This window comes from Nocardiopsis sp. ATB16-24 (genome assembly GCF_030271535.1).
In the GTDB taxonomy this organism is placed as follows: domain Bacteria; phylum Actinomycetota; class Actinomycetes; order Streptosporangiales; family Streptosporangiaceae; genus Nocardiopsis.
The window spans coordinates 57,250-112,413 of sequence record NZ_JASCXJ010000003.1 but is presented as its reverse complement, the minus strand read 5'-3'; the positions used below and the strand labels follow the sequence as shown (position 1 = coordinate 112,413).

The window sequence follows — 55,164 nt, the reverse complement described above, 5'->3', positions numbered from 1 at the left end:
GCCGCTCCTTGGCCGTGCACACCCGACGTACCGCCGATCCCGACGGCGCCCTGGCCCTGCTCGCCCCCGCCCTGGGCGCGCTGGCCGAGCGGGCCGACCTGCGGGTGGAGCCCGGACGGATGGTCATCGAACTCCGTCCACAGGATGTGGACAAGGGGTCCGCGCTCACCGCGCTCGTCGCCGAGACGGGTCCTCGCACCCTGCTCTACGCCGGAGACGACCTGGGAGACCTGCCCGCGTTCGAGGCCGTGGTGGCCCTGCGTTCCCAGGGCATCGAGGGGATCAACGTGTGCTCCTCCTCCGAGGAGGCCACGGCCGTGGCCAAGGCGGCCGATCTGGTGGTCCCCGGTCCCGCCGGACTCGCCGAACTCCTGGACCTGCTCATCGACGCGCTCCACGGCTCCCCCCGGGGCTGAACTCCGCCAAGGTCGCCGGTGTGTCCGCGCGTGTCGGCGAACCGTCTCTCAGGACGGGGATTCGTGTGCCTGGTGAGGAGTGAGAGCGGATCTGGCCGCCGACCTCAGATCCACTAAACCGGTCCGGTCCCGCCCGTAGTGCACGGCGTTGGTCAGCACTCCCACGTACCGGCCGCTCCCCGGGTGCATGAACAGGCTCGTCCCGGTGAAGCCGTTGTGGTAGACGACCCCCTCGGGGGTGACCAGCCAACCCAGGCCCCGCCACAGCCGCGCGCCCGCGTCCACGTGCGGACGCCAGCTCATGCGCACGTAGGAGGACGGGATCGGCCCCACGCCGCCCTCGTACAGACGCAGCAGTTCCCGGGAGAAGGCGCCGAGGTCGATGGCCGTGGTGAACGCCCCCGCGTGGCCGGCCACACCGCCCATCAGCGCCGCCGCCTCGTCGTGCACCACCCCCCAGGTCGGGGCCGCACCGGGGATACGGCACTCGGTGGGGGCGACGCCGGGTGAGCGCGCCAACGGACCGAAGGCCGTGGAGCGCATGCCCAACTCCCGCCACAGGTCGCCCGCCAACCGGTCCAGGCCCGTGCCGTAGAGGCGTTCCAGGAGCAACCCCAGGAGGATGAAGCCCCGGTCGATGTAGTGGTACCCCGGCTCCTCCAGCGGATCGGCCAGGATCGCCTCGGCCAGGTCCTGTTCGGTTCCCACGTACCGCTCCAGCCACGCCACCGGGTTGAGCCTGCTGGTGTGGGTGAGGATCTGGCGGGTGGTCACGTCGGCCCCGGGAAGGCGGTCCACGTCCAGGTATTCGGACATCGGCGCGTCCAGGTCCATGATCCCCTCGGCCACCGCCCGACCCACGAGCGGCCACGTGGCCATCACCTTGGTCAGACTCGCCACGTCGTAGGCCACGTCCGGGGCGGTGTCGTTCTCGGCGTCGACCCGACCGACCGCGACGAACTCCCACATACCACCGGTGCCGATGACGGCCGTGCCGCCCGGAAGCCAACCGGCGTCCACCATCACCGTCAGGACGCCGCGGATCCGCGTCCCCGTCTCCGTGAGCCAGTCACCATCACGCACAACACGCCTCCCCCCACCTGGTCCGTACCTCGGCGGATACCCCGTTACCAGGTCGTTGTCACACCGTCCGCCTATGTGAATAGGACGAAACCCTCGCAGGTCACAGCCGGAAAGAGCGATCAGAGCCCGGCGGAGTAGTCTGACGCCGGGAAGACCCGAGGAGGACGATGAGCAGCCAGACCCCCGTTCCCGCCGGTTTCCGCGGCGTGGCCGGAAACATCGGGATCAAGGATCCGAAGGACGATTTCTTCGCGGTGGTGTCCGAGGTCCCGGCGCACGTGTCCGCGGTGTTCACGCGATCCCGGTTCGCCGGCCCCAGCGTGACCCTCAGCCGCCGTTGCGCGGCGGACGGACGCGCGCGCGGCGTCGCGGTGATCGCCCGCAACGCCAACGTGGCCACCGGCAGGATCGGCGACGACCACGCCCGCGAGGTGCAGGAACGGGTGGCCCGGGCCGCGGGGGTGGCGCCCGAGGAGATCCTGGTCGCCTCCACGGGTGTGATCGGCCGCCCCTACCCCATCGAGAAGGTCCGCTCCTACCTGGACGCGCTGCCCACCGACTTCCCCCCGGCCGACCTGGACCGCGCCGCGGCGGCGATGATGACGACCGACACCCGGCCCAAGGCCGCGTCCGCGCGGATCGGGAAGGCGACGTTGACGGGCATCGCCAAGGGTGTCGGCATGATCGAGCCGGACATGGCGACGATGCTGGCCTGGTTCTTCACCGACGCCGAGCTGGAACAGCCGGTCCTGGACGAGGTGTTCCGCCGGGTGGTGGACCGCACGTTCAACGCGCTGAGCATCGACACCGACACCTCCACCAGTGACTCCGCGGCGATCTTCGCCAACGGTCTGGCCGGGTCGGTGGACGTGGCCGGGTTCGAGGAGGCGCTGTACGAGGTGGCGCTGAAGCTGGTGCGGATGATCGCCTCCGACGGCGAGGGCGCGAGCAAGCTGATCGAGGTACGGGTGAGCGGTGCGCGCGACGACGCCCAGGCCAAGCGGGTGGCCAAGGCCGTGGTGAACTCCCCCCTGGTCAAGACCGCCGTGCACGGCGCGGACCCGAACTGGGGACGGGTGGTGATGGCGGTCGGCAAGTGCTCCGACGAGACCGACATCCTCCCCTCGCGCGTACGCGTCCACTTCGGTGACGTGGAGACCTATCCCGCCGAGGCCACCGAGGAGGTGTTGGAGCGCGCCGCCCGGTATCTGCGGGGCGGGGAGGTGGTGATCGGCGTCGACCTGGGCATCGCCGGGGGAGGTTTCACCGCCTACGGCTGTGACCTGACCGAGGGCTACATCCGCATCAACGCCGACTACACGACCTGAGCCGTGCCCTCGACCCCATCGGGTCGGGGGCACCGCACGACCGCCTCCCGCACCCGGGGAAAGCCGTGTGTCGCCGACGTCTCCGGTGTCATGCGAAAGCGCTACTTTGGACTTCCTTGTCCACACATGAAGCAGAGTGAGCGCTCTATGGCAGACCTTCCCATCGATACCAGCGTGGCCCACTCCGCGCGGGTATGGAACTACTGGTTGGGCGGCAAGGACAACTACCCTCCGGACCGCGAGGTCGGCGACCACATCCAGGAGACCTTCCCGGGAATCGTCGCGGCGGCCCGCGCCGACCGGGCCTTTTTGAACCGCGCGGTCACCTACCTCGCCAAGGAGGAGGGGATCCGCCAGTTCCTCGACATCGGCACCGGACTGCCCACGGCCAACAACACCCACGAGGTGGCCCAGAGCGTCGCCCCCGAGTCCAGGATCGTCTACGTCGACAACGACCCGCTCGTGCTCGCGCACGCCAGGGCCCTGCTCACCAGTGATCCGCGTGGCGCCACGAACTACATCGACGCCGACCTGACCGAGCCGGAGAAGCTCCTGGGCCAGGCCCGCGAGTACCTGGACTTCGACCAGCCGATCGGCCTGTTGATCATGGGCACCCTCGCCCACATCGCCGACGAGGACACGGCGCTGTCCCTGGTCCGCGCCTACGTGGGCGCGCTCAGCCCTGGCAGTTTCTTCGTCACCAACGACAGCACGAACACCAGCCCGGAGATCATCGAGGCGGCCGCCCACTGGAACGCCAACGCCTCCTCCCACATCCACCTGCGCTCCCCCGAACAGATCGAGCGCTTCTTCGACGGGCTGGAGATCCTGGAACCCGGTGTGGTGTCGGTGCCCTTCTGGCGCCCCGCCCCGGCCGAGGTCGGACACGCCGTGCACGTGGACCAGTACGGCGGAATGGCCCGTAAGCCCTGACCCGTCCACGGTCGGATCTTCCCAGAGGAAGGAGGCCGGGCACCGGCGTCGGGCGTCACCGCCCGGCCTCGCGAGGGACGCCCCTCCTCCGCACGCGTGCCGTCCCCGCCGACCGGCCTCGTCATCCGAGGACTCCGGGCTCAGCGGCGGCCCTGGCCGCCTCCCTGGCCTGTGCGGCGTCGGGGGCGGCCAGCGCCGCCTCGGCCAGCTCCCGGCACCGCTTCCGGGTGTGCAACCCCAACGCGTGGCGCACGGCGGCCGACGCCGACGCCGACATCGACAGGCTGGTGGCGCCCAGGCCCACCAGGACCAGGGCCAACAGCGGGTCGGAGGCGGCCTCACCGCACACGCCCACCGGACGCCCCGCACGCTCCCCCGCCTCGCCCACCGTCCCCACCAGTCGGAGCAGGGCCGGCTGCCAAGGGTCGAGCAGGTCGGGCAGTGCGCCCAGCGTCCGGTCCACGCCCATCGTGTACTGCGCCAGGTCGTTGGTGCCGATGGACACGAAGTCCACCAGGGGCAGAAGCCTGTCGGCGAGCAGCGCCGCCCCGGGCACCTCGATCATCACACCGGCGTCGGAGAGCCCGGCCTCACGCGCCAAGGCGACGAACGCGGCGGCCTCGTCCGGTGTGGACACCATCGGCGCCATGACCCTGACCCGTGCCGAGCTTCGCCCCGAGGCCGCGGCGATGGCGGCGAGCTGCGCGGTGAGCAGTTCCGGATGCAGGCGTGACGTGCGAAAACCCCGGACACCGAGCGCCGGGTTGGCCTCCTGTCCGGTGGGGGCGAAGGCCAGCGGTGTGTCGGAGCCCGCGTCCAGGGTTCGGACCGTGACGACACGTCCGGCGAATTCCTCGAACAGAGCCGTGTAGACGTCGGTCTGCTCCCCGATCGAGGGCGGCTCGGTCCGATCCAGGAACAGGAACTCGGTGCGCAGCAGTCCCACGCCCTCGCTGTCGTGCGCCCCCGCCTCGCGCGGATCCCCCTCCCCGACGTTGAGCAGGAGCGGGATCGCCACCTCGTCCGCGGTCCGCCCGGGGCCGGTGGAGCCCGCGAGCAGCGCGCGAGTGTCTTCGGCCCTTCGGCGCACGCGGTCGACGAACTCCTCGTCGGGCTCGACCAGGACCGTCCCCTCGTCGCCGTCGACCGCCACCCGCGTTCCGTCGACCAACCCTTCGGCTCCCTCGCACCCCACCACCGCCGGAATACCGAGCGCCCGGGCCAGGATGACCGTGTGACCGGTGGGGCCGCCATGGCGGGTGACCACGCCCAGCACGCGGCGGGGGTCGAGCCGGACCATGTCGGCGGGTGCGAGGTCGTCGGCGACCAGCACGTGAGGGACCCCGGGGTCGGGAGGCTCGGGCATCGGCCGGTCCAGGAGCAGCGCCACGGCCCGGTCCCGGACGTGGGCGAGGTCTTCCGCACGGTCGGCCGGGCGACCCCCCGCCGCCAGCAGCGACTCCTGGTAGGTCCCGCACGCGGCGTGGACCGCCCACGCGGCGGAGTCCCCCTTCCCCGTGCGCTCACCGACGCGCCGCGCGAGCTCGGGATCACGGGCCATGAGCGCCTGGGCGTCGAGTACCGCCGCCGCCTCGCCTTCGAGCCCCCCGGCCTGTCGGTCCAACAGGTCGCCCACCTCCTCCAGGGCCCGCCGTGCCCGTGCGGCCTCGTGGCCGGGGTCGTCCACGGCCGGACGTTCCACGGGCAGGGACGGCGGTGCCGCCATGCGTGCCACCGGTCCGACACCGATCCCGGGACCGGCCGGGATACCCGAGAACCGGGCGGTGCCGGCTGTCGCGTGGAGGGGATCGATCCGTGCCATGATCGCTCCGTACGTCGGCGAACGGTGTGCTGCCGGGCGACCGCCTCTCGGGTCCCCCCGTGCCGGGGACGTCGGTCCGGGACCGTGGACGGTGACGAGTGCGGTGGGCCTCGTCTCCAGCAAACCCCACGACGGCGAGCGGCGGTAGCCCCTGTGGACGAAGGTCCGACGAGTCCGACCCCGACCGCAACACCGCGCCTCTCCAGAACCACCGTCCCGACGTCCTCGCACGAGGGGGCGTCGGCGCGGACCCGGATCCGACCACGGGGGAGGCGCGCTCGTCACCCCGTCTCCCGAGTTCCGGGTTCCGGGAAGGGGCGACGGTTCGGCTCCGATGACACCCGGCGTCCACGGTGCGATACTCGTGGGCCCCGGGCGCACCCGCCGGGCACGCGGACCGAGGGGCCGCGCGCGACACGGTCGACGAGCTCCGACACGGGTCGGCCGCGCCGGCCCGTCCGACGACCCTGAAGGACCGACATGCCCCAGCGCACCGTGGCCATCGCCTCCCGACTCGGCCTGCACGCCCGCCCGGCCGCCCTCTTCGTCCGGGCCGTCAACGCGTCCGGACTGCCCGTCACGATCTCCAAGGAGGGCCACGAACCGGTGGACGCCCGCAGCGTGCTCGCGGTGATGGCGCTGGGCGCCGGGCACGGCGAGACGGTGACCTTGACGTGTGAGGAGTCCGAGGACGCCGACACGGTCCTGGACGGACTGGCGGAGATGCTCGCCAAGGATCTGGACGCCTGAGGCTCCGGCCGTGGCGCGAGCGCTGGCGATCCCCCCGCGCCACGGCTACCGTGCTGTCATGGACACCGAAGACACCGCCATCAGCCCTTCGGGTATCTGTAGGCGAGGCCGGCACGACTGGAAGCACGACCCCCCCGGAACGAAGCGGCAGATCTGCACGCGATGCCGGTCCATGTCCACCACGAACCACTGCGCCTGCGCCGAGTGCGTCCCGGACCGCTCCGAGGACTGAACCCCGCGCCGTGGCGGCCTACCCCTCGTCCGGCGCGATCCGGTGGACCTTGTGCTGGGCCGCCTGCGCGCGCGGGCGCACCACCATCAGGTCGATGTTCACGTGCGAGGGCCGGGTGACCGCCCACACGACGGTGTCCGCCACGTCCTCGGCGCTCAGCGGATCGGGGACACCCGCGTAGACGGCCTCGGCCGCCTCGGCGTCGCCGTGCAGACGGTTGAGCGAGAACTCCTCGGTCTTGACCATCCCGGGCGCGATCTCCACCACCCGCACGGGCTCCCCGCACAGCTCCAGGCGCAACGTCGCGGCGAGGGTGTGCGCGCCGTGTTTGGCGGCCACGTAACCGCCCCCGCCCTCGTAGACCACATGGCCGGCCGTGGAGGAGACGATGAGCACGGTGCCGTCGCCACCGGCGATCAGCTTGGGCAGCAGGGCCTGGGTCATGTTGAGCACACCGATGACGTTGAGCTCGTACATGGCACGCCAGTCGGCGGGGTCCGCGGTGGCGACGGTGTCGACGCCGATGGCCCCTCCCGCGTTGTTCACCAACACGTCACAGGCGGGCAGTGACTCGGCGAAGGCGTCGACGGCCGCCCTGTCGGTGACGTCGAGGGCGTACGGGCGGGCGTCGTGGCCCTCCTCGACCAGCTCTTCGGCCAGAGCCCGGATCCGGTCGACACGACGGGCGACCAGGACCACCGTGTAGCCCCGCTCCGCGAGCCCGCGTGCGGTGGCGGCCCCGATTCCGCTGCTCGCTCCGGTGACGACCGCGGTCGCTGTCATGGTGGCTCCTCCCGGGAATCGCTGTCGCGCAGAGCGTATCCGGTGATCACCGTCGGGCCCGCGTGAGGGCGTGGGCCCGTGGCCGCGCGTCGTCAGCCGTGTTCGGGTGTGCCCGCGGGCTCGGTCAGGGCGCGGTGTTCGGGACCCTGTTGAAGGCGCAGGTCCAGGCGCAGGTAGGGACGGCCTCGGTATCTCAGGTCGGACCCCCACGCGACGGTGAGCTGGTCGATCACCGCGCGGGTGAGCACGTGCACGTCGACGTGGTCGGCGCTGGGGGCCACGGCCAGAGCGCGCACGGGGGTGTCGTCCGGCAGTGCCTCCAGGGCACGACGCAGGTCTCCGGCGGTCAACGGCTGGTCGGTCACAAAGCCACTCTCCCTTTCCTCTTGCGGCTCCTCGTCCTCTCCCGAGTCGTGGGGAGGTCCACGACGCTCCTTCGCAGGCGGCGACGGGTAGCCCACTCTTTCCCGCACACGGACACCGGAACCTCCTCCCTCCCCCCTTCGCCGGGGCGGAAGGGGAGGCTGGGGAGAACGCCCCGCCGCCCACGTGCTTCCATGAGGGATGTTCCGTCGGCCCTCTCGTGTACGGGGGTCGCACGTCAGCGGACACGATCAAGGGGCGGGTTGGTTGCACGGAATCGAGATCCGGGAGCTGGAGTGCTTCCTGGCGTTGGCGGAGGAGTCACGTCCCGAACGGGCGGGTGAACGGCTCGGCGTACCACCGGAAGAGGTGCTCCGGCTGACCCGCTCCCTGGAGGAACGTGTCGGCGCCCCGTTGACGGACCCCTCCTCCCCCACGGGCGCCCTCACCCCCTTGGGCGAGGAGTTCCTCGACGCCCTGCGCCCCGCCTTCCAGAATCTGGCCGCGGTGGTGGACCGTGTCCGTGAGCGGACCACGCGCGAACGGCCGCACGTGCGTCTGGGGCTGGGCGGCCGGATGCGCGGACCCGTCACCGAGGCGGTCCGCGCGTTCGAGGAGCACGAGCCCGGAGCCCGGGTGGAGATCGTGGAGGTCGCGGACCCGTTCGGCCCACTGCGCGAGGGCGAGGTGGACGCGGCCGTCGTCCTGCTGCCGGTCCGCGAACAGGACCTGGTGGTGGGGCCGGTCTTCTCGCGGAGGCCACAGCACCTCGTGCTGCCCGCCGACCACTCCCTCGCCTCACGTTCCCTCATCGGGGTGGAGGACATGGCGAGGGTTCCGCTCATTCCGGTCCGGCAGCCCCCCGACTACTGGCTTCGCGTACACGCCCCCACCGTCACACCGCTCGGCAGGACCATCCACCACGAGCCGGGCGTGGCCACCCTGGGCGAGGGCGTGTCCCAGGTCGCGGCGGGGCGGGGCGCCATGCTCCTGTGCGGCGAGACGGACTCCCACGTCGACCGGGACGACCTCGTCCTGGTCCCGGTGAGCGGCCTTCCCGAGTCCGCGCTCGGACTGGTGTGGCCACGGGGGAACCAGAACCCGGGGGTGCCGGTCCTGGCCGCCGCGCTCGCCGAGGCCCTCGCCTAGCGGACCGATCGAAGAGGTCCCCCTCCCCGTTCCCGTCCACCGTAGGCCCCGGCCCCGGCACACCTCCACGAGCACGAAGGTGCGCCAGGGCAAGGCCCGTCAGAGAGAAGGAGCCGCCGTTCACACCGGCGACGTTTCCGGGCGACCCCCCGGTACGCCGACACGGCGTCACTTCTGCCGGTGGTGCGCCCGGTGTTTCTTCTTGGGACGGTCACGCATCTCGACATAGGGTTCCTCGGTCTCCGGCGTCCCCTCGGAGATGGCACGTCCTCGCTCGATCTCGGCGTTGAACTCCTCACCGAGCAGGATCGCGATGTTGGTGATCCACAACCACACGAGGAAGATGACCACGGTCGCCATGCTGCCGTAGGTCCTGCCGTAGGACGCGAAGTTGGCGACGTAGAAGGCGAAGGCGGCCGAGGCGACCAGCCAGAGCACCACCGCGATCACGCTTCCGGGGCTGACCCAGCGGAACCCGCGTTTGGCGTTGGGCGAGGCCCAGTACAGGAGCGCGATCATGAACACGACCATGAGCAGCAGCACCGGCCACTTGGCGATGTCCCACACCGTCACCACGGTCGACCCCAACCCCAGCAGCTCTCCGACCCGCTGCGCGACCCCTCCGCTGAGGGTGACGCCGATCACGGTCAGGGACAGAAGGACGACCATCAGCAGGGTGACGCCGACACGGATCGGCAGGGTCTTCCAGATGGGTCTGCCCTCGGGCACGTCGTAGACGACGTTGGAGGCGCGCATGAAGGCGGCGATGTAACCGGAGGCAGACCACAGGGCGACGGCGAGGCTGATCAGACCGAACACACCTGCGGCCGTCTGGTTGCTCTGGAGGTTCTCGATGGCGGTCGTCACCAGTTGTCCGGTGTCCGCCGGCATGGCCCTGGACACGTTCTCGCTCAGGGTCTGTGTGGCCTCGGGCCCGGCCAGACCGACCAGGGAGACCAGCACGAGGAGTGCCGGGAAGATCGCCAGGATCGCGTAGTAGGTGAGGCCGGCCGCGAGGTCGGCCAGGGCGTCCTTCTTGAACTCGCCGACGGTCCGTCGCAGCGACGCCCACCAGGAGGTCGGCGGCATGTCGGTCGGCCCCTCGCTCCCGCCTCGGGAAGGGTGCCCACCCTCCGCCGCAGAGGAGTTGCGCTCCACCATCTTCTGCTCCTTCCCTCACTTCCCCGCCGGCCCCGACGGACGGGACCAGGAAAGGGCGCGGGCGAAAGGGCCGACGGCCCTTTCGCCCGCCGCGCGTTCACCGCACGAGAGGATCGACCGGCGGCACCTGTCCCGGACGGCCTTCACGGCCCGCCGGGCTCAGGAACCGCGCATCTCGTCCGCCGCGGACCTCGCCTCGTGGCGGGCGTGCTCACCCGTCGTTCGGGCCGCGTCCGAGGCGCTGTCCTTGAGGTGTTCGCCCGCGGCCTGCGCGGACTCCCTCGCCTGTTCCTTGACGTGGGAGGCCGACTCCGCCACCGACCGGCGGACCGACTCGACCGCCGGTCCTCCGCGCTCGGCCACCCGTTGCGCCGCCCGCTGCTCGGCCCGGCTCTCGGAGATGACCGAGGCGGCCAGAAGACCGGCCCCGAAGGCGATCAACCCCGCGGCGATGGGATTGCCCTGCGTCTGTCGCACGGCCTGTTCGGGCACCGACTTCGCCATGTCGGTCGCCTGGTCGGCGGTGTTCCGGACGCCCTCGGCCGCCTCACCGGAGGAGGGGACCGATCCCATGACGCGGTCCTTCATCCGCCTCGTCTTGTCCCGCATCCGGCGAGTGCTCCGGTCCACGACGTTACGCGGGTTGGCCCGGTCCAGCAGGCGGTCGGTGTCATGGGTCAGTTCGGACCGGGTCCGTTCGATGTCCTGTCTTATCTGGTCGGGTGTTTCGCCCATTGCGCGTCCTCCTTGAGGGTTTCGATGGTGCGCTCCGGCTTCGGCGAGACCTCGCGCATCCGGTTGCGTCCCACGACGGCCAGCACCGCGGCGACGATCGCCCACACCACGGCGACGACCAGCGCGGCCCAACCCAGGCCGATGAGCTCGGCCAGACCGAACATGACCGCGAGGCTGAGCAGGAGCACGGCCAGATACCCGGCCACGGTGGCCCCGCTCAGGAGCCCGGCGGCCTTGCCCGCCTTGACCGCCTCCTCGCGGAGCTCGGCCTTGGCCAGCGCCACCTCCTGACGGAACAGCGTCTGTAGGTCGCCGGTCACCTCTCCGAGGAGTTCGGAGATGGACTGGTCCTCACCGACCGTCTCCGGCGGTGAGGTGCGGTCCTCCCCGCCCTTCTGCGGCGGTATCCCAGGAGTTGCCATGTCAGCCCCCTCAGTACTCGTGCCCCGGCGTTCCGCGGTCCGAGGGAGACGGACCGGGTTCCTCCGGCCGGGACGTGGCGTGTGTGGAGAACGAGGTCTCCCCACGCGGGCCGGCGTCGCTCATACGCGGTGCGGGCGGCTGGACCTGCTCACCGGCGGGGAGCACCTCAGGACGCCCCTCGTGGTCGTCCGTCCCGGAGGAGGAGACGTCGGAGGCGGCCTTGATGATCCGACCGACCGCGAACCCGGCCACGGCGGCTCCGGCCAGGAAGGCGACCGGCCTACGACGCGCGAACCTCTTGGTCTCCTCCACCAGGCCCTCCACCCCCCGGCGGTCCAGGAAGTCGGCGGCTCCACGGCCGCTCTGGGCGACCTGGCGTACGACGCCGCTCACCGGGGATCCGGGGTCACCGTTCTCCGCCATGGACGACAGTTCCTCGGACCACCGGCGCAGGTTCTCCGACGTCCGCCGGGCCTGTTCGTCGGCCTCCTCGCGGAGCCGCTCCTGCACGTCCTCCGTGACGTGTCGGGCCTCGGATCGGGCCTCATGGGCGAGGGAACTCGCCTGTTCCCCCGCCGTGGACGCCACCTCGCCCGCCGCCCCCTGGGCGGTCGACGTCAGACGCTCACCCGTTTCTCCGAGTCCGCCTCTTCCCTCTTGTGAGTGCATTACCGAGCCTCCTTGGAATCGGCCTGTTACCCGGTTGAGACCCGGCTACCCCGCAGCCGCCCGGCTATGCACGTCCGCACCGCACACCTCGGGACGAAGGAGGTCCTTCCTGGTGGAAGGCCCCACGAGTGTGCTCCCCGGAACCCTCGCCCTTCCCTCCCATTCGCGTGAGAGGCGGACCGGACACATCTCTCACACGCCGAAAAGAAAGCGTGCTAACGTGGGCGGAATTTCCGTCCGTGACAGCGCACCACCTTCCCAGGAAAAGAAAATCCATGGCGTCGAAGAAGGCCCGGGAATCGTCCTTACTGGCCCCCTACGTCTCTTTCACGGTTCTGTCCGCGACGGCTGATTTCCTTTTCGGCGCGATCTTCGTCACGATCCTGCTGGGGCGAGGGGTCGACCCGTGGCTGCTCGGTCTGGCGCTGGGCGCGGGAAACCTGGTGTCGCTTCTGATCGAGGCCCCGAGCGGAGCGCTGGGCGACCGGTTCGGGCACCGCAGACTCATGGTGGTGGGGTTGGCCCTGTGGGGCGCGGGCTTCGCGCTGTTCGGCCTCGCCAACGGGCTCGTGGCGACGTTCTGCGGCATGTGCCTGTGGGCGATCGGCTTCCCCCTTCAGTCGGGAACGCTCACCGCCCTGGTCGTCAATCGGATCGGAAGCCACGCCCGGACCGAACGGATCTCACGGACGGTGCGCTTCGGCCAGGTCGCGGGGAACAGCGGTGCGGTGTTGGGCGCGGCCTCGGTGATGGTCGCCGGAACCTGGTGGCCCGCCGACACCCTGGTCATGGCGGGCGGACTGCTGTTGGTGACGCTGGCGCTCCTGGCCCCGGTGTGCTTCCCCCCTTCTCCGGGACAGCCCGGGAGGCGGCTCACCACGATCATCCGGGACTCGGCCAGGTTGGTGGCCGGCCGTCGTTTCCTGCCCCTGGTGGCGCTGACCGCCTCCCTGACCGCCGGCACGTCCCTGCTGGTGGTGTCCTGGCAGCCGTTGCTGCTGACGACCCACGGTGAGGACGTGCGGCTCAACGGGGTGACCCTGCTGGCCATGACGTCGTCCCTGGCGCTGGGCGCCGTGTGCGCGAGGTTCGTCGACCGAGGGCGGCGCCCCCGTACATGGGCGCCGATGCTCGCGGCGCTGGTGGGCCTTCCCCTGGTCCTGACCGCGCACGGTCTCCTGCCGCTGGCCCTGGGGCTGGTGGCGGCGGAGTTCCTGATCGGCCTGACCGGGGTGCTGTCGGGCGTGTGGCAGCAGCTGATGTTCACCGACGCCGACCGCAACACGATGTTCTCGATGCTGGGCATGGTCGCGGGCCTGGTCAGGGCACTGGTCCTGGTGTCCTTCGGGGGGTTGTGGGAATCACTCGGGCTGACGTGGGCGGTGACCGTCATGAGCGCGGTCGGCGTGGTCACGGCGGTGGCCGCCGAGGTACTGGCCAGGGCACTGCCGGAGTCGACGCGGTTCACCGAGGCCACGGAGACCGGCCCCCGGGCCTGAGGAGGGCGCGTCCTTCGTCCGTGGAGCGGGAGAAGAGCGCGCCCTGGGCCGGTCACCGGCACACGTGCGGCGTGGACCTCAGGCGGGAGCGTAGGTGAGGCAGTCCGCCTGGGTCTGCTGGAGACCGACGGCGATGGCCGGCGCCTGGCACTCCAACTGGACGTTGTGCTGACAGTCGCCCATCTTGCAGGCGCCGACGTGACCGACGTGACCGGGGTCGCCCCCCTGGACGTCGGCGTCGAAGAAGGTGTCGCACTGGGCGTGGCTGCTGCTGTTCCCCACGGTGATGGCCAGTGCGTGGCAGGTGTGCTGGTCGTTGTAGGCGCAGGCGTCCACCTGGCACGAGTTCACCACGGGCATGTCCATAGCGGTCCTCCGAAGACATCGACGATGCATCAGAGGCTGCTGGACGAAGCGCCGGACTTCCGGTAGACCACTCCGTGCCGCCCGGAAGCCGACCAAGTCTTGGGGATGGCTTGGTGTGGGCGTCACCGGAACGGCGCTCGGATGACGACCGAGGTGGAAAGGGCCGCACCGCCGTTCGACCACGGCGTGTCAACTCCGCTCTCGAAGAGCGGACCGCACCGCATCGATCACTCTGCGCGCGCCTTCCCGAGGGTCCTCGTGCTCCCAGATCCGGACCACCGTCCAACCCGACGCGGTGAGTCTGCGGTCCGTCTCCTGGTCCCGCTCCCGGTTCCTTCGTACCTTTTCGGACCAGTACTCGGCGTTGGTCTTCGACACGGTGTGGTGTTCCCGACAGCCATGCCAGAAGCAGCCGTCCACGAAGACCGCGACTTTCGCGCGGGAGAACACCAGGTCGGCGGTTCTGCGAAAATCGGGAAGGGGTCGGGCGGAGACGCGGTACCTGAGACCCGCGGCATGGACACGGCGTCTTATCTCCCACTCGGGACGGGTGTCCCGGCCCTTGTTGGCCCGCATGCTCCGGCGGACGCCCGCGTTCGCCGCCCCGGTGGGTCTTCGTGCGACCACGGGACCATCCTAGGGAGAAGAACGGGTCCTCGTGAACGGGGACACCTGGGCGAGACGCCCGTGGGTCTTGGGGCGACAGGTCGTCCACAGGCCACCCGGATCGCGGACACGGGCCGTCCCCTTCTCGCACCCTGGGACCATGGCCTCTCTCTCCTTCCTCCCGGCGCCGCCGCCTTCGCGACGGCCGCCCGACGGTACGGCGTTCTCACCTGGTACCAGGCCCACGAAGCCGGGCTCACCAAGACCGACATCCGTCGGTTCATGCGGGCCGGTGACCGGCGGCGCCCCTATCCGCGCGTCTACGCCGTGCGGTCCCTGGTCGACCTCGCGGACCCGACCCTGCGCCTGCGCACCACGGTCATGGCCGCGCAACTCGCGCTCGGCGGGGATGCGTTCGCGGGAGGCGAGACGGCCGCCCGACTGTGGGGCGTCGAGGGCCTGCCCGCGTGGGACCACCGCACGGTGCACATGGTCCTACCGGGGCGCGGCTCCCATCGGCACGTCCCGGGGATCACCCTGCATTCCTGGAAGACGCTCCCCACGGAGGTCACCCGCCTCGACGGCGGCGCGCTCCGCGTGACCACCCCTGTGCGGACCTTGGCGGACACCCTCCTGGGGGTGGACAGGGAGACCGCCGTGTGCCTCATGGACTCGGCGTTCCACCAGGGCCTGGTCACTCCGGACCACATCCCGGAGATGGAACGGGCGAACCGGGGTCGTCGGTGAGCGCTCCCGCCCCGGACCGGTCCTGGCACAGGCTTCGGCTAGTCCGAGCCTGCGCCAGAACCGGTCCGGAAGCCCGAGAACCCAGGTCCCTCATTCACCGTGGTCAGAGCCGAAACCCCCGCGCTCTACCAGTTGGTAACAATTGGGACCAGGCCTCTTCCGATCCCTGGCGGCTGTGAGTGGGGACACTCTAGGGTTCCGCCATGGGTGTAATGCGTAAACGTGTCCTACTTCGTGTGCTTTTGGGCTTTCTTGCCGCCGTCGTGGTACTGGCCCTCGTGGCCGCGTTGCTGGGAGTCTGGACGGTCCGCAGGTCGTTCCCGCAGACCTCCGGCGAACTCACCGTCGCGGGCCTGGAATCCTCCGTCACCGTGCTGCGCGACGAGCACGGCGTCGCCCACGTCTACGCCGACAACGCCCACGACCTCTTCCTGGCCCAGGGGTTCACCCACGCCCAGGACCGCTTCTGGGAGATGGACTTCCGTCGCCACGTCACCGCCGGCCGCACCGCCGAGCTGTTCGGCCCCGACCAGGTGGACACCGACGTCTACCTGCGCACCATGGGGTGGCGGCGCGTCGCCGAGCAGGAGTACGAACTCCTCGAACCCGAGACCCGGCAGTACCTCGACTCCTACGCCGCCGGGGTCAACGCCTGGTTGGACGAGCACGACGGCGCCGAGGCGAGTCTGGAGTACGCCCTGCTCTCCGTGCTCAACGGCGGCCACGAGATCGAGGAGTGGACCCCGGTCGACAGCCTGGCCTGGCTCAAGGCCATGGCGTGGGACCTGGGCGGCAACATGCGCGAGGAGAGCGAGCGCGCCCGACTGCTCGACGCCGGGCTGACGGAGGAGCAGGTCGAGGAGCTCTACCCGACCTACCCCTTCGAGGAGCACCTGCCCATCACCGCCACCGAGGACCACCTGGAGGCCGGAACCGAGGCGGACCTGCGCGAGGCCGACGAGCACCGCTCCCCCGAGCTTCCCGACGGGGTCGCCGCGGCCCTGGGCGAGGTGGCCGAGGCCGCCGAGGACCTGCCGCGGATGCTCGGCCCCAGCACCAGCCCCGACCTCGGTTCCAACTCCTGGGTGGTGGGCGGCGAGCACACCGAGAGCGGCATGCCCCTGCTGGCCAACGACCCCCACCTGGGCGCGTCCATGCCCTCCACCTGGTACCAGATCGGCCTGCACTGCACCGAGCTGACCGAGGAGTGCCCCTTCGACGTCAGCGGGTTCAGCTTCTCCGGTCTGCCCGGTGTCGTCATCGGCCAGAACGAGTCGATCGCGTGGGGCTTCACCAACGTCAACCCCGACGTCATGGACCTGTACGTGGAACAGCTCGACGGCGACGGCTACGTGGTCGACGGCCAGACCCGTCCGCTGGAGACCCGTGAGGAGACCATCCGGGTGGCGGGCGGCGAGGACGTCGACATCGTCGTACGCTCCACCCACCACGGACCGTTGCTGTCCGACACCGCCGCGGGCGCCGACCTGGCACGGATCGCCGAGGACCCCGACCTGGAGGGCGCGGACGGCGACGAGTACGCCGTCTCCCTACAGTGGACCGCCCTGAAGCCGGGTGCCACGGCGGATGCCGTCTTCACCCTGAACCGGGCCCGTGACTGGGACGACTTCCGCGAGGCCGCCGGTCGGTTCGAGGTCCCCGCGCAGAACCTGATCTACGCGGACAACGACGGCAACATCGGCTACCAGACGCCCGGCGTGGTACCGGTCCGGGGCAAGGGCGACGGCCGCTACCCGGCTCCGGGGTGGGACTCCGACTACGACTGGAAGGAGTACATCCCCTTCGAGGAGCTGCCGAGCGTGTACAACCCCGACTCCGGCGTGATCGTCACCGCCAACCAGTCGGTGGTGGACGCCGACTACGAGCACCTGCTCACCGACGACTGGGACTACGGATACAGGTCGCAGCGCATCAACGTCCTTCTCGCCGACGCGATCGAGGAGGGCCCGCTCACCGTCGAGGACATGGAGCGACTCCACATGGACTCGTTCCACGCGGCGGCGGCCGACCTCGTCCCCCACCTGCTGGAGGCGGACGTGGACGGGACCACCGCCCTGGCCCAGGACCAGTTGCGCGAGTGGGACCTGTACGCCGAGACCGACTCCGCCGGCGCGGCGTTCTACCAGGCCACCTGGCGTCAGCTCCTGCCGCTGTTGTTCGACGAGCTGGAGCCGCTGTCCATGAGCGGAAGCTCACGCGGGATGTACGTGGTGGGACGACTGGTGGAGGACCCCGACTCCGCCTGGTGGCAGGGCGAGGAGGTCAGCGGACGCGAGGAGGTGCTGGCCGCGGCGATGGACGCCGCCGCCGAGGAGCTGACCGAACTGCTGGGCGAGGACCCCGCCGAGTGGCGGTGGGGCGACCTGCACACCCTGACCGCGACCCACGAATCCTTCGGGACCTCCGGCATCGGCGTGGTCGAGTGGCTGTTCAACCGGGGGCCGGTGGAGAGCTCCGGCGGAGCGAGCATCGTCAACGCCACCGGGTGGGACCCCGCCTCGGGATACGGGATCACCTCGGTCCCGTCGATGCGGATGGTGGTGGACATGTCCGACCGGGACGCCTCCACCTGGATCCACCTGACCGGCAACTCCGGACACGCCTTCCATCCCCACTACGACGACCAGTTGGAGCCGTGGAGCAGGGGCGAGACCCTGCCGTTCGCGGTCAGTGAGGAGGCGGTCCGCGAGGCCACGAGTGAGGAACTGGTCCTGAACCCGTGACGGTGACCGCCGAGGGCCCCGCCGACGGTTCGTCGGTCGGGGCCCTCCCCCCTTTCCGGGGAGGGTCAGGCTCGGTCGGCGGGCGGGAAGGGGAAGGAGACCCCCGTGAGTTCCTCCGAGAGCACCCACAGGCGCTTGGCGGCACGGCCGTCCCAGGCCTCTTCGCTCCGGCTGGACAGGGCCGGGGCGCCACGCGTGCCGCCCATGGACTTGGGCCCGGCGAAGGCCGCTCCGGGGACGTCCTGGGTGGCGGCGAAGATCGTGGGGAGGGCGCCGTTGGCCGCGCTCTGGCCGAACACCCGGCTGCTCAGCCGTGTGATCCCGCGGAGGAGGGGATGGGATCCATAGCCGTGGAGGTCGGTCGTCGCGTAGCCGGGGTGCGCGGCCGTGGCGAGCACCGTGGAACCCGCGTCCTCCAGGCGGCGCTGTAGCTCCAGGGTGAACAGCAGATTGGCGAGCTTGGAGCGGGCATAGGCCTTGTAGGGGCTGTAGCCGCGATCCATGGCGACGTCGTCGAAGTCGATGCCCTTGGCCATGCGGTGCAGGCTGGAGGAGACGGTGACCACCCGTCCGGTGACCTGTTCCAGGAGGAGGTTGGTCAGGGCGAAGTGGCCGAGATGGTTGACGCCGAACTGCGACTCGAAGCCGTCCTTCGTCTTGCCCTTGGGCACCGCCATGATGCCCGCGTTGTTGATCAGAAGGTGGATGTCGCCCTGCCACCGGTCGGCGAAGGCGCGCACGGAGGACAGGTCCGCCAGGTCCAGGTGACGTACCTCGGTCTTGCCCCTGACGCTTTCGGCCGCGACACGGCCCTTGTCCTCGTCGCGCACCGCGAGCACGACATGGGCACCCGCTCCGGCCAGTACTCGCGTGGTCTCCAGGCCCAGACCGCTGTTGGCGCCGGTGACGATCGCCGTTCGTCCGGTGAGATCGGGGATTCTGACCGCTGTGGTGTCCATTGCGACACGGTAAGGGAGTCGTTCGGGGGTTGTCCATGCCGGTGGTGACGACGCCGCGAACCCCGGTCCGCCGGGGCGGGCCTCCCCCTCCCGCAACCGAAACGCACGCCGCCACGTCCTATGGCCACTCCCCCCCGGGGGGTCGAGCCTGGACGGGTCCCGTTTCACCGGACCCGCCTCCCGGGTAGACCCCCGTTCGCGACCGATGCGACCAGCGAGGAACGGGGGAGCCATGCGGGCGTCCATCGGCGACTACGTGCACACGCACGGGGTCACCAGCACCGACGGGAAGCACACCGGGGAGATCGTGGAGGTACGCGGAGCCGACAACGGACCGCCGTACGTGGTGCGGTTCCCCGACGGGGAGGAAAAGCTCATCTACCCGGGACCCAACACGGTGGTGGAACCCCGGCACCCGGTGGACTGAGCATCCTCAGACCTTCCATCCGAAGCGCGATCCGGCCGAAGCCGGGGTCGACACTGCGGCGGGCACGACGCCCGCCGCCCCACGAGACGTCACTGCCCGCCGGACGGGGCACCTCGCGGCTACCGAGGTACCCCGGCGGCGCCGAGGAGGGGCCCATGAGGTGGAGGAAGTCCAGCTACAGCAGCAACCCGCAGGGGTGCGTCCAGGTCCGCGTCCCACGCAAGGGCATGGTGGAGATCGGTGACACCAGGGAGTCCCAGGGCCCCACGATCACCGTTCCCCATGCCGAATGGGAGAGCTTCCTGAACCAGGTCGTCAACGGCGAGAAGGCCCCTGGACGCCTTCCCAGCGTGCCTCTCCCCGCCGACTGAGGAACTGCGACACCCGGGCCGGTGACCCCACGGGGCCGACGTGGCTCACCGCACCGCGCACCACCCGCTTGGTCACTGGCCCGGTGGGTCCACGGTGGTCGGGTGACCGAAACCGTGGGGTCCTCTACCCGGAGAGGAGAAAGGACCCCGCCCCTTCCCACGAGAGGGGCGGCGAACCGGCGTCGAAGTGGGTCGGGGTTCGGTGACCGCTTGAGAACGGTTCCGCTGTTCGCCTGTGTGTGAGTTGGGCGAAGGTTAGAGTTTCACTCTCGACAGCGGGTACATAATGAGGGAACCTTGGGCGGCGCGGTTGGGGTACTGGAAGAGGCACCAGAAGCCGGACGGGCAGAAGGCCCTGGAGGAATTCGACGCCATGGGATGGAAGATCGAGGATCCTCCCAAGTACTACAGGGTCAAGTGCCCCTGTGGCAGCCACGCCAGGTCGATCCACCTCACTCCGGGAAACCCCAGGTACTTCCAGGAGAGCATCCGGTGGGCCAAGCGGCAGAGGTGCATGAAGGAGGAGGACCGGTGACGAGTCGACTCGCGATGATGGTGGGGACCGACCTTCACGTCAGCTTCTCCCATCCGGTCGGCCAGGACGAGTTCCACGACTACGCCGCTCGGCTGTTGGACGAGCTGATGACGCTGGAGGAGTGCGACAGCACCATCACCGACTCCACGGTGAGCAGCGATGCCGACAGACTCCTGTTCACCGTGGAGATCATCGTCAGGACCGACGACCCGGTCGAGGCCTCGGCGAAGGCCTCCGCGGTGCTGCGCACGGCGTTGCATGCGGCCGGCGCCGGGACACCACGATGGCCCACCGTGGATCGGATGGAGGGCCAGACGGGTTCCCTGTCGGACCTGACGTCCGCCTGACTCCGAATCCAACGAAAGCGCCCCGCTGCTCGCCACCCTCGCGTAACCCTCGACAAGCGGCCCGACCCTCGACAAGGCAGCCCCCACGACCGAACCGTGGGGGCTCCGGTGGGGGCGAGTCGTCCTCGGTCAACTGGACCGGGCGCTCACCCGTCAGCCGGTAGGTTCAGGAGTCCCCGACGTTGAACCACCACGCCCAACCGTCGGCCAGAAGGTGTTCGGCGACGAAGCGGTGTCCGCGACCTTCTCGGAACACGGTCGGACGGGCTGAGGAAGGTGGGCGTGCTCGGCCCTGGGAAAGGGATCATCGGCGTCGAAAGGCGATAGGTCTGAAGCCTGAACGAGTGCGCGACGGCCACCCGGGAGTTTCCTTGGTGGCCGTTCGTTCGGCGCGGTGACCTGCGCCTTCACCGCTTCTCGGAGCCAGCGAGGGGACTTGAACCCCTAACCTATCGCTTACAAGGCGATTGCTCTGCCAATTGAGCTACGCTGGCGGGCCTTCGTGGCCATGGTCATGGCCACGTCCCACCGAGATGGTACCGGGTCCGGAGCCGTCAGGCCTACTCGGATCCCCGTCGCACTCACCACGCCACCCGGGCAAAGATCGTGACAGAAGGTACATTTCGTCCGATTAGCCACCGCTCCACCCGGATAGGGGGAGGCAAACGCCCCCACCCGGGGGCGGAGAGGTGGGAAGGACATGGCCGGCAACAGAGGCGTCGTGTACCGCGGAACGGGCAGGGTCGAGGTCGAGGACCTCAACTACCCGGACTTCGAGATCAAGGACGGTCCCGGGGTCAACCCCGCCAACGTAGGCCGCAAAGTAGGACACGGAGTGGTCCTGAAGGTGGTCGCCACCAACATCTGCGGTAGCGACCAGCACATGGTGCGAGGGCGCACCACCGCACCCGAGGGCCTGGTCCTGGGGCACGAGATGACCGGCGAGGTGGTCGAGACCGGACCCGACGTCGAGTACATCAAGGTCGGTGACCTCGTATCGGTGCCGTTCAACATCTCCTGCGGACGCTGTCGTAACTGCAAGGAGCGGCGGACGGAGATCTGCCTCAACGTCAACCCCGACCGCCCGGGTTCGGCGTACGGCTACGTGGACATGGGTGGCTGGGTCGGTGGTCAGGCCCAGTACGCGCTGGTGCCCTACGCGGACTGGAACCTGCTGAAGTTCGAGGACCGCGACAAGGCGATGGAGAAGATCCTCGACCTGGCGATGCTCTCCGACATCTTCCCGACCGGCTACCACGGCTGTGTCACCGCGGGTGTCGGCACGGGGTCGACCGTCTACATCGCCGGCGCCGGGCCCGTGGGACTGGCCGCCGCCGTGTCGGCCCAGCTTCTGGGCGCGGCGGTGGTGATCGTCGGCGACATGAAGGAGGAGCGCCTGGCCCAGGCACGCAGCTTCGGCTGCGAGACCATCAACATTTCCGAAGGCGAGCCCGCGGAGCAGATCGACCAGCTCCTGGGCGAGCCCGTGGTGGACTGCTCGGTGGACGCCGTGGGGTTCGAGGCCCACGGAACCGGTGAGGACGCCCACAAGGAGGCGCCCGCCAGCGTGCTGAACACCGCCATGAACGTGACCAGGGCCGGTGGCTCCATCGGTATCCCCGGCCTGTACGTGACCGGTGACCCCGGTGCCGCGGACGAGGCCGCCAAGGAGGGCTCGCTGTCGCTCCGGTTCGGGCTGGGCTGGTCCAAGTCGCACGCCTTCTTCACCGGACAGTGCCCGGTCATGAAGTACCACCGGCAGTTGATGGGGGCGATCATGAACGACCGCGTGCAGATCGCCAAGGCCGTCAACGCCGTGACGATCCCGCTGGAGGAGGCCCCCGAGGGCTACCAGGCCTTCGACAAGGGCGCGGCCAGCAAGTACGTGCTCGACCCGAACGGTTACCTCGGCACGGGAGGCTGACGGTCAGCCGTGCTCGCGCAACATGCGCAGCACCGCCTCCTCCACACCGCCCTGGGTGGCGAGCTCTCCGGTGAGCGCCTCGTCGCCCAGGGCGGGCAGTGAGGCGGCGATCGTCACGCCACGCTCGTGGAGGTGGAAGACCCGCGGGTCGATGTAGGAGCCGCGGGCCACCGCCTCGGTGTTGCCCAGGTAGTCGGCCACCTCACGGACCACGTGCGCCCTCAGCTTCGCCAGGGCCCCGTCGTCCTCCGGCGGCACCGCCACCGCCAGCCCCACCGCCGCCAGGACCGTGGCGTGCCAGGTGCGGAACTCCTTGACCGTGTGGTCCTCCCCCGTGACCTCGCGCAGGTAGGCGTTGAGGTCGTCGCCGTCCACGTCGTGCCAACCGTCTTCGACCCGATAGGCGAAGATGTCCTGTCCCGGCGAACGCACGCGCTGGAGGCCGGTGATCACGCGGAGGATCTCGGGCTCGGCGCACTCCACCCGATGCTCCCTGCCGGATTTGCCGGGGAACTCGAACACGACCTTGCCCCCGCTGCGGTGGACGTGCTCGCGCAACAGGGTCGCCACACCGTAGGAGTCGTTCCGGGCGGCGTAGGCGTCCCCTCCCGACCTCAGGAAACCGAGGTCGACCAGCCGGACGGCCGCCGCCAGGACGCGTTCGCGCACCAGCCCACGCAGGCGCAGGTGCTCGGCCACCGTCCGCCTGAGTCCGGGGAGCAGCTCCGCGAAGTCGAGCATGCTGTCGTACTTGGCCTCGTCGCTCCTGCGTCGCCACTCGGGGTGGTAGATGTACTGGCGTCGGCCCGCGTCATCGGTGCCACAGGCCTGGATGTGGCCCTCGGGGAAGGCACAGATCCACACGTCGCGCCAGGCGGGCGGCACGACGAGCGCCTTGATCCTTCGCACGTGCTCGGGATCGGTGACCGGCCTTCCCTCGGGGTCGAGATAGCGAAAGCCCCGCCCGTGCCGCACGCGGGTGATGCCCGGAGAGGCGGGATCGCTGCGCCGCAGTCTCATGCCGTGCCCCCGTCACGCGTGACCGTGGTCGTCCCGGGACGAGTGAGCCTTCAGGGAGGGGCGGACCCGTCTCCGGAATCGGTGTCCCGTGCCCGCGTCAACCGGTCCTGGAGGAGCTCCAGGACCTCCATGCGGTCGGCGTGGCTCTGCTCGTAGGCGATCAGCTCGCGCAGCCGTTCCGAGGAAAGGGAACGCACGCGCTCCTCCAGGTCCCGGTACGACAGGTCCTCGTAGTCGGGCAGGGGAGGCGTCATCCTTTCCGCCGACATGTGACTCACCTGCACTTCCTCTGCGGAGAACGTAGCCGCACAGCTACCCCGGACGCCGAGGGGAAAACAGGTGGTCAGGCCCCCTGTCCCGTGTCCGCGGCCCGGCGTCGCGCCACCTCGTAGAGGGACACGCCCGCGGCCACGGAGGCGTTCAGGGACTCGGTGTCACCGATGGGGATGCTCGCGACCACGTCACAGGTCTCCCGCACCAGTCGGGACAGGCCCCGCCCCTCGGAGCCCACCACGAGCGCCAGCGGACCGGTGGCCAGTTCCAGGTCGGGGACGGGGGTCTCGCCTCCGGCGTCGAGGCCGACGACGAACACGCCCGCCTTCTTGAAACCCTCCAGGGTCCGGGTCAAGTTGGTGGCCTGGGCCACGGGCAGGCGGGCCAGGGTGCCCGCAGAGGTCTTCCAGGCGGTCATGTTGACCCCGGCCGAACGTCGTTCGGGGATGACCAGGCCGTGGGCGCCGAACGCCGCGGCCGAGCGCACGATGGCGCCCAGGTTGTGCGGGTCGGTGACCCCGTCCAGCGCCACGAGCAGCGGCGGGGCGTCCGACCTCAGCGCGGTGTCGAGCAGGTCCTCCGGCGTCCGGTACCGATAGGGGCGTACCTGGAGCGCGATCCCCTGGTGGGCCGCACCGGGCTGGCCGTTGCTGTCACAGCGGCGGTCGAGTTCGGCGCGGGTGACCTCCAGCACCTCCACCCCGCGCTCACCCGCGATCCGGGCGGCCTCGTTGACCCGGTCGTCGGGGTCGAGGCTGTTGACCAGGAACAGGCGGGCGGCGGGCACGCCCGCGCGCAGCGCCTCCACCACCGGATTGCGTCCGACCAGGAGGTCGGAGTCCGTTCGGCGGCGTTCACCGCCCTGCCCGGCCGCCGCCGGCGCGCCGGCGGGGCCGGGCCGGCGGGCCGCCTTGGCCCGTTGTTTGTCCTTGTACCAGTGCCTCTGCTCGGCGGGCAGAGTGCCGCTCTTTCCCTCCAGGGCACGACGGCCCTTGCCGCCGCTGCCCTTGGTCGGGCCCTTCTTACTCTTCTTCGCCGGCATGGTCGCCGCCTCCCCGTACGTGTCGCGGGCATGCCGGAAGCGGAGGCGTCCGGCTGGTGGAATGTCGCCGACCGACGTGAGCGCGGCGGCGAACTCCCACAATAGGGCCGTCCGGCCACCGCGCACGTCGGGTCAGCCGCGACGCAGCTCCCAACGAGGTCCCTCCGGGGTGTCCTCGACCACGATGCCCGCCTGGACGAGCTGGTCGCGGATCGCGTCGGCCGCCGCGTAGTCCTTGCGGACACGGGCCGCCTGTCGCTGCTCCAGGGCGACCGCGACAAGGGCGTCCACGACCTCTCTCAGCCCCTGCTCTCCGCCGGTCCACTGCTCGCTGAGCGGGTCCAGACCCAGGACACCGAGCATGGTGCGCAGCTCGGCGGCGATCTCCGCGGCCTTCTCCTTGCCTCCCGCGGCCAGGGCCGTGTTCCCCTCGCGGACGTGACCGTGCACGACGGCCAGGGCCTGGGAGACCCCGATGTCGTCGTTGAGCGCGGAGGCGAACTCGGCGGGCACGTCGGCGGCGGGCGCGACCCCGCCCAGCACCTCGCTCGCCCTGGTGAGAAAGCCCTCGACGCGCTGGTAGGCGGTGGCCGCCTCCTGGAGGGCCTCGTCGGAGTAGTCGATGATCGAGCGGTAGTGGACCTGGGCCAGGTAGTACCGAAGCTCCACCGGACGGACCTTCTGCACCATCTGGGGGATGAGCAGGGAGTTGCCCAGCGACTTGCTCATCTTCTCGCCCCCGACGGCGAGCATCCCGTTGTGCAGCCAGTACTGGGCGAAACCGTCACCGGCGGCACGGGACTGGGCGAGTTCGTTCTCGTGGTGGGGGAAGACCAGGTCCAGGCCTCCACCGTGGATGTCGAAGCCCGGCCCCAGGTACTTGGTGGCCATCGCCGAGCACTCCAGGTGCCAGCCGGGGCGCCCGCGTCCCCACGGTGTGTCCCAACTGGGCTCGCCCGGCTTGGCGCCCTTCCACAGGGCGAAGTCCCGGGGGTCGCGCTTGCTCCGGCCCGGGTCGGAGTCGGCCGACTCCACGACCTGGTCCAGGCGCTGGTTGGACAGTTCGCCGTAGGGCGGGTAGGAGCGTACGTCGAAGTAGACGTCACCGGAACCGTCGTCGGCGGCGTAGGCGTGGCCCGCGTCGATGAGGCGGTGCATGAGCTCGATCATCTCGGGCACGTGCCCGGTGGCCCGCGGCTCGACGGTGGGCGGCAGGCAGCCCAGTGTCTCGTAGGCGTGGGTGAACGCCCGCTGGTTGCGTTCGCTGACCCGCCACCACGGCACGCCCTCGGCCGCCGCCACGTTGATGATCTTGTCGTCGATGTCGGTGACGTTGCGGCAGAAGACGACGTCGTACCCCAGATGCGTCATCCAGCGTCGCAGGATGTCGAAGTTCACTCCGGACCGGATGTGCCCGATGTGCGGCGGTGCCTGCACCGTGGCACCACACAGGTACAGGGACGCGGTCCCCTCACGCAGGGGGACGAACTCGCGGACCTGTCGGGCACTGGTGTCATAGAAGCGCAGACTCACGTTGTCAAGCCTATCCCCTGTCCTCTCACGCACATGTCACAAACCAGCGGCCTTGGGCGGGCATCCCCTTCTCGGACAACCTCAAGCCGTATATGTGATGAGCCATATTCGGGAAGGTGGGATGTGAGATCATCCGACCTCCGTGGATCTCACTGACGAAGCCCACGTCGCCTCACCCCTGCGTATTCCGACAGGACGCACAGAAGGCCCTTGAGCCGGCTCGTCTGGAAGCGGCCATAATCATCCGGAATCTCGTGTTCACGACGTCGTCTGGGCTACGCTGCGAAGGCGATGGCCCCTTACAACAACGCCCCCGAGTCAGGAACACGGAACGGTGGGCCCGCGACAGGTCGCGGTGCGGGAGCCGGCGCTCTCGCCGGCGGTGCCCTGTTCGTCGGCCTCATCGCTCTGTGCGCCCTCGTCATCTCCTACAACGGCATCTTCCGCTTCGCCGAGTACGGCGGACACGAGGGCAGTGCCCTCGCGCACGTGTTCCCCCTCGCCTACACCCTGCTGCTGATCATGGCGTTCTGGGTGAGTTACGTGCTGCGCGGTGCGCACCCGCGCGACCGGTTCTGGGTCGACCTGGTGCTGATCCCGCTCCTGGTCCTCCTCGCCGCCGTGGCGATGGTGATGAGCAATCTGCAACTCATCGAGCGGGTGCACCAGGGCGTCGCGAACGTGATCGTGGCGGTGGCACCGCTCGTCGCGCTGCTCGTGGCGTTCCTGCTGTGGATCACCCTGCGCGCCCACATGCGCTCGCAACGCCGTGCGTCGGGCGTCCGCCCGCGCCCGGTGACCGATCCCACCACCGTGCTGCGCGCCCGCGCCGCGCCCGCCCCCACGAGGCGACCCGAGGATCTTCGCCGGGACGGTGAGGACGAGGCCGGCCGCGAGGAGCTCACCACGCGTCTGCTGCGTCTGGGCACCGACGACCCCGCCCTCGACCGGGACGATGACCGTGACCCCGAGCGCGAACCGACCGACGACCGGGACCAGGGCCCCGAGAGCGCCCTGACCCGTTCCGAGGAGACCGTCGGTGCGCTCGATCCGGACACGGCCCCGCCACCGCGGGAGGGCGGGGAGCCCGTCACCGACCAGGCCCTGCCTCGACGTGCCCGTGCCGAACGCAACCCGATCAGGCGCGCGGCCGACCGGATCCCGGTGGTGCCCACGGCGAAGACGCCGACCGACTCCGTCCCGGAGACGTCCTCACCGCCGGCCACGACCCCGTCGGGCCCTCCGGTCGGGGAAGCAGTGGACGGGGATGAGGAGACCGAAGAGGGCTTCGACCACGAACCGCCGCCCGGAGACCCGACCTCGGACGAGGCCGAGGCCCCGCGGGTCGCTCCGTCACCGGAGCCCGAGGAGGTCCCGTCGTCGGAGAGCGGACGAATCACGGCCGACCGACCGCTGGAACCGGCCCCCTCGTCGGCCGTGGAGACCGCGACCGAGCACGGTCCACCGGCGGGACGGGAACGTGGCACCGAGCCCGAGGACCCGGACGGGCCCACGGAGGAGGAGATCCCGGCCACCGCGTTCTGGGAGCCTCCCGAGGACGATCCCGACACGCTCTCCCGTGCCCTGGACGACTACGTCCCCCCGGTGTGGACACCGCCGGAGGACTCCTCCCCGTTCGAACGGGAGGACCCCGAGCCGGAGCCGGCGCCCACCTGGGTCCCTGAGACGGACTCCGAGGCGCGTAGCGCCTTCCCGGGCCACGACGTCCCCCCGGGCGCCGCGCGTCCCTCCGAGGAGCCCATCGCGCCCGTGTCGGAGCAGGGGTCCCAGGCCGACCGGACCGTGTCCTCCGACGACGGCGAGGACGAGGACGACCGGGCCCGGACCCCGACACGGCTGGACAAGCGCCCCATGGTGCTCAAGCCGCCCAGGCCCCCGATGCCGGACTTCACGGCGGGGCCGCCCTCACGTCGCGTGCGCAGCGAGCCGCTCCGCCCCGACGAGTGAGCCGGCGGGCATCGTCCGCGGGCGTGCGCGATCCGACGGCCCTGAGGAACGCGAGGAGGGCCCCCGAGGGGGCCCTCCGGTCGTGAAGGTCCCGCGCCCGGAACATCCGGTCGCGGGCCCCACCATCGCTCGCGCTTCGGAATCCGGGTGCTCACGGCGGGCGCGGCGGTCGACCCGCCCACCATCGCGTCCGTTCCTCGCTTACTCCACCGGGGCGCACAGGGCCGTCGCGACGGCCGCGATGCCCTCTCCACGGCCGGTGAGGCCCAGACCGTCGGTCGTGGTCGCCGACACGCTCACGGGCGCTCCCACGACCTCTGAGAGCGTCTTCTCCGCCTCCGCTCGCCTGGGGGCGAACTTGGGGCGGTTGCTGATGATCTGAATGGACACGTTGCCGATCTCGAATCCGGCCGCACGCACGCGCGCGACGGTCTCGGCCAACAGGTCGGCGCCGGAGGCGCCCTTCCAACGCGGCTGCGAGGTGCCGAAGTTGGATCCCAGATCACCCAGTCCGCACGCGGACAGTAACGCGTCGCAGGCCGCGTGGGCCGCCACATCACCGTCGGAATGGCCGCTTACGCCTTCTTCTCCCGGCCATTCCAGGCCGGCGAGGAAAAGTGTGCGTCCAGGAGAAAACGGGTGGACGTCTGTTCCGACGCCCACCCGAGGCATTTTCGTCATGAATTCACGTGATTCCCGAACCGGGCCTCAGCTCGTGAGAACTTCGTCGAGGAGGGCTTCGGCCTTGTCCTCGTTGGTCTTTTCCGCGAGAGCGAGTTCGCTCACCAGGATCTGTCGTGCCTTGGCGAGCATCCGCTTCTCCCCGGCGGACAGACCGCGCTCCTTGTCCCGGCGCCACAGGTCCCGGACCACCTCGGCGACCTTGTTGACGTCGCCCGACGCCAGCTTCTCCAGGTTCGCCTTGTAGCGCCTGGACCAGTTGGTGGGTTCTTCGGTGTGCGGTGCGCGCAGCACCTCGAAGACCTTGTCCAGGCCCTCTCTCCCCACCACGTCGCGAACGCCGACGTCCTCGGCGTTCGCGGCGGGCACGCGCACCGTCAGATCGCCCTTGTCGACCCTCAACACGAGGTAGGTTCTTTCCTCGCCCTTAATAGTGCGAGTCTCGATCGCTTCAATACGAGCAGCCCCATGATGGGGGTAGACAACAGTGTCGCCGACCTTGAAAGTCATGTGACAGGTACCCCTTCCGCTACCACAAGGATACCATGAATCCGTGACTTAACGTACCTATTAGCTTTGCGAACACGCAGGTCAGGCCGCTCTTTTTAGGGCTTGACAAAGGGTGCCCGGTACCCGTCACGCGCTTGTCAGGCCATACGGGATAGGGCTTCCGACCCTTCCGGCAACACCGTCACGACGTCCTTCACGGGCGGTTCAAGCGAGGTTCTGGAACGGCCGGCGGAACCCTCGGGCGACCCCGTCTCGGACGGCTCGCGGACCGGCGCCTCCCCCACCTCGGCGGTACCGCGCGCCTGATGGACCACGCCCGCGCGGAAGGGGTTCCGCTGGACAGGCCCGGCCCGTCCAGCCCGGACCAGGTCGTTCCCCGGCTCATCCCTCCGGCTCGTAGGCCTCTCGCTTCTCTCCCGTCACCATGTAGACGAGGTTGTCGGCGACGTGCACCGCGTGGTCGCCGAAGCGTTCGTAGAACCGGCCCACGAGGGTCACGTCCATCGTGGTCTCCACCCCGTAGCCCCACTCGGGCGCGAGAATGCGCTGTAGCAGTTTACGGCGCAGCCGGTCCATCGTGTCGTCGTCCTTGTCCAGCTCCAACGCCGTGTCGGGGTCGCGTTCGGCGATGACCTCGCCCGCCTTGGTCACCAGCAGTTCCGCCTGGTGACCCATCTCCAGGACGATCGACCGGACCGGTTTGGGGATCGCCGAGTCGGGGTGACGCCTCCTGGCGATCTTGGCCAGGTGGACGGCGTGGTCGCCCATCCTCTCCAGGTCGCCCCGCATGTACAGCGAGCTGATGATGGTCCGCAGGTCCAGGGCGACGGGCTGCTGACGCGCCATCAGGTTGAAGGCCGTGTCCTCGATCTCCTGGTCCAGACGGTTGATCACCTCGTCACCCGAGATGACCTCCTGGGCCGCGGTCAGGTCGCTGTCCAGCAACGCCGTGGTCGCGCGGGCGACCGCGTGTCGTGCGAGCCTCGTCATCTCGACGAGGCGTTCGCTCAGACTGTCGAGGTCCTCGTGGTAGGTATCGCGCATGGCCTCAATGCTCCCAGTGGTTGTTTGAAGGACTGGTCAAAAATCGGTGAACTGTGGAAGAACCTCGGCTGTGTCACATGCTCTTCCCGGATAAAGCCGCGGTAAGGGCGTTTACGATCGAAGTGTGCAAGGGGAACTTCTCGCCGCGGTAACGGGCATCGTCGGGCTCATTGTGGGCGTCGTCATCGGCGTCCTCGTCAGCTCTCTTTTCCGCATGGGCTCCGCCTCCAGGCAGACACCGACGCCTCCGGTCTTCGACGGCAGCACACTGCCACCGGGTATCGCCGAGGTACTTTCCGCGCTTCCCTCCTCCGCCGTGGTCCTGGACTCCGCCGACAGGGTGCTGCGCGCCTCCTCGGCCGCGCGCGCCTTCGGCCTGGTCCGGGGCGAGGAGTTGGTGATAGGCGAGCTGCTCGACCTGGCCCGGCAGGTACGGCGGGACGGCGTCATCCGGGAGACCGACATCGAGGTGGCCGTACGCAAGTTCGGCCCCGACGCCACGTCCTTCGCGGTGCGTGTGGCTCCTCTGGGAGGGACCGGCCTGGTGCTGGTCCTGGCGGAGGACCAGACGGAGCACCGCCGCCTGGAAGCGGTGCGCCGTGACTTCGTCGCGAACATCTCGCACGAACTCAAGACTCCGGTGGGCGCTCTGTCCTTGTTGGCGGAAACCGTACAGGACGCCAGTGACGACCCCGAGGCGGTACGTCGCTTCACGGAACGTATGCGGACGGAGGCCTCCCGGCTGAACGCCGTCATCCAGGACCTCATCACGCTCTCGCGTATCCAGGGCGCGGAACCGATCTCCCAGCCCTCCCTGGTCGATCTCGGCCCCGTCGTGGAGGAGGCACTGGACTCGGTCCGGATGCCCGCGGACTCCAAGGGGATCGAACTGGTCGCCGGTGGCGCGGAGGGCGTCACCGTCCTGGGTGACGAGGGGCTGCTCGGCACGGCTCTGCGCAACCTGGTCGCCAACGCCGTGGCCTACAGTCCCAAGAACACCCGGGTCGCCGTGTCGGTCGGCCTGTCCGGGTCCAGTGTGGACGTCAGCGTCGCCGACCAGGGGATCGGGATCCCCCAGCAGGACCTCGAAAGGATCTTCGAGCGGTTCTACCGAGTGGACGCCGCTCGGAGCCGGGCCACCGGGGGTACCGGCCTGGGCCTGGCCATCGTCAAGCACATCATGACCCACCACCGTGGAGAAGTGACCGTGTGGAGCAAGGAGGGGTCGGGGTCGACGTTCACTCTGCGTCTGCCCAGGCCCGAGAGCCCGGGCTCCGAAGGCACCCGGAACACCGACCGTCAGGAGGCGGCACAGTGACTCGTGTACTCGTTGTCGAGGATGAGGAGTCCTACAGCGATGCCCTCTCGTACATGCTGCGCAAGGAGGGATTCGAGGTCGCGGTGGCGCCCACCGGAACCGTGGCGCTGGAGACCTTCGACCGTACCGGGGCCGACCTGGTACTGCTGGACCTGATGCTCCCGGGGTTGTCGGGCACCGAGGTGTGCCGGGCCCTGCGTCAGAAGTCCAACGTTCCCGTGATCATGCTGACCGCCAAGGACTCCGAGATCGACAAGGTCGTCGGTCTGGAACTGGGCGCCGACGACTACGTGACCAAGCCCTTCTCCTCCCGGGAACTGGTGGCGCGTATCCGCGCGGTGCTGCGCCGCCGAGGCGAGGACGAGGCCGTGCTCCCCTCCGCCCTGGAGGCCGGTCCCGTCCGCATGGACGTGGAACGGCACGTGGTGACGGTCCGCGGCCAGAACGTGCAGCTTCCGCTGAAGGAGTTCGAGCTGCTGGAGGTCCTGCTGCGCAACGCCGGACGGGTGTTGACCCGGATGCAGCTCATCGATCGTGTGTGGGGCGCCGACTACGTCGGCGACACCAAGACCCTCGACGTGCACGTCAAGCGGCTGCGGGCCAAGATCGAGGAGGACCCCGGCAGTCCGAAGTACATCGTGACCGTGCGCGGCCTGGGGTACAAGTTCGAGCCGGGGACCGCCGACGGCTGAGAACGACCGGCCCCCGCGAAAACCCCCTCACGCACCGACCGCCCCCGTCCGGGCCGTGGCCACCGCCACGGCCCGGATCCGTGTCCGGGGTCGGATCAGACCTCCAGCAGGACGGTGAAGGGTCCCTCGTTGGTCAGCGCGACCGACATCTGCGCACCGAACACCCCGGTGGCCACCTCGGCCCCGAGCGCGCGCAACTCCTTGACGACCTCGTCCACGAGGGGCTCGGCGACGGGCCCGGGGGCCGCGGCCTGCCAGGTGGGGCGACGCCCCTTGCGCGCGTCGCCGTAGAGCGTGAACTGACTGACCACGAGCAGTGGCGCGCCGATGTCCGAGCACGACCGCTCGTCCTCCAGGATCCGCAGCGTCCACAGCTTCTTGGCGAGCCTGGCCGCCTCCGCGGCGGTGTCGGTGTGGGTCACCCCCACCAGGGCCATCAGGCCCGGACCGGTGATCCGACCGACCACCTCCCCCTCCACCGTCACCGACGCGTGCGACACACGCTGCACGACCGCGCGCATGAACCCCTCCCTCTCGCTAGCCCCGCTGGAACTGGTTGACCATCCGTGATCGCCGGGCGTTGGTGATGATCCCGCTCAACGTCACCACGAACGTGCTGATGGAGTCGGCGAAGTCCTCGATCCGCCATTCCCGGGGGCCCGTGTACCAGGCCAGACCGTCCCCGGTCAGTTCGTCGGGGGTCAGGTCGGTGAGCGCCGCCGAGGCCAGGATGTTCGCCCAGCGGTCCACGTCGTCGAAGATCACCGCGTACGGCAGGTAGCGGGAGTACAGCTCCACGCGCTGCCCCGGTGGAGCGGTCGCGGCGCGCCGGCTCAGCAGGTAGTCGCGAAAGCCCATCGTGTGCGCGTACACCGAGCTTCCCAGGGCGGTCTTGGCGGGCATGTACTGGGCGCCCACGGTGACGGCGGCGCCCGCGATGACGACGGCCAGACCCGTGAAGGCCGCGGTGGTGAACGCCGCGAGCACACCGGTCAGGACCACGCCCGTGGCCGTGGTCACCATGCCGGCGACGCTCCAACGCGTACGCACCTGGCTGGGGGAGCGCGCGAACCACTTCAGGCGCACCATGTCCCGGTACAACTCCTCCCGCACCCGGTCGATGCGCGCGGGGAAGTCCGCCGACACGCGGGGCGACCCGAGCCGGGACAGGCGTACCGTGCGCTGCTCTCCGAACAGGGCGTCCAACAGCGTCCACTCCGAGGCCAGCAGGGTCTCCCCCGGGGGCCCGTCCAGCCGCACCAATCGCCAGTCCACGGACGTGAAGTGCTCGTGGGGCAGTTCCTCCAGCCGGATGTAACCGCGCACGGCCAGGTCGAGGACCGCTCCGGTGAGGTCCGCGATGTCGACCCGCTCGTCGATGAGCGTGCCGATCTGCCCCGGGTGCACTCCGTCGGGAGGGGTGAACCGCAGCCGGCCGTGTTCGCCCTCCGTCACCGGCGCGTGGTTGCCCGCCTCGGCCTCTTTGCGCAGTGCGCGCTCGTCGCGGCCTCGGACGCGGATCAGTACGACCAGACCGCCCACCAGCACCACGATGAGGAGACCGAACACGCCGGCGGTGACCGGGGTGATCGCGAAAGCCGAGGTGAACGACCAACGGCGGGTGAGGATCGGTTCGCCCTCGGCGGTTCCGGGCGGGTAGTTCACGACGATGTCGAGTCGGTCGTCGGGGTCCATGTCGGCCTGGAGGAAGTGCGCGACCCTGGCGTCGGGGCCCATGTCCGAGGCCGTGCAGTACATGGCGCTGCGGGGCTCCCCCGCCAGGCAGGACAGCGCCTCCGGCGGCAGCGGGGCCGTGACGGTGACGTCGGTGGACTCCACCGTGTGACTGTAGGCGCCGACCGCCCGCCATTCCATCTGGACGCCCTGGGAGATCTCCCCGACGGTTCCGCTCACCCGGTAGGTGAGCACCACCCCGCTCGTGGCGGCCGTGGGGATGTCCGCGAAGAGGGTCCCGTTCTCCCTGCGCACGTCGACGTCGAGGACGTTCCCCTCCAGGTCGGTGGCCCCGATTCCGGTGACACGGAACTCACGGTCGTGGTCGGTGTCGTACAGCATCTTCTCGGTCAGGGCCCGGGTGAAGAGGGAGGGTGCGCCTCCGGAGAAGGTGATGGTCTCCTCGGCGTGGAGGATTCCCGCGCCGTCGAGTTCGAGGTGGATGTCGTTGGTGACGACCGGATCCGACCCCGCACCGGAGGCGGTCGGAGTACCGCCCGTTCCTGCGGGTACTGTGGGGGCCGGTGCCGCCGCCGTCGCGGCGAGGGCCTCCCCCGGCCAGGCGACGAGCCCGGTGACCAGTGAGGAGAACACGAAGAAGGCCGCTGCCAACGCAACGGCCGGGCGCCAGGAGCCTACCCACCACATGACGCGAGAGCCTATCCGGTCCCCCGGTGCGTCTCCCCGCTCGGGCAGCGCGCCCGACGTCATGCCCGGACAGCAGGGGGGACCGCCGTGGTGAGGCGTACGACCGTGCCGGACACCGACTTCTGGTCCGAACGTCCCGGCTTCTTCCAGCGCATGGGCCTGGGAGTGTCGTTGACCCTGTGCGTGGGCCTGGCCGCCGTGGGATTCACCGGTTTCCTCCTGATCTCGGCGATGCTGCCGTCGTCGGAGGCCTGGTCGTACCCGGTCTCGTCCGCGGGCACGGAGACGTTCCGACCGGGGGAGGGGGCGTTCGCCGAGGGTGGTCGGGACGATCCGCTCGGCGACAGTCCGCTGTACCGGATCGGCGAACTCGGCGAGGTGACGTGCGAGGCGCCCGAACTGGACCAGAGGGACCCGGCGTCGGTGGAGACCTTCATCGACCGGATCGCCGACTGCCTGGACCGGGCCTGGGGCTCCTACTTCTCCGCCGCGGGGATGGAGTTCGACTCCCCCAACCGCGTGTACTGGCACTCCTCCGGGCACAGCCCCTGCGGGGCGTTCCCCACCGAGGGCACCGCGGCCTTCTACTGCCAGGCCAACCGGGGCCTGTACCTGGGGGTGGAGGAGATCGTGGCGGCCTCCGCCGGCAGCGACAGGCCCGAGGCCTACACGTTCCTGCTCAGTCACGAGTACGGGCACCACGTGCAGGGACAGTCACGCATCCTCGCCGAGTTCCACAGTGCGCGCGCGGACGTGGACGGGGACGAGGCGGACGAACTGACCAGGCGCAACGAACTTCAGGCCAACTGTCTGGGGGGCGTCTTCCTGGGCGCTTCGGGCACCTCCCTGGAACTGGGTGAGAGGGAGCGTGAGAATATCCTCGACGATGTCAGGCTCCGCTCCGACCGGGGAGGCGAACACACGCACGGTTCGGCGGAGAACGGCCGCATGTGGACGGCCCACGGCATGGACCGTGTGGATCCGGCCGCGTGCAACACGTGGAACGCTCCCGAGGAGCTGGTGCGGTGAGGCGCGGACGGGAGCGTGGGCGAGAGCCGGTCCGTACGGCCCGGTCAACGGCGACGACAGGGCGGGCGGACAGGAGTGTACGCGAGATCGGATGAGACATCGGCGTCCGCGGAGCGCCGTGCCACCCGGCGGACGTTCGCCCTGGTGACCGCCCTCGTGATGGTACTGCTGGCCCTGGCGACGCTGTCATGGACCACCACCGACGAACAGGCGCCCCCCGCGGGTCCGGTGGGGGCCGGGGCCGCTCCCGAGGGAGGGCCGGAGTCCGACGACGAACCCGTCCAGGGCCCGTCGGACAGGAGCGGCGAACAGGGCCCCCTCGGGCTGTCGGGACGTTTCGGCGAGCCTCAGCGTCCCTCCGGGCACACGGCACTGGTCGCCAACCCGTTGTACGAGACCGGGCGACTGAGCCCGCGCCCGTGTCCGGTGCCCGAGTTGGACGTCGACGCCCCCGAGACGATGGAGGCGTTCCTGCACACGGTCGCGGACTGCCTCGACGACGCCTGGCAGACCCAGTTCGACCGTGCCGGAGTCCCCTTCACACCACCGGAGCGGGTCTTTTGGGACGAACCCGGGGTGAGCCCATGCCGCGAGTACCCGTCGCGGGCCGGGGCGTTCTACTGCCGTGCGAGTTCGAGCATCTACATCGGTACCTCCGACGTGGTGGAGAAGTGGAACGGCGCCACCGACAGTGTGGTGTACGCGTCCCTGCTGGCCCACGAGTACGGCCACCACGTCCAGGGCGAGTCGGGGTTGCTGGAGTACTACCACGAGCAGCGCGGGCTGGAGGAGGACGAGCCGGCACGCAACGCGTGGACGCGTCGCAGCGAACTCCAGGCCAACTGTCTGGCCGGCGCCTTCCTGGGATCGGTCCGGGTGACCTACCCGTTGGAGGAGGGCGACCTGGACGTCCTGTTGGAGGACGCCGCGGCCACCGCGGACCGCGTCGACGGTCCCGAGGAGGAGCGCACGCACGGTTCGAAGGACAACAGCGTCATGTGGACCCGCCAGGGGTGGCAGGAGCAGACCCCCGCGGCGTGCAACACCTGGGACCTGGCCGACGAGTCCCTGGTGCACTGAGCGGTGTCCTGGCGGGCGCCTCGTCCTCGGACACCGCCACGGACGGTCCCCGCCGGCCCCGCCGTCCACCGGTTCGATGGAACGCTACCGTCCGGACACGCTGCGTGGCAGGATGCTTGGTATGTCGGAACTCGCCGAGCCCCTCGACCCCCATGAGCCTGACCTGGACCTTCCCTCCCCCCGCGTCTGCGGTGCCTCGGCCGCCCGGACCGTGCGGAGCGGGTCGGGCGGTCCGGTCCCCGACTGCGTGGAACTGCGTGTGCACGGCGTCAGCGGAGGACAGGCCGAGGAACTGCTGGACGTGGAACCGGCGATGCGGGTGGGCGGCGACCGACTCGCGGGGTTCTTCCGTTGGCGACGCGAACCCGACACCGAGACCGTTCCGGGGGTCCGCCGGGAGATCTTCGCCTGGGGCAACCTCACCTCGGGGAGTTCGTCACGGGCGCTGTGGCTCCTGTTACTGCCGTTCATGCTGGTCAACGTGGCCTACTGGATGCGGCCCGGACGGATGGGCCACGAACCGACCGGGGTGCGACGACTGGCGAACAACCTCTACGGGGCCGGCGTTCGACTGTTGGCGTTGTCCCTGACCATGCTCATCACCCTGGCCGCGGCCGGGATCGGCATGGACCTGGTGGCCTGGCAGTGCGCCGCCGGTCAGGGACAGGAGTGCGTGCGGGCACGCCCCTGGCTGGCGTTCCTGGGTTCTCCCTCCTCACCGCTGTCCGCGCCGGGGCCCGCCCTGGTGGTGGGCGCGCTCCTTCCCGTGGCCGTGATCCTGGTGCTGTGGCGGCTGTCCCGGCGCACGGCCTCCGACTACGAGGTCGTGTCCAGCCCGGTGCCGCCCAGGCACAGCGCGGCGGCGCCCCTGAGCCATCCGGACTTTTGGCGCAACAGCGAGACCATGGCCCGGTTGCGTTCGGCCCACATCTCGGTGGCGCTGGGCACGGTCGCCGCGCTGCTGCTCCTTCCGGCCCTGCGGTACGACCTGGTCCCGGCGGTCGGAGGCCTTCCGGGGGAACCGGGACCGTGGACCGTCGGGGCCGTACTGTCGGGACTGCTGGCGGTGGTGGTCCTGGCCAGCGCACTGAGCGTGCTGGTGCCGGGTGTGGACCCGCGTTGGAACGCCCGGACCGACCGTGTCTGCCGTCTGCTGCGCGACACCACCGTGCTCCTCGGGCTCGCGGTGATCGCGTACGCGTTGTGGCCGCGCCCGGAGTGGGCGGCGACGGGACGTCTGCCCGGCAACGGCGCGGTCCTCGACGCGCTGTTCGTGGTCCAGGTGGTCCTGGTGTCGATGATGCTGGTCGCGGCACTGGTGTTGTTCGCCTCCGACCGGGCCCACGACGGCATCGCGATGGGCGGTGTGGCGGGGCCGGCCACCGCCGCCCTGGGCGCTCTGCTCGGAGGCGGGTTCTCGGCCGCGCTCGTCTACCAGGGCTCGGTGCTGCTGAGCGGCTGCGGCTTCCTGACCACGCCCGGTGTGGACTGTCTGCCTCTGTCGGTGCCGACCGCCTACTCCTGGCTGCAACTGACCTTCGCCCTGGAGGCCGCCGTCGTACTGGTCGTGACGGTGGTGCTCGCCCTGCGGTTACGCCGCGGCACCCGTGCGTATCTGGTCACGGTCACCGAGGACTACGCGCGCAGCGTGCGTGACCGGCGGACCTGGGACATCGCCCACGCACGCGCGGCGGGAAGGATGACCGAGGTGCTGCCCTCCGTACTGGCGGCCTTCCTGCTGCCGGTGGCGGCGCTGGGTTCGCTCGCGCTGTACGCGGCCCTCTCGGGGGACCTGTCGACCGGTCCGGCGGACGCGGCGACGTCCGTGTCCGAACGGATACGGGAGATGGCGCAGGGCACGGTCTCGGTCCTGATGAGCACCGGTTCGCTGTTGGGCGGTGCGGCCCTGGTGGCACTGGCGTGGATCGGGCGCAGCGCCTACCGCGACCGTCCCACGCGGCAGGCCGTGGGCGCCCTGTGGGACGTGGGGACCTTCTGGCCCCGCGTCGCACACCCCCTGGCACCGCCCTCCTACGCGGAACGGGCCGTTCCGCAGCTGTCGGCGAGGGTGGCGCTGTTGTGCCGGGGGAACACGGACGTGGTCCTGTCGGGTCATTCCCAGGGCTCCGTGCTCGCGGCGGCCACGGTGTGGCAGTTGCCCACCGACTGTCTGGGGCGCATCGCGCTGATCACGCACGGCTCCCCTCTGGGCCGACTGTACGCGCGCTACTTCCCCGCCTACTTCGGTCCAGTGCCGTTCGCCGATCTCAGGGGGCGCGTCTCACAGTGGCGCAACCTGTGGCGGCTCACCGACGCGATCGCCGGACCGGTGCGTATGCGGAACGGGTCCGGTCCCCCGAGCACCGTGGAGCCGGCCGGGCCCCTGCCCGATCCGCGCTCGTACGACGCCCCTCCGGGCGAGGCCAGGCGGCCGGAGATCCTGGGTCACTCGTCCTACACCGCCGATCCGGCCTATTCCGGCGCGCTCTGGCAGGTGCTCCGGGCGATGCGGCCGACGGACGCCCCCCACGACGACACGGCCGGGGGGTGAGGGGCCCGGCCTACCAGGAACCGTAGGGGCCGTTGTTGTTGCCGCCCACGCCCTTGACCGCCGGACGCACGTCGAGCAGGAAGACGAGGGTGGCGACCAGCCCGAGGATGACGAACATCCCCCGACCGGAGAACACCGCCAACAGGGAGAGTCCGGTGGCGACACCGGTGAGGATGACCCACAGTTTCTTGTTCTGCTTGTCCATCAGCTCGAACGCCGCGGCCGGTGTGCGGACCGCTTCGATCAGCGCGTACAGGCTGGCCACGAAGGTGACCAGGTAGATGGCCTGCCAGATCAGTCCGAAGAACAAAACGCACGCTCCCGACGCCGGTTCGAGCGGGGGTCCGCCCGCTCTCCACCGTAAACGGACCAGAGCCCGCGATCGTGCCCGTGAGCCGCCTGAATCACACCCGTGTCAGTCCCACGGGACGTGCGGCCGGATCGGATCGCGGGGAGGCGGTGTGCTCCGCCGGAGAACGACGGGGACGCGCGTGGATCACACCGGAATGTGCCAGAGGCAGGTGACCGTGGTCAGGAGGAAGGCGGAGGAGCCCATGATGAAGGCCCCCGCGTGGTAGGGGAGTTCGTCATAGGGCTGGAGAAGACGGTTGACACGCTTCAGCACCCCCGGTTCGGCCTCGGAGGCGACGGCCATCGCCCCGGCCGGCACCAGGGACGGACCCGCCGCGCCGAAACGCAGCAGTGCCATGGCCAGCTCACGTGAGGAGCTCTTGCGACGCGCCTGGTCGTCCGCGCACATCTCGATGAGCAGGGCGACGCTCTCGTAGTAGGTGCGCACCAGTCGGACCCGTGGAAAGGCCCGTTTGAGGGAGGAGAACGGCAGGAGCACGAGGTCGTGGCGCTGCCGCAGGTGGGCGTGCTCGTGGGCCAGGACCGCGGCCAGTTCGCGGTTGTCCAGGACCGCGAGGGCACCGGCGCTGATCACCACCTGAGAGCGGAGCACGCCCGGAAGACAGTAGGCGGCGGCGGCCGGATGGTCGACCACACGGGCGCCGGGGATGTCGGGGTGATCGCTCCCGATGAGTTCGAGGAGGTCGTGGTGGCGTCGACGGACACGGACCACGTGGACGAAGGAGGAGACCAGTCCGACGAAGAGCACGAGGGTCAGCACGACCGCCAGGACCACGGCGACGATGTGGCTGATGCCCACCAGACCCTGGGAGAGTTCGGCGAGGAACAGGTCGCCCGTGAGGATGTCGGAGACCAGGGCCATGACGCCCCCGGCCGCGCCGAGCTGGTACGAGGAGAGCCCGAAGGCCAGCAGAGCACCGATGGTGGAGACGCCCCAGGCCAATCCGAGCGCCTGCCAGGTGACCACGGCGGTGTAGGGCCCTCGGGAGGGCCATTCGGCCCTGTGCAGGGCTTCCATGGCGATGAGACAGCAGACCGCGACGAGGAGGAGAAGTGCGGCACTGACCATACGGGCTAGTTCCTTGGCTGCTCGATTTCCGCGAGTGCGCGCCGAAGCGCTTCAGCCTGCTCCTCGTCCATGGACTGAACGAAGGCGGCCAGGGCGGCGTCGCGGTCCCCCGTCTGTCCGAGTGCGTCGAACATCAATTCGGAGACGTATGCCTCGCGGCTGGCTGCCGGACGATAACGCCACGCACGACCCTCACGTGCCCGGGTGACGACCTTCTTCTTGGCGAGCCTGTCGAGCACGGTCATAACAGTCGTGTGCGCCAGGTCTCGTTCGGCGAGGGCCTTGCCCACCTCACGGACCGTCATTGGTTCTTTTCTTGCCCACAGTACATCCATCACCGCACGTTCGAGTTCGCCAAGCCGATTCATGACTGCGATTCTACTTGGGGTCGTACTACGGGCCGTCGTACCCCCAGGTTAATTCCCTGTCACCTACGGGGCAAGGGTTGAGGACCCTCCGGTCAGGTGCAGCCCACTCCTTTACCGGAACGCTCCCACCCCTCGACCTTCGGGTGCGATACTGCCCACCCGACCACCGGAAGGAAGCGGTCATGGTCTCCCCGCACCGACCCCGGGTCCACGTCGTCCGGGGCGACATCACCGAACAGCGTGTCGACGCGATCGTCAACGCCGCGAACAGCTCCCTCATGGGCGGCGGCGGAGTGGACGGCGCCATCCACCGCAAGGGCGGCGATTCCATCCTGGAGGAGTGCCGCCGACTCCGCGCGCAACGCTACGTCGACGGGCTGCCCGTCGGTGAGGCGGTGGCGACCACCGCGGGAAGGCTGCCCGCCCGATGGGTGATCCACACGGTGGGCCCTGTCCACAGCACCACGGAGGACCGTGGCGAGTCGCTGGCCTCCTGTTACCGTGAGTTCCTGCGCGTGGCCCACGAACTGGGGGCGGAGTCCATCGCCTTCCCCGCGATCTCCGCGGGCGCCTACGGATGGCCGATCGAGGACGCGGCGCGCACGGCCGCCCGGGCGATCCACGCGGCGACGCCACGTGTACCGGAGAACCGCATGGTCCTGTTCCACGACACCGCCCTTCAGGCCTTCCGGGCGGCTTTCGGCGCCTGCTGACCCGACGCCTCCCCGTACGGGCCATCGCCGGAGAAACTCCCCACCAGTTCTACGCAAACCCGGTGCCGGCACCGGGAGTCGGGTAGGGGAGGACCATGACGACAAGCCTCCCACCTGCGCAGACCACAGAGGCCCGTCTGCGGATCGGGGTGTCCAGTTGTCTGCTCGGTGCCTCCGTCCGTTACAACGGCGGGCACTCGCGTTCACGCTTCCTCACCGACGAACTCGGTCCCCACGTGGACTGGCTTCCGATCTGTCCGGAGGCGGAGATCGGTCTGGGCGTCCCCCGTCCCACCCTGCACCTGCGGCGCGGGGCGCAGGAGGATCGGATCGTCTCCGGCCGGGACGGAGTCGACCACTCGGAGGAGATCTCCGGGACCGCCGACCGTCACCTGTCCCGACTGCGGGCTCTGGACGGGTACGTGTTCAAGAACAAGTCGCCCAGCTGTGGCCTGTTCGCCCTGCCGGTGTTCGACGAGGACGGTGGACGGGTGGACGGTAGGGGACGGGGCGTCTTCGCCCGGCGTCTCACCGAACTGCTGCCCACGCTGCCGGTGGAGGAGCAGGGTCGTCTGACGGACCCGGTACTGCGCGAGCTGTTCGTACAGCGGGTGTTCGCGCACGCCAGGCTGCGGCGGCTCCTGGAGTCGCCGTGGCGTCCCCGCGACCTGGTGGCCCTGCACAGCAGGCACAAACTCCAGTTGATGTGCCACTCCCCCGACGGCTATCGGGAGGCGGGCCGGGTCGTGGCGGCGGCGGGCACCACCGACCCCGAGGAGACCGAGACCGCGTACACGGAGGTCTTCCAGCGGACGATGGCGGTGCGACCCAGCCGGGGCAAGCACGTCAACGCCCTCCAGCACGCCTTCGGGATGCTGAGCTCCCTGCTCGACGACGCCCGCAGGCACGACCTGTTGTCGGCCATCGAGGACTACCGGCGTGAGCACGTGCCGCTGAGCGTTCCGGTGGCGCTGCTGCGTCACCACTGCGCGGCCGAGGACGTCAGGTGGGTTCGTGAGCAGACCTACCTGCGTCCCTATCCGGACGAACTCCGGCTACGCCACTCCGTGGCGGTCTGAGAACGGTCCGACGACCACACCGCGGACACTCATCTCACCGCATCGACTACAGTGAGTGACGATCCCTGTTCTTCGGCCGGACGGTGCCCCGACTCTGAGGTTTCGGTGTGTTCGCGACTTTCTCCCGACGCGTCGGCGTGCTCGCCGCCTCCTGTGTGGTCGCCACGGTCGCCGCCGCGTTGGCCACCGTCCCCCATGAGACGTTGACCGAACGGCTCGACCGTCATCTGGGGCCCGAGCCTCGGCTGGCCCACAACGAACTACGGCTTCCTCCCCCGTGGGGAGGGTCCGACCCCGCCCCCATCCCCACCCCCGGGCAGGTGGCGGTCTGCGACGGACCCGGCACCGAAGAGGTCCTCACCCTGCCCGACAGCGGTGCGCCGGAGGGCGGCCGACCCCTGTGGGTCCGCCGTCCGCCCGGCCCCGACAGCGCCGACCTGCCCGTGCTCTACCTGCTGCACGGATCCGCCTCCACCCACCGGACCCTCATGAGCGAGGGCATCGGCGAACTCCTGGACCACCAGATGTGCCGGTCGGGGATCGAGTTCGTCATCGCCGCCCCGTACGGCCAGGAGCCCTGGGGCAGTGACACCGAGTGGGGTGACGCCGCGCACGGCCGGTTCGCACTGGAGAGCTTCGTCACCGGACCGGTCGTGGAGGCGGTGGAGGGAGAGCATCCGCGGCCTCGCGCGCTGCGCGCCGTCGGCGGGTTCTCCATGGGCGGGTACGGCGCTGCGGCGCTGGCCCTGCGCAACCCCGCTCTCTACTCCCAGGTCGTCTCCTGGGCCGGGTACTTCCGTGTGGACGATCCGCACGGCACCTTCGGCGACGACCCCACGCCCCACTCCCCCGATCTGCTGCTGGGCTCGGAGGAGGTACGCGACATCAGGTTCATGCTGGTGGAGGGCACCGACGACCACACACCGCTCCAGAGGGGCAGCATCCACGGGGAGGCCGAACGCTTCGCCGACCTCCTCACCGAACACGGTATGACCGTGGCCACGCTCCACCCGCGCGGAGCCCACGACTTCGCGACCTGGAAGCGCTCCTTCCCCGACACCGTCGACTTCCTGGCCTCTGGCTGGGCCTCCACCCCCTGAGGTCCGCCAAGTCAATGGCCGCCCCCTCGAACGAACCGGTGGGGAACAGTGTGTACCTTCGTCGCTGTTGACGACAGCGGCTGTACACACGATCTGAAGGGACCCTCCGGTGTCTGGAATCGTTCCCGTGGGAGAACAGGCGACGGTCCCCTCCCGGGTGGCGACCGTCAGTCTGCACACCTCCCCGCTCGACCAGCCCGGTACCGGAGACGCCGGGGGCATGAACGTGTACGTGGTCGAGGTGGCCCGGCGCATGGCCGAGCGCGGGGTGGCCGTGGACATCTTCACGCGGGCGACCGGTCCGGACCTGCCCCCGGTGGTGGAACTCGTCCCCGGCGTGAACGTGCGACACGTGCCCGCCGGGCCCTACGGCCACCTGGACAAGAACTCCCTCGCCGAGCACCTGTGCCCGTTCATCTTCGGGATGTTGCGGGTCGAGGCCCAGGGGGAACCCGGCCACTACGACCTCGTGCACGGCCACTACTGGCTCTCGGGCCAGGCCGGCGTGGTGGCCGCACGCCGCTGGGGGGTGCCCCTGGTGCATTCCATGCACACCATGGCCAGGGTGAAGAACGCCGCCCTGGCCCAGGGTGACGAACCCGAACCCGATGCCCGTGTCCGTGGGGAGGACCAGTTGGTCCGTCAGGCCGACCGCCTGGTCGCCAACACCGAGGACGAGGCCCGCCAACTACGGGAGCACTACGGTGCGTGCGGTGACCGGATCAGCGTGATACCGCCGGGTGTGGACCTGGACGTGTTCACCCCCGGTTCCCGCCGGGAGGCGCTGGCGCGGATCGGGTTGCCCGCCGACACCGAACTGCTGTTGTTCGTGGGGCGCGTACAACGGTTGAAGGCCCCCGACGTGCTCATCCGCGCCGCGGCCCGCCTCCTGGAGTACGACTCCTCGCTGCGCTCGCGCCTGGTGGTGGGCGTGGTCGGCGGGCTGTCCGGCGGAGGACGGCGCGAGCCCGGGATGCTCACCGACCTGGCCCACTCCCTGGGGGTGGCGGACGTGGTGCGCATCGAGCCCCCGCAGAGCCGTGAGCGGCTGGCCGACTACTATCGTGCGGCCACGGTGACCGTGGTGCCGTCCTACTCGGAGTCGTTCGGCCTCGTGGCGGTGGAGTCGCAGGCCTGCGGCACCCCCGTGCTGGCCGCACGGGTGGGAGGACTGTCCACCGCGGTGTCGGACGGTGTGTCGGGGATCCTCGTGCGAGGACACGACCCGGCCGACTACGCGGCCGAACTGTACAGGATGATCACCGAACCGGCGTGGCGCGCCAAGCTGGCGATGGCGGCCCCCGACCACGCCGCCACCCTGAGCTGGTCGCGGACCGTCGACGAACTGCTGAACGTGTACCGCATGAGCACCGCTCCGCGTACGCTGCCGCTGGCCGCGTGCCGATGACCGAGGAGGGATGTACTAGTGGGCAGAGGAACAGCCCGTGAGGCCGCGGCCGAGGCGATCGTCGCCGCCGTCGCCGAGTCCGGACTGGAGGTGGAGCGCCCTCGGGAGAACTCCTTTCTGGTCACCCTGCCCGGCAGGGCCAAGCTCAAGACCCTCGTGTGGTTCGAGGTGGGACCGCACAGCCTCACCCTGACGTCGTTCTTCTGTCGGCAACCGGACGAGAACCGCGCCGACTTCTACCTGTGGTTGATGCGCCAGAACGCGGACATGTACGGAATGGCGTTCGTCGCGGACGAGGTGGGGGACGTGTACCTTCGCGGTCGCCTGCCGCTGGAGGGGATCACCCCCGAGGAGGTCGACCGTTTGTTGGGGTGCGTGGTCACGTACTCGGACGAGAACTTCAACGGTGCGTTGGAGCGGGGTTTCGCGTCGGCGATCCGCAAGGAGTGGCACTGGCGCGCCGAACGAGGACACGACATGCGCAACCTGAAGGCCTTCTCCCATCTGATCGACTCCGGCGATGGCCGCTGAGCGCTCGGGAGGGTTCCGTCCGCCCCGCGCACCGGTCGGATCCGACGTGCGGGGTTCGAGTCCACCGGACGCCCGAGGGCCGCGGCCCAATGGCTAGGCTTGCTCGTATGGGAACTCTGGTACTGCTGCGACACGGTGAGAGCGTCTGGAACGCGAAGGGCCTGTTCACCGGCTGGGTGGACGTGGACCTCTCCACGACGGGCGAGGAGGAGGCCCGCCGGGGCGGTGAGCTGCTCAAGGAGGCCGGCCTCCGTCCGGACGTGGTGCACACCTCCCTCCTCAAGCGCGCCATCCGCACCGCGAACCTGGCGTTGGACGCCGCCGACCTGCACTGGCTTCCGGTCGAGCGCACCTGGCGTCTGAACGAGCGCCACTACGGCGCCCTCCAGGGCAAGGACAAGGCGCAGACGCGCGAGGAGTACGGCGAGGAACAGTTCATGATCTGGCGCCGCTCCTACGACACCCCGCCTCCGCCCATCGCCGATGACGACACCTATTCGCAGGCCGGGGACGCCCGCTACGGCGAACTGCCGCCGGAGCTGTTGCCGCGCACCGAGTGCCTCAAGGACGTGCTGGAGCGTTCCCTGCCGTACTGGTACGACGCGATCGTCCCGGACCTGTCGGCGGGCAAGACCGTTCTGGTCGTGGCCCACGGCAACTCGCTGCGCGCCCTGGTCAAGCACCTGGACGACGTCAGCGACGCCGACATCGCCGGGTTGAACATCCCGACGGGCATTCCGCTGCGCTACGACCTGGACGAGCGCTTCAAGCCGACCAACCCCGGCGGCACCTACCTCGACCCGGAGACCGCCGAAGCCGCCATCGCGGCCGTCGCCGACCAGGGCAAGAAGTAGTCGCGAAGTCCTGTCCACGTCCCGTGCCCGCGCCGCCGTCGGCGGTGCGGGCCTCCTCGTCCCCCGGACGGCTCGGTGGCCGAGGCGCAGGGGTGCACACCGTCGCCGCCCCCGTGGCGAGCACCCTGTGGTGCGGGTCCTCAAGGGGAAGGCGCCCGGTGGGGAGGAACGCCCGGCACGGCCGGGATCGCGGACCACGCCGGCCCCGGGGAGACACCGTCGGCACCGCGGCGGCGGTGAACGTCTGGTCGCGCCATGCGGCCTCGCCCGGCGTGACCTTGCTCACTCTGGAACGGGACACGGCCGCCGAACCGCTCAGAGGGCGGCGACGGTCAAGGCGGCGCCCGTCACCGCGCACACCACGAAGGCGGTGGCGACCATCAGGGCCTCCCGTCGACGAGGCGGAACACGCGTCGGCCGGTCGCCGACGCCATGTTCGATGCCGAGGGTCCCTCCCTCGGGCGCGGTCAGGACGACCTGACCGTCACGCACCCGGACCTGGCCGGTGACGCGTACCCGCGAACCGGGGCGAAGGACCCATTCGCGGTATTCGAACTCGATGGTCTCCCCCCGGAAGACACCCGAGATCCGCCCTTTCACGCGCGGCAGCAGATCGTCGGCGGGGGAGGCCACGCCCGGTTGCGGTCGTCCCACCAAGCGCTTCAGGCACAGTTCGGCGCCCCGAGGTCGGGTGCCGCGCGGATCCACCAGGATCGGTTCGGTGTCGGGGTCCCCTTCCGTCACGAGCTCGAAGAGGTCCTCGGAGCCGTAGTCGGCGATGGAGTCACAGACCCGTTCTCGGGGCCTGCCCTCCCTCGGCTCACGGTTGAGCGACCAGTAGTGACGCAGCACCTCGTGACCGTGCCAGACGCATTCCACTCCGGCCAGACCTGAGACGAGGGGGCCGCCGGGACCGGGGGCCGCCTCACCGGTGAGCGTGACGCGCCGTCCCTCCATGGTGGTCAACGCCCCTGGGCGCGGCCTGGTCAGATCACGCCGATGCAGCCGTAGCCAGCGTCGGAGGGCGAGCACGGTCAGAGGAAGCAGGACCGCGGCGACCACGAGCAGCACCGAACCGATCACCAGTAACACAGGCCGCCCCTTGGGAAAAGTGTGTGAGGTTTTGCCGCGACGGTCGGCTCGACGCCCCGTGGCCATACCGCGCTGTTGACCATCTTTACCAGTTCTCCGGGAAAGCGGGGCCAATTGGGCATGTCCAGACGGAGGAGCGCGGGTGGCGGTCGCCACGTGTGTCCCGCTAACGGTCACCGGCACCCTCCGTCGCCGCTACTCTCGGGGGCATGGACGCTGAGATACACCCCGATCTGGCGAAACTGTCCTTCCTTCTGGGCCGTTGGGAGGGCGTGGGAGTCGCCGGTTACGCCGACGTGGAGGAGTTCCAGTTCGGCCAGGAGCTCGAATTCGCCCAGCGGGCGGGGCTGCCCTACCTGTCCTTCACGAGCCGGGCCTGGCGGATGACCCCGGACGGAGAACCGGGGGAGCTGGTCACCGAGGAGTCGGGGTACTGGCGCCTACGCCCGGAGCCCACCCCCGAGGAAAGGGAGCGGGACGACACGGTCGTCCACCTGGAGGCGCTGATCGCGCATCCCGAGGGCTTCACCGAGGTGTATCTGGGCAATGTGTTCGCCCACCGGGTGGAGATGTCCACCGACGCGGTGCTGCACACCGAGACCGGGATCGAAGCGAGCGCCTCGCACCGACTGTACGGCCTGTTCGGCGACAACCGGGAGACCCTGGGGTACGCCTGGGACCTGGCCGCTCGCGGTCACAAGCTGCGCCCGTACATGTCCGCACAGCTCAAGCGGGTCGGCCCGAAGTAGAAGAGCCCACAGTGGGCATGGCAGACCCCGGGCTCTCTCCCACCGTGGTGGCGGGGCTGGTCGGACGAAGCCAGCAGCCCGGGGTCCGGGTGTCCGTCTGGGATTCGCTGCGAACGACGTCGCGCGAACGCGAGCGTCGTCCTAGCGGACGGCCACCTCGCCAGTCCTGAGATCGAACATCTTCCGGACCACCTCCTTTCCTGCGTGCCACCGACAGTACGTCCCGTCTCCCGGCCGGGGCAAATGTTTTTTCTGTAGGAGAAACCACAGGTGGAAGCCGGATTTTCGACCTCCGAGGAGTGGCGACTACTCTCGGCGGTATGACTTCGCCGCTGCTGAGCACACCGGGCGCCGTGAGCGCCGAGTCCCCGGACTCCGCGGTCGCCGCGCACTACGGGGATCCCTCCCACGAGGGCCGTGCCATCGAACGTTCGAGCGCCTGGGTCGACCGGAGCAACCGGGACGTGGTGCGGGTCCTGGGACCCGACCGCCTGAGCTGGCTGAACGACCTCACCAGCCAACTGACGTTGGGGATGGCACCGAGGACGGCCACCGAGTCGCTGATCCTGGACAACCGGGGACACCTGCGGCACCACCTGTCCCTGATGGACGACGGCGAGGCCACCTGGATGCACACCGAGCCCGGAGGGGGGCCGGAACTCGCGAGGTTCCTCGACTCGATGCGGTTCATGTTGCGCGTGGAGGTCGAGGATCTGAGCGAGGACCGCGCCGTGCTGACCGTGCTCGGCCCCGACCGCGCCAAGGTGATCACCGCCGCCTCGCTCGATGACGTGCCGATCCGCGCCGCGGAAGGGGAGAGCGACCTGTTCCTGCCCTCCGACCGGCTCACGGAGGCCGCCAGGGCGCTCACGGACGCCGGGGCGCGTCCGGCCGGTATGTGGGCCTATGAGGCGAACCGGATCGCGGAGCACCGGGTACGGGCCGGGCTGGACACCGACGAGCGCACGATTCCACACGAGGTGGACTGGGTGGGTCGGGCGGTGCACCTGGAGAAGGGCTGCTATCCGGGGCAGGAGACGGTGGCCCGGGTGCACAACCTCGGTCGCCCGCCGCGCCGTCTGGTGATGCTGCACCTGGACGGCACCGTCGAGCGGCTGCCCAAGGTGGGAGCGGCGATCGAGCTGGAGGGGCGCAACGTGGGCCGGGTGGGGACGTCGGCCCGCCACCACGAACTGGGACCGATCGCGCTGGGCGTGGTCAGGCGCACGTCGCCGACCGACGCCGACCTGGTGGTGGACGGCATCCCCGCCGGTCAGGAGGTCGTCGTGGACCCCGACACGGGCGCCAACGCCGATATCACCCTGCGGCGTCGTCCCCGCTGACGCGGTCCGGCCCTCCCGGGCGACCGCGCGGAACCACACGGAGGGGTCCGTCCGGTGTGTTCGGACGGACCCCGCGCGCGAAGACGCTCAGAGCGTGAGGACGATCTTGCCCCGGGTACGACCGCCCTGGCTCAGACGCCAGGCCTCGGCCGCCTCGGCCAGCGGGAACTCGCGCTCCAGGTGGACGGTGAGCCGACCGGCGTCGGCCATGCGGGCCAGTTCGGCGAGGTCGGCGCTGTCCGGACGTACCCACAGCCAGTGGCCGCCCGCCTCCTGGATGTCGGGGTCGGCGACGGACACGATCCTGTCGGTGTCGCCGACCAGTTCCCGCGACGCCTCGGCCACTCCCCCGCCGACGAAGTCGAGCACCACGTCGACGCCGTCCGGGGCCAGGTCCCGGACGCGCTCGTCGAGCCCGTCCCCGTAGACCACGGGCTCGGCCCCCAGGGAGCGCAGGAAGTCGTGGTTGCGTTCACTGGCGGTGCCGATGACGCGTGCTCCCCGGGAGGCGGCGATCTGGACACCGAACGATCCGACCCCGCCCGCCGCGGCGTGGATCAGCACCGTGTCACCGGAGCCGACGCGCGCCCTCTTGACGGACTGGTAGGCGGTGAGTCCGGCCAGAGGCACCCCCGCGGCCTCCCGCCAGTCCAGCGACTCCGGCTTGGGGGCGATCATGCGCACGTTGGCCGAGACCAGCTCGGCGTAGGTTCCGTTCTTGGCCCAGTCCTTGCGCAGGTAGCCGTAGACCTCGTCGCCGACCCGGTACTCGTGCGCGTCCGGACCGACGGCCTCCACCACACCGGCGACGTCCCAGCCGGGGATGAGCGGGAAGTCCGCCTCCATGATCGCGTCGAGCCCCCCGGAGGCGAGTTTCCAGTCCACGGGGTTGACCCCCGCGGCCTTCACCCTGATGAGGACCTCGCTGGGGGCGACCTTGGGTTCGGGAAGCTCCACCAGGGCCAGGTCGTCGGCGGTTCCGTACTGTTGTAGTGCCATTGCCTTCATGTACAGGGCAGCGACGAGAGCGGGACGTCCATTCCGTGACACGCCGGACCGCGACGAAAAGGCGGGGCCGGCGGGACGTGCCCGCCGGCCCCTCGGGGTGACCGTCGTGCCGCTCAGCGCAGGGCGGCGGCGAGGCGCTCCTCGTGCAGGCGTTCGCCCCAGGCCGGGGGAAGCGGTGCGAGCCCGCCCACGCGCCAACGCAACAGCAGGTCCGCCAGCTGCGGGTTGCGGGGCAGGGCCGGCCCGTGCAGGTAGGTGCCCAGCACCTGCCCCTGGTAGGCGCCCTCGGTGCGCTCGTCGTTGCCGATGCCGTGCACGACGGTGGAGAACGGCTTGGCCGAGGGACCGATCTGTGTACGGCCCTGGTGGTTCTCGAAACCGGTGATCCTTCCCACGCCCAGGGAGGGGTCCACGTCCGCGACGACCTCGCCGACCGCACGGGACTGTCCCCGGCCGCTGCGAATGTCGAGGATGCCCACACCGGGGAGCGGGTTGGCCTCGTCGTCGCCGTAGGACTCGCCGATGATCTGGTACCCGGCGCACACAGCGAAGACGCAGACCCCTCGGGCCGCGGCCCGGGCCAGGCCGCCGTCGGCGCGCAGACGTTCGGCGGCCAGGATCTGCGGGCGGTCCTCACCGCCGCCGAGCAGGTAGATGTCGCCCTGTTCGGGCACGGGGTCGCTGGAGTGGACGTGCACGATCTCGGTGGGGATACCGCGTAGCTCGGCCCGGCGCTTGAGGATCAGGACGTTGCCCCGGTCCCCGTAGGTGCTCAACAGGTCGGGGTAGATCCACACGATTCGCAGGGTGCTGGTGTTCGTCATGGTTCTCCCTACTGAACGCGGCCGTAGGCCGTGCGGATCTGCTGGAAGGCGGTGTAGTTGGCGATGAGGTCCACCTTGGTGATGTCCGGCTGCTCCGCCTTGATGCGGTTCAGGGCCTCGTCCACCCTGTCGGCGACCTCGAACTCGACGTCGTCGGTCTCCAGGCGCAGTGCGAGGTCGGTGCGACGCTCGCCCATGACGAAGACGCGACGGCCGCGCAGCACGGTGTAGTCCACGTCCCACAGCCAGGAGGTGTCCTTGCCGTCGGGGACCTGCGCGTTGACCGCCAGGATCACCGGTGTGCGAGGCGGGTCCAGGACCGCGAAGGACTCCAGCCACCCGGCCGGGTTCTTGGCCAGGAGCAGACGCACCTCGACCCCCATGGTCACCACGGAGGTGTAGCGGCCGGCGACCGAGGTGATCTCCCGGAGCCGTTCGACGGTGCGCTCGGGGTGCATGCCGTATCCCGCGGCGGTCGCGGCGGCGATCGCGGCGTTGGACCTGTTGGCGTCACCGGGCAGGTTCAGTCGCAGCTTGACCCGCTGACCCTCGGGGGTGACCAGGACGTCGGAGTCGTTGTCCACCGCCCAGGTGGTCTTGGGTCGCGCCAGGCCGCACTCGGGGCACTCCCAGTGCGGGTCCACGTCGCGCTTGAGGTGGCCTCCGCACTCGGGGCAGCACCAGGAGTCCTCCTTCCAGCGCTGACCCGCGGAGACCCACGTGGCGCTGGGCGCGCCCAGGCCCGCCCAGGCCACGAGCGGGTCGTCGGCGTTGGCGATGACGTGCGTGCTGCTCTTCCCCAGGGCCATGCGCCACTTCTTGGCGAGCAGGTTGATCTCCGAGGCGCGGTCCATCTGGTCGCGGCTCAGGTTCATCAGCACCACGAACGCGGGCTGGGTGGCCAGCAGCACCTGGGGGAGGTACTTCTCGTCGACCTCCAGCACCCCGTTGACGGCCGACCGGTTGTCGGACAGCGCCGTGATGTGGCCGGTGGGCATGTTCGCGCCGTGCTCGTTGGTGGCCACGTCGCCGAACTCGCGCAGGGCCTGCGCGATGAGCCTGGTGGTGGTGGTCTTGCCGTTGGTCGCGCTGACCAGGGCGAGCCTGCGCCCTCGGGCGAGCTTGGCGAGCAGGTCGGGTTCGACCTTGAGCGCCACCCGGCCTCCGATCACGGAACCGTCTCCCCGTCCGGTGGCACGGGACAGGCTGGCTGCGCTCCTTCCCAGAACTGAGGCCAGTTGGGCGCGCAAGGGAAGCTCGCTCATCTACTCTTACTCTCCAGAGTTACCGGATCACCCGTGTCGTCCGACGGTGGAAGGCCGCGGGTGATGTGTCGGGTCAAACCTATTGTCCACCTCGGGTCAGACCCGCCAGTCCAACCTCTCGGGGGGCGGCCCCAGATTGGGGGGAACCCGGCCCTCGATCCCCACCGGGGAAGGAGTTCTCCCGCCCGGGGCGGAGTCGCCGGGCGTGTCGGGGTCGACCGTCGGCGGTGGGGCCACGGTGCGGGGGCGACCGCTCGCGGCCCGTCCGCTCCGCGTTCCGGCTCCGCTCCCACCGCCGCCGCTCTCGACGCCCGATCCGACACCGGTGTCGGAGGAGTCGTCCACCGTGGCGAGAGTGGCCGTGGACAGGGTGAGGATACCCGGGTTGACGTCGGCCAGGACCGGCCCCTTGTCGGTCAGGACCAGCGCCGCCGTGGAGGGCAGCTCGCACAGCGACTCCGCGTCCGGTCCACGGACGCGCGACGGCTGGTCCTCCTCGTCAGGGGTCCCGGCCGGAGCGGCGGCACCGGCGGCCTGGGCCGTGGCCCTTCCCCAGACGGTGGTGGACCTCACATGCCGCACGAGGTCGAGAGGGGGGATCGCCGCCGCGGCGTTGCGGATGACCGCTCCGGACTCGGTGTGGGGGGAGGGGAAGAAGCGGTCGTCGACCTCCTCCTCGTCGGGGTCCCGTTGCGCCCCGCCGAGCGTGTCGCCCACCGTCTCACCGACCACCTCGGTGAGACGGTGCATCCGCAGATCTCCCGTGCCACCGGGCGCGGACGCCACGGCCCGCGCCACGGCCCGCGCCGCGGTCCGACCCTGACGCATCACGATGGGCAGACAGGAGGGGTCGGAGAATCGGGAGAGGGCTTCGGGCGGGGCGTTGCGGAACATCAGGACGACCTCCACCCCGCTGTCGGCGGCGGCCGACAGGACCTGGTCGATCTCGCCGGGGGGCAGAATCTCGGCGCCGCAGACCACGACGGTGCGGGTCCGGTCCGGTCTCACCCGAGGACGTCTGTCACCCGCGGTTCCCGGGGGCTCCGGCGCCTCCAGCAGTTCGCTGAGCGCGGACACGGCGTAGGTGCCGTAGAAACGGGCCGCGGTCCTTCCGGAGGCCCTGTCGGTGGAGATGATCTTGATCTGGGCGTACTCGGCGGTGTCCGCCCGGGTACCGACGGCCTCGAAGGGGCTGAGACGGCGCTCCAGCTCCCATGCCCGGCTGCGGACGTCCGGGTCGCCGGTACAGCGCTCACGCACGAGAACACGTTGGCGAGGAGTGAGCAGGGCGAGCGCCGGATCGTCCTCGGCCGCGTCGTCCACGGGCGTGAGCAGGGCGCGCAGGCCGCCGATGATCTCGGCGATCCCCGCGTGAGGTCCCAACACCTCCAACAGGCGCAACAGGAGGGTCTCGTCGGCGTCGGCGTCGGCGGCGTTCCCCGCGGCCGACGCGACGGCGGAGAGGACGCGGGCGCGCTGACCCGCGTCCAGGTCGGTGCCCAGGGTCATCCGGGGCAGGTCGGCGGGAAGCACCCAGCATCGCGGTGCCACGGCGCAGCGACGGGCCAGCCGGACGAGCTCACGCGTCACGGAGCGACCGGTCAGGTCGATGACGGTCAGGTCTCCGCCCTCCCTGAGACGGGAGACCCCGACGGTGGTGAGCAGGGCGGACCAGCCGGCCTCGTCCCCGCCGACCACGACGACGGTCCCGACCCCGGAGGGAACGGTCACCCCGTACCAGAGCGGCTGTGCCTCGTAGGCACGGACCGCCGCCTGCCACTCGGTGTACCGGCGGGCGTGTTCGTGCTGCCGTTCGCGCAGGAGACGATCACGCTCCTCGCGTTCGGCCTCCAGACGCTCACGTGCCCTGGCCAGACGTTCGGCGATGACCTGA

At 70.2% G+C, this 55,164-nt stretch carries 56 protein-coding genes and 1 tRNA gene (2 of these 57 cut by a window edge); 28 read left to right on the top strand and 29 right to left on the bottom strand.

The genetic code is table 11. The features are described from left to right. A protein-coding gene (gene otsB, locus PFX91_RS04785) for a trehalose-phosphatase (protein WP_285729692.1) crosses the window boundary here: on the top strand, positions 1 to 416 show its 3' portion. It extends 415 nt beyond the left edge of the window; 416 of the gene's 831 nt are visible here — the last part of the coding sequence; the start codon falls outside the window, past its left edge; the stop codon is at positions 414 to 416. 48 nt (positions 417 to 464) lie between these two features. On the opposite strand, the gene PFX91_RS04780 is transcribed toward otsB, so the two are convergent. Continuing rightward, on the bottom strand, positions 465 to 1,499 hold the full coding sequence (locus tag PFX91_RS04780; RefSeq protein ID WP_285729691.1) for a serine hydrolase domain-containing protein: 1,035 nt from the start codon (positions 1,497 to 1,499) through the stop codon (positions 465 to 467). A gap of 167 nt (positions 1,500 to 1,666) precedes the next feature. Here PFX91_RS04780 and argJ point away from each other — a divergent pair, with 167 nt between their 5' ends. Together argJ and PFX91_RS04770 are read left to right on the top strand one after the other, a co-directional pair. Next, entirely contained in the window at positions 1,667 to 2,827 is a 1,161-nt protein-coding gene (gene argJ, locus PFX91_RS04775) for a bifunctional glutamate N-acetyltransferase/amino-acid acetyltransferase ArgJ (protein WP_285729690.1), read from the top strand. 147 nt (positions 2,828 to 2,974) lie between these two features. Continuing rightward, entirely contained in the window at positions 2,975 to 3,760 is a 786-nt protein-coding gene (locus tag PFX91_RS04770; RefSeq protein WP_285729689.1) for an SAM-dependent methyltransferase, read from the top strand. A 121-nt stretch (positions 3,761 to 3,881) separates the two neighbouring features. Here PFX91_RS04770 and PFX91_RS04765 read toward each other — a convergent pair whose 3' ends face one another. Continuing rightward, entirely contained in the window at positions 3,882 to 5,582 is a 1,701-nt protein-coding gene (locus PFX91_RS04765) for a putative PEP-binding protein (RefSeq protein ID WP_285729688.1), read from the bottom strand. 480 nt (positions 5,583 to 6,062) lie between these two features. Here PFX91_RS04765 and PFX91_RS04760 point away from each other — a divergent pair, with 480 nt between their 5' ends. Next, positions 6,063 to 6,332 (top strand): HPr family phosphocarrier protein, encoded by a 270-nt coding sequence (locus PFX91_RS04760; RefSeq protein WP_285729686.1) that lies wholly within the window; start codon positions 6,063 to 6,065, stop codon positions 6,330 to 6,332. A gap of 58 nt (positions 6,333 to 6,390) precedes the next feature. Continuing rightward, the gene (locus PFX91_RS04755; protein WP_285729685.1) at positions 6,391 to 6,564 is read left to right on the top strand and encodes a hypothetical protein; all 174 of its coding nucleotides are present in this window, start codon (positions 6,391 to 6,393) and stop codon (positions 6,562 to 6,564) included. 18 nt (positions 6,565 to 6,582) lie between these two features. Here the strand turns inward: PFX91_RS04755 and PFX91_RS04750 are convergent, their stop codons facing one another. Both PFX91_RS04750 and PFX91_RS04745 read right to left on the bottom strand, forming a co-directional pair. Further along, positions 6,583 to 7,347, bottom strand: a complete 765-nt coding sequence (locus PFX91_RS04750) for an SDR family NAD(P)-dependent oxidoreductase (RefSeq protein ID WP_285729683.1) — start codon at positions 7,345 to 7,347, stop codon at positions 6,583 to 6,585. Between the two features lie 92 nt (positions 7,348 to 7,439). Continuing rightward, complete coding sequence (locus PFX91_RS04745) at positions 7,440 to 7,712, bottom strand: DUF6225 family protein (protein ID WP_285729681.1); 273 nt, start codon at positions 7,710 to 7,712, stop codon at positions 7,440 to 7,442. Positions 7,713 to 7,977: 265 nt separating this feature from the next. Between PFX91_RS04745 and PFX91_RS04740 the strand changes: the two genes are divergently transcribed. Then, on the top strand, positions 7,978 to 8,859 hold the full coding sequence (locus PFX91_RS04740) for a LysR family transcriptional regulator (protein WP_285729680.1): 882 nt from the start codon (positions 7,978 to 7,980) through the stop codon (positions 8,857 to 8,859). Positions 8,860 to 9,027: 168 nt separating this feature from the next. Here the strand turns inward: PFX91_RS04740 and PFX91_RS04735 are convergent, their stop codons facing one another. From PFX91_RS04735 to PFX91_RS04720, 4 genes are all read right to left on the bottom strand, one after another. Further along, positions 9,028 to 10,020 (bottom strand): YihY/virulence factor BrkB family protein, encoded by a 993-nt coding sequence (locus tag PFX91_RS04735; protein ID WP_285729679.1) that lies wholly within the window; start codon positions 10,018 to 10,020, stop codon positions 9,028 to 9,030. Positions 10,021 to 10,179: 159 nt separating this feature from the next. Further along, positions 10,180 to 10,755, bottom strand: a complete 576-nt coding sequence (locus PFX91_RS04730; RefSeq protein WP_285729677.1) for a DUF3618 domain-containing protein — start codon at positions 10,753 to 10,755, stop codon at positions 10,180 to 10,182. After that, positions 10,731 to 11,177, bottom strand: a complete 447-nt coding sequence (locus PFX91_RS04725) for a phage holin family protein (protein WP_285729675.1) — start codon at positions 11,175 to 11,177, stop codon at positions 10,731 to 10,733. The genes PFX91_RS04730 and PFX91_RS04725 overlap by 25 nt, the downstream gene beginning before the upstream one ends. A 10-nt stretch (positions 11,178 to 11,187) precedes the next feature. Further along, a complete protein-coding gene (locus tag PFX91_RS04720) occupies positions 11,188 to 11,847 on the bottom strand; it encodes a hypothetical protein (RefSeq protein ID WP_285729673.1) in 660 nt (219 codons plus the stop codon). 275 nt (positions 11,848 to 12,122) lie between these two features. Here PFX91_RS04720 and PFX91_RS04715 point away from each other — a divergent pair, with 275 nt between their 5' ends. Then, on the top strand, positions 12,123 to 13,346 hold the full coding sequence (locus PFX91_RS04715; RefSeq protein WP_285729671.1) for an MFS transporter: 1,224 nt from the start codon (positions 12,123 to 12,125) through the stop codon (positions 13,344 to 13,346). Between the two features lie 78 nt (positions 13,347 to 13,424). On the opposite strand, the gene PFX91_RS04710 is transcribed toward PFX91_RS04715, so the two are convergent. Both PFX91_RS04710 and PFX91_RS04705 read right to left on the bottom strand, forming a co-directional pair. Beyond that, positions 13,425 to 13,706, bottom strand: coding sequence for a DUF1540 domain-containing protein (locus PFX91_RS04710; RefSeq protein ID WP_285729669.1), 282 nt, complete (start codon positions 13,704 to 13,706; stop codon positions 13,425 to 13,427). Between the two features lie 195 nt (positions 13,707 to 13,901). Then, positions 13,902 to 14,339, bottom strand: a complete 438-nt coding sequence (locus PFX91_RS04705) for a very short patch repair endonuclease (protein ID WP_285729668.1) — start codon at positions 14,337 to 14,339, stop codon at positions 13,902 to 13,904. A 60-nt stretch (positions 14,340 to 14,399) separates the two neighbouring features. On the opposite strand from PFX91_RS04705, the gene PFX91_RS04700 reads away from it, so the two are divergent. Both PFX91_RS04700 and PFX91_RS04695 read left to right on the top strand, forming a co-directional pair. Further along, positions 14,400 to 15,065, top strand: coding sequence for a hypothetical protein (locus PFX91_RS04700; RefSeq protein WP_285729667.1), 666 nt, complete (start codon positions 14,400 to 14,402; stop codon positions 15,063 to 15,065). 212 nt (positions 15,066 to 15,277) lie between these two features. Further along, complete coding sequence (locus PFX91_RS04695) at positions 15,278 to 17,809, top strand: penicillin acylase family protein (RefSeq protein ID WP_285729666.1); 2,532 nt, start codon at positions 15,278 to 15,280, stop codon at positions 17,807 to 17,809. Between the two features lie 65 nt (positions 17,810 to 17,874). Here PFX91_RS04695 and PFX91_RS04690 read toward each other — a convergent pair whose 3' ends face one another. Next, on the bottom strand, positions 17,875 to 18,768 hold the full coding sequence (locus tag PFX91_RS04690) for an oxidoreductase (RefSeq protein WP_285729664.1): 894 nt from the start codon (positions 18,766 to 18,768) through the stop codon (positions 17,875 to 17,877). Positions 18,769 to 19,000: 232 nt separating this feature from the next. On the opposite strand from PFX91_RS04690, the gene PFX91_RS04685 reads away from it, so the two are divergent. The 4 genes from PFX91_RS04685 (at position 19,001) to PFX91_RS04670 (ending at position 20,448) form a co-directional block, all read left to right on the top strand. After that, on the top strand, positions 19,001 to 19,195 hold the full coding sequence (locus tag PFX91_RS04685; protein ID WP_285729663.1) for a DUF1918 domain-containing protein: 195 nt from the start codon (positions 19,001 to 19,003) through the stop codon (positions 19,193 to 19,195). A gap of 155 nt (positions 19,196 to 19,350) precedes the next feature. Then, positions 19,351 to 19,566 carry a DUF397 domain-containing protein gene (locus tag PFX91_RS04680; protein ID WP_285729661.1) on the top strand — a complete coding sequence of 72 codons (216 nt, stop codon included), beginning with the start codon at positions 19,351 to 19,353 and terminating at the stop codon, positions 19,564 to 19,566. A gap of 286 nt (positions 19,567 to 19,852) precedes the next feature. Continuing rightward, on the top strand, positions 19,853 to 20,101 hold the full coding sequence (locus tag PFX91_RS04675) for a hypothetical protein (protein ID WP_285729659.1): 249 nt from the start codon (positions 19,853 to 19,855) through the stop codon (positions 20,099 to 20,101). Beyond that, a complete protein-coding gene (locus tag PFX91_RS04670; RefSeq protein ID WP_285729658.1) occupies positions 20,098 to 20,448 on the top strand; it encodes a hypothetical protein in 351 nt (116 codons plus the stop codon). The genes PFX91_RS04675 and PFX91_RS04670 overlap by 4 nt, the downstream gene beginning before the upstream one ends. 421 nt (positions 20,449 to 20,869) lie before the next feature. Here the strand turns inward: PFX91_RS04670 and PFX91_RS04665 are convergent. Beyond that, positions 20,870 to 20,942, bottom strand: a tRNA-Thr gene (locus tag PFX91_RS04665). A gap of 206 nt (positions 20,943 to 21,148) precedes the next feature. On the opposite strand from PFX91_RS04665, the gene fdhA reads away from it, so the two are divergent. Continuing rightward, entirely contained in the window at positions 21,149 to 22,372 is a 1,224-nt protein-coding gene (gene fdhA / locus PFX91_RS04660) for a formaldehyde dehydrogenase, glutathione-independent (protein ID WP_285729657.1), read from the top strand. 3 nt (positions 22,373 to 22,375) lie between these two features. Here fdhA and PFX91_RS04655 read toward each other — a convergent pair whose 3' ends face one another. The 4 genes from PFX91_RS04655 to cysS all read right to left on the bottom strand — a co-directional run bounded on the left by PFX91_RS04655 (position 22,376) and on the right by cysS (position 26,240). After that, positions 22,376 to 23,392, bottom strand: a complete 1,017-nt coding sequence (locus PFX91_RS04655; protein ID WP_285729656.1) for a DNA topoisomerase IB — start codon at positions 23,390 to 23,392, stop codon at positions 22,376 to 22,378. A 50-nt stretch (positions 23,393 to 23,442) separates the two neighbouring features. Continuing rightward, the gene (locus PFX91_RS04650) at positions 23,443 to 23,661 is read right to left on the bottom strand and encodes a DUF8129 domain-containing protein (protein WP_502888258.1); all 219 of its coding nucleotides are present in this window, start codon (positions 23,659 to 23,661) and stop codon (positions 23,443 to 23,445) included. A gap of 74 nt (positions 23,662 to 23,735) precedes the next feature. Next, positions 23,736 to 24,707, bottom strand: a complete 972-nt coding sequence (gene rlmB / locus PFX91_RS04645) for a 23S rRNA (guanosine(2251)-2'-O)-methyltransferase RlmB (RefSeq protein WP_285729654.1) — start codon at positions 24,705 to 24,707, stop codon at positions 23,736 to 23,738. 132 nt (positions 24,708 to 24,839) lie between these two features. Then, on the bottom strand, positions 24,840 to 26,240 hold the full coding sequence (gene cysS / locus PFX91_RS04640) for a cysteine--tRNA ligase (protein WP_285729652.1): 1,401 nt from the start codon (positions 26,238 to 26,240) through the stop codon (positions 24,840 to 24,842). A gap of 291 nt (positions 26,241 to 26,531) precedes the next feature. Here cysS and PFX91_RS04635 point away from each other — a divergent pair, with 291 nt between their 5' ends. Further along, on the top strand, positions 26,532 to 28,208 hold the full coding sequence (locus tag PFX91_RS04635) for a DUF2637 domain-containing protein (RefSeq protein WP_285729651.1): 1,677 nt from the start codon (positions 26,532 to 26,534) through the stop codon (positions 28,206 to 28,208). Positions 28,209 to 28,409: 201 nt separating this feature from the next. Here the strand turns inward: PFX91_RS04635 and ispF are convergent, their stop codons facing one another. The 3 genes from ispF to phoU form a co-directional block, all read right to left on the bottom strand. Then, positions 28,410 to 28,880, bottom strand: coding sequence for a 2-C-methyl-D-erythritol 2,4-cyclodiphosphate synthase (gene ispF / locus PFX91_RS04630; RefSeq protein ID WP_285730072.1), 471 nt, complete (start codon positions 28,878 to 28,880; stop codon positions 28,410 to 28,412). Positions 28,881 to 28,916: 36 nt separating this feature from the next. Then, positions 28,917 to 29,399 carry a CarD family transcriptional regulator gene (locus PFX91_RS04625; protein WP_285729650.1) on the bottom strand — a complete coding sequence of 161 codons (483 nt, stop codon included), beginning with the start codon at positions 29,397 to 29,399 and terminating at the stop codon, positions 28,917 to 28,919. A 381-nt stretch (positions 29,400 to 29,780) separates the two neighbouring features. Beyond that, positions 29,781 to 30,443, bottom strand: a complete 663-nt coding sequence (gene phoU / locus PFX91_RS04620) for a phosphate signaling complex protein PhoU (RefSeq protein ID WP_285729649.1) — start codon at positions 30,441 to 30,443, stop codon at positions 29,781 to 29,783. A 124-nt stretch (positions 30,444 to 30,567) separates the two neighbouring features. Between phoU and PFX91_RS04615 the strand changes: the two genes are divergently transcribed. Together PFX91_RS04615 and PFX91_RS04610 are read left to right on the top strand one after the other, a co-directional pair. Beyond that, complete coding sequence (locus PFX91_RS04615; RefSeq protein WP_285729648.1) at positions 30,568 to 31,761, top strand: sensor histidine kinase; 1,194 nt, start codon at positions 30,568 to 30,570, stop codon at positions 31,759 to 31,761. Beyond that, on the top strand, positions 31,758 to 32,453 hold the full coding sequence (locus PFX91_RS04610) for a winged helix-turn-helix domain-containing protein (RefSeq protein WP_285729647.1): 696 nt from the start codon (positions 31,758 to 31,760) through the stop codon (positions 32,451 to 32,453). Before PFX91_RS04615 ends, PFX91_RS04610 begins: the two co-directional genes overlap by 4 nt. A 95-nt stretch (positions 32,454 to 32,548) precedes the next feature. Here the strand turns inward: PFX91_RS04610 and dtd are convergent, their stop codons facing one another. After that, on the bottom strand, positions 32,549 to 32,974 hold the full coding sequence (dtd, locus tag PFX91_RS04605; RefSeq protein WP_285729646.1) for a D-aminoacyl-tRNA deacylase: 426 nt from the start codon (positions 32,972 to 32,974) through the stop codon (positions 32,549 to 32,551). Between the two features lie 16 nt (positions 32,975 to 32,990). Then, the gene (locus PFX91_RS04600; protein WP_285729645.1) at positions 32,991 to 34,835 is read right to left on the bottom strand and encodes a DUF2207 domain-containing protein; all 1,845 of its coding nucleotides are present in this window, start codon (positions 34,833 to 34,835) and stop codon (positions 32,991 to 32,993) included. 153 nt (positions 34,836 to 34,988) lie between these two features. On the opposite strand from PFX91_RS04600, the gene PFX91_RS04595 reads away from it, so the two are divergent. From PFX91_RS04595 to PFX91_RS04585, 3 genes are all read left to right on the top strand, one after another. Continuing rightward, entirely contained in the window at positions 34,989 to 35,864 is an 876-nt protein-coding gene (locus PFX91_RS04595; protein WP_285730071.1) for a neutral zinc metallopeptidase, read from the top strand. 159 nt (positions 35,865 to 36,023) lie between these two features. Then, entirely contained in the window at positions 36,024 to 36,944 is a 921-nt protein-coding gene (locus PFX91_RS04590; protein ID WP_285730069.1) for a neutral zinc metallopeptidase, read from the top strand. Between the two features lie 121 nt (positions 36,945 to 37,065). Beyond that, the gene (locus PFX91_RS04585) at positions 37,066 to 39,495 is read left to right on the top strand and encodes a hypothetical protein (protein WP_285729644.1); all 2,430 of its coding nucleotides are present in this window, start codon (positions 37,066 to 37,068) and stop codon (positions 39,493 to 39,495) included. A gap of 10 nt (positions 39,496 to 39,505) precedes the next feature. Here the strand turns inward: PFX91_RS04585 and PFX91_RS04580 are convergent, their stop codons facing one another. From PFX91_RS04580 to PFX91_RS04570, 3 genes are all read right to left on the bottom strand, one after another. Further along, the gene (locus tag PFX91_RS04580) at positions 39,506 to 39,805 is read right to left on the bottom strand and encodes a DUF2516 family protein (protein ID WP_285729642.1); all 300 of its coding nucleotides are present in this window, start codon (positions 39,803 to 39,805) and stop codon (positions 39,506 to 39,508) included. Between the two features lie 186 nt (positions 39,806 to 39,991). Further along, positions 39,992 to 40,936, bottom strand: a complete 945-nt coding sequence (locus tag PFX91_RS04575) for a M56 family metallopeptidase (protein ID WP_285729641.1) — start codon at positions 40,934 to 40,936, stop codon at positions 39,992 to 39,994. Positions 40,937 to 40,941: 5 nt separating this feature from the next. Continuing rightward, positions 40,942 to 41,304 (bottom strand): BlaI/MecI/CopY family transcriptional regulator, encoded by a 363-nt coding sequence (locus tag PFX91_RS04570; RefSeq protein ID WP_285729640.1) that lies wholly within the window; start codon positions 41,302 to 41,304, stop codon positions 40,942 to 40,944. Between the two features lie 182 nt (positions 41,305 to 41,486). On the opposite strand from PFX91_RS04570, the gene PFX91_RS04565 reads away from it, so the two are divergent. The 6 genes from PFX91_RS04565 to PFX91_RS04540 all read left to right on the top strand — a co-directional run bounded on the left by PFX91_RS04565 (position 41,487) and on the right by PFX91_RS04540 (position 46,989). Beyond that, complete coding sequence (locus tag PFX91_RS04565; protein WP_285729639.1) at positions 41,487 to 42,017, top strand: O-acetyl-ADP-ribose deacetylase; 531 nt, start codon at positions 41,487 to 41,489, stop codon at positions 42,015 to 42,017. Between the two features lie 95 nt (positions 42,018 to 42,112). Continuing rightward, positions 42,113 to 43,096: a YbgA family protein gene (locus PFX91_RS04560; protein WP_285729638.1), complete on the top strand. Its 984-nt coding sequence runs from the start codon at positions 42,113 to 42,115 to the stop codon at positions 43,094 to 43,096. Positions 43,097 to 43,203: 107 nt separating this feature from the next. Next, positions 43,204 to 44,196, top strand: coding sequence for an alpha/beta hydrolase (locus PFX91_RS04555; protein ID WP_285729637.1), 993 nt, complete (start codon positions 43,204 to 43,206; stop codon positions 44,194 to 44,196). Between the two features lie 109 nt (positions 44,197 to 44,305). Then, the gene (gene mshA / locus PFX91_RS04550) at positions 44,306 to 45,604 is read left to right on the top strand and encodes a D-inositol-3-phosphate glycosyltransferase (RefSeq protein WP_285729636.1); all 1,299 of its coding nucleotides are present in this window, start codon (positions 44,306 to 44,308) and stop codon (positions 45,602 to 45,604) included. An 18-nt stretch (positions 45,605 to 45,622) separates the two neighbouring features. After that, positions 45,623 to 46,135 (top strand): YbjN domain-containing protein, encoded by a 513-nt coding sequence (locus tag PFX91_RS04545; protein ID WP_285729635.1) that lies wholly within the window; start codon positions 45,623 to 45,625, stop codon positions 46,133 to 46,135. Positions 46,136 to 46,242: 107 nt separating this feature from the next. After that, a complete protein-coding gene (locus PFX91_RS04540) occupies positions 46,243 to 46,989 on the top strand; it encodes a phosphoglyceromutase (protein WP_285729634.1) in 747 nt (248 codons plus the stop codon). A gap of 315 nt (positions 46,990 to 47,304) precedes the next feature. Here PFX91_RS04540 and PFX91_RS04535 read toward each other — a convergent pair whose 3' ends face one another. Continuing rightward, positions 47,305 to 48,081: a GIDE domain-containing protein gene (locus tag PFX91_RS04535; protein ID WP_285729633.1), complete on the bottom strand. Its 777-nt coding sequence runs from the start codon at positions 48,079 to 48,081 to the stop codon at positions 47,305 to 47,307. A 209-nt stretch (positions 48,082 to 48,290) separates the two neighbouring features. Between PFX91_RS04535 and PFX91_RS04530 the strand changes: the two genes are divergently transcribed. Continuing rightward, positions 48,291 to 48,830, top strand: coding sequence for a nitrobindin family protein (locus PFX91_RS04530; RefSeq protein WP_285729631.1), 540 nt, complete (start codon positions 48,291 to 48,293; stop codon positions 48,828 to 48,830). Positions 48,831 to 49,150: 320 nt separating this feature from the next. Further along, a complete protein-coding gene (gene ygfZ / locus PFX91_RS04525; protein WP_285729629.1) occupies positions 49,151 to 50,173 on the top strand; it encodes a CAF17-like 4Fe-4S cluster assembly/insertion protein YgfZ in 1,023 nt (340 codons plus the stop codon). An 87-nt stretch (positions 50,174 to 50,260) separates the two neighbouring features. Here the strand turns inward: ygfZ and PFX91_RS04520 are convergent, their stop codons facing one another. From PFX91_RS04520 to PFX91_RS04505, 4 genes are all read right to left on the bottom strand, one after another. Further along, positions 50,261 to 51,181 carry an NADP-dependent oxidoreductase gene (locus PFX91_RS04520; protein WP_502888248.1) on the bottom strand — a complete coding sequence of 307 codons (921 nt, stop codon included), beginning with the start codon at positions 51,179 to 51,181 and terminating at the stop codon, positions 50,261 to 50,263. 113 nt (positions 51,182 to 51,294) lie between these two features. Further along, positions 51,295 to 52,005, bottom strand: a complete 711-nt coding sequence (locus tag PFX91_RS04515; protein WP_285729627.1) for a type 1 glutamine amidotransferase — start codon at positions 52,003 to 52,005, stop codon at positions 51,295 to 51,297. Positions 52,006 to 52,013: 8 nt separating this feature from the next. After that, complete coding sequence (locus PFX91_RS04510; protein ID WP_285729626.1) at positions 52,014 to 53,270, bottom strand: Mur ligase family protein; 1,257 nt, start codon at positions 53,268 to 53,270, stop codon at positions 52,014 to 52,016. A 96-nt stretch (positions 53,271 to 53,366) separates the two neighbouring features. Further along, positions 53,367 to 55,164 carry the 3' portion of a hypothetical protein gene (locus tag PFX91_RS04505; RefSeq protein ID WP_285729625.1) on the bottom strand. Its footprint extends 341 nt past the window's final position, so the window shows 1,798 of its 2,139 coding nt (coding positions 342-2,139); the start codon falls outside the window, past its right edge; it ends in the stop codon at positions 53,367 to 53,369.

Excerpts from the sequence above, each read along its gene's own strand:
- PFX91_RS04655 (WP_285729656.1), bottom strand. The coding sequence starts at position 23,392 with ATGAGACTGCGGCGCAGCGATCCCGCCTCTCCGGGCATCACCCGCGTG.
- PFX91_RS04590 (WP_285730069.1), top strand. The coding sequence starts at position 36,024 with ATGGTACTGCTGGCCCTGGCGACGCTGTCATGGACCACCACCGACGAA.
- PFX91_RS04755 (WP_285729685.1), top strand. The coding sequence starts at position 6,391 with ATGGACACCGAAGACACCGCCATCAGCCCTTCGGGTATCTGTAGGCGA.
- PFX91_RS04750 (WP_285729683.1), bottom strand. The coding sequence starts at position 7,347 with ATGACAGCGACCGCGGTCGTCACCGGAGCGAGCAGCGGAATCGGGGCC.
- ygfZ (WP_285729629.1), top strand. The coding sequence starts at position 49,151 with ATGACTTCGCCGCTGCTGAGCACACCGGGCGCCGTGAGCGCCGAGTCC.
- phoU (WP_285729649.1), bottom strand. The coding sequence starts at position 30,443 with ATGCGCGATACCTACCACGAGGACCTCGACAGTCTGAGCGAACGCCTC.
- PFX91_RS04715 (WP_285729671.1), top strand. The coding sequence starts at position 12,123 with ATGGCGTCGAAGAAGGCCCGGGAATCGTCCTTACTGGCCCCCTACGTC.
- PFX91_RS04770 (WP_285729689.1), top strand. The coding sequence starts at position 2,975 with ATGGCAGACCTTCCCATCGATACCAGCGTGGCCCACTCCGCGCGGGTA.
- PFX91_RS04695 (WP_285729666.1), top strand. The coding sequence starts at position 15,278 with ATGCGTAAACGTGTCCTACTTCGTGTGCTTTTGGGCTTTCTTGCCGCC.
- PFX91_RS04725 (WP_285729675.1), bottom strand. The coding sequence starts at position 11,177 with ATGGCAACTCCTGGGATACCGCCGCAGAAGGGCGGGGAGGACCGCACC.
- ispF (WP_285730072.1), bottom strand. The coding sequence starts at position 28,880 with ATGCCTCGGGTGGGCGTCGGAACAGACGTCCACCCGTTTTCTCCTGGA.
- PFX91_RS04650 (WP_502888258.1), bottom strand. The coding sequence starts at position 23,661 with ATGTCGGCGGAAAGGATGACGCCTCCCCTGCCCGACTACGAGGACCTG.
- PFX91_RS04730 (WP_285729677.1), bottom strand. The coding sequence starts at position 10,755 with ATGGGCGAAACACCCGACCAGATAAGACAGGACATCGAACGGACCCGG.
- PFX91_RS04585 (WP_285729644.1), top strand. The coding sequence starts at position 37,066 with ATGTCGGAACTCGCCGAGCCCCTCGACCCCCATGAGCCTGACCTGGAC.
- PFX91_RS04565 (WP_285729639.1), top strand. The coding sequence starts at position 41,487 with ATGGTCTCCCCGCACCGACCCCGGGTCCACGTCGTCCGGGGCGACATC.
- PFX91_RS04510 (WP_285729626.1), bottom strand. The coding sequence starts at position 53,270 with ATGAGCGAGCTTCCCTTGCGCGCCCAACTGGCCTCAGTTCTGGGAAGG.
- PFX91_RS04520 (WP_502888248.1), bottom strand. The coding sequence starts at position 51,181 with ATGAAGGCAATGGCACTACAACAGTACGGAACCGCCGACGACCTGGCC.
- PFX91_RS04680 (WP_285729661.1), top strand. The coding sequence starts at position 19,351 with ATGAGGTGGAGGAAGTCCAGCTACAGCAGCAACCCGCAGGGGTGCGTC.
- PFX91_RS04710 (WP_285729669.1), bottom strand. The coding sequence starts at position 13,706 with ATGCCCGTGGTGAACTCGTGCCAGGTGGACGCCTGCGCCTACAACGAC.
- PFX91_RS04720 (WP_285729673.1), bottom strand. The coding sequence starts at position 11,847 with ATGCACTCACAAGAGGGAAGAGGCGGACTCGGAGAAACGGGTGAGCGT.
- PFX91_RS04560 (WP_285729638.1), top strand. The coding sequence starts at position 42,113 with ATGACGACAAGCCTCCCACCTGCGCAGACCACAGAGGCCCGTCTGCGG.
- PFX91_RS04675 (WP_285729659.1), top strand. The coding sequence starts at position 19,853 with ATGAGGGAACCTTGGGCGGCGCGGTTGGGGTACTGGAAGAGGCACCAG.
- PFX91_RS04515 (WP_285729627.1), bottom strand. The coding sequence starts at position 52,005 with ATGACGAACACCAGCACCCTGCGAATCGTGTGGATCTACCCCGACCTG.
- PFX91_RS04570 (WP_285729640.1), bottom strand. The coding sequence starts at position 41,304 with ATGAATCGGCTTGGCGAACTCGAACGTGCGGTGATGGATGTACTGTGG.
- fdhA (WP_285729657.1), top strand. The coding sequence starts at position 21,149 with ATGGCCGGCAACAGAGGCGTCGTGTACCGCGGAACGGGCAGGGTCGAG.
- PFX91_RS04600 (WP_285729645.1), bottom strand. The coding sequence starts at position 34,835 with ATGTGGTGGGTAGGCTCCTGGCGCCCGGCCGTTGCGTTGGCAGCGGCC.
- argJ (WP_285729690.1), top strand. The coding sequence starts at position 1,667 with ATGAGCAGCCAGACCCCCGTTCCCGCCGGTTTCCGCGGCGTGGCCGGA.
- dtd (WP_285729646.1), bottom strand. The coding sequence starts at position 32,974 with ATGCGCGCGGTCGTGCAGCGTGTGTCGCACGCGTCGGTGACGGTGGAG.
- PFX91_RS04530 (WP_285729631.1), top strand. The coding sequence starts at position 48,291 with ATGGACGCTGAGATACACCCCGATCTGGCGAAACTGTCCTTCCTTCTG.
- PFX91_RS04690 (WP_285729664.1), bottom strand. The coding sequence starts at position 18,768 with ATGGACACCACAGCGGTCAGAATCCCCGATCTCACCGGACGAACGGCG.
- rlmB (WP_285729654.1), bottom strand. The coding sequence starts at position 24,707 with ATGCCGGCGAAGAAGAGTAAGAAGGGCCCGACCAAGGGCAGCGGCGGC.
- PFX91_RS04765 (WP_285729688.1), bottom strand. The coding sequence starts at position 5,582 with ATGGCACGGATCGATCCCCTCCACGCGACAGCCGGCACCGCCCGGTTC.
- PFX91_RS04735 (WP_285729679.1), bottom strand. The coding sequence starts at position 10,020 with ATGGTGGAGCGCAACTCCTCTGCGGCGGAGGGTGGGCACCCTTCCCGA.
- PFX91_RS04575 (WP_285729641.1), bottom strand. The coding sequence starts at position 40,936 with ATGGTCAGTGCCGCACTTCTCCTCCTCGTCGCGGTCTGCTGTCTCATC.
- PFX91_RS04760 (WP_285729686.1), top strand. The coding sequence starts at position 6,063 with ATGCCCCAGCGCACCGTGGCCATCGCCTCCCGACTCGGCCTGCACGCC.
- PFX91_RS04635 (WP_285729651.1), top strand. The coding sequence starts at position 26,532 with ATGGCCCCTTACAACAACGCCCCCGAGTCAGGAACACGGAACGGTGGG.
- PFX91_RS04625 (WP_285729650.1), bottom strand. The coding sequence starts at position 29,399 with ATGACTTTCAAGGTCGGCGACACTGTTGTCTACCCCCATCATGGGGCT.
- PFX91_RS04685 (WP_285729663.1), top strand. The coding sequence starts at position 19,001 with ATGCGGGCGTCCATCGGCGACTACGTGCACACGCACGGGGTCACCAGC.
- PFX91_RS04595 (WP_285730071.1), top strand. The coding sequence starts at position 34,989 with ATGGGCCTGGGAGTGTCGTTGACCCTGTGCGTGGGCCTGGCCGCCGTG.
- PFX91_RS04540 (WP_285729634.1), top strand. The coding sequence starts at position 46,243 with ATGGGAACTCTGGTACTGCTGCGACACGGTGAGAGCGTCTGGAACGCG.